Origin of the sequence: Jejuibacter sp. L23 (genome assembly GCF_050815825.1) — a bacterium.
Taxonomy (GTDB): Bacteria; Pseudomonadota; Gammaproteobacteria; order Enterobacterales; family Enterobacteriaceae; genus Jejubacter; species Jejubacter calystegiae.
The window spans coordinates 288,358-346,028 of sequence record NZ_CP138199.1 but is presented as its reverse complement, the minus strand read 5'-3'; the positions used below and the strand labels follow the sequence as shown (position 1 = coordinate 346,028).

The 57,671-nt window shown below is 56.2% G+C and carries 41 protein-coding genes, 2 tRNA genes, 3 rRNA genes and 2 riboswitches (2 of these 48 only partly in view); of the genes, 18 read left to right on the top strand and 28 right to left on the bottom strand.

Annotation, left to right across the window (positions count from 1 at the left end):
• Positions 1-29: the beginning of a diacylglycerol kinase gene (locus SCU88_RS01580; protein ID WP_175341837.1), read on the bottom strand. 340 nt of this gene lie to the left of the window's left edge; only the first 29 of its 369 coding nucleotides appear in the window; it begins with the start codon at positions 27-29; the stop codon falls past the left edge of the window.
• Positions 30-259: 230 nt separating this feature from the next.
• On the opposite strand from SCU88_RS01580, the gene plsB reads away from it, so the two are divergent.
• On the top strand, positions 260-2,722 hold the full coding sequence (gene plsB / locus SCU88_RS01575; RefSeq protein ID WP_175341836.1) for a glycerol-3-phosphate 1-O-acyltransferase PlsB: 2,463 nt from the start codon (positions 260-262) through the stop codon (positions 2,720-2,722).
• A gap of 66 nt (positions 2,723-2,788) precedes the next feature.
• On the opposite strand, the gene ubiA is transcribed toward plsB, so the two are convergent.
• The 8 genes from ubiA to pgi form a co-directional block, all read right to left on the bottom strand.
• On the bottom strand, positions 2,789-3,661 hold the full coding sequence (gene ubiA / locus SCU88_RS01570) for a 4-hydroxybenzoate octaprenyltransferase (protein ID WP_138095333.1): 873 nt from the start codon (positions 3,659-3,661) through the stop codon (positions 2,789-2,791).
• Between the two features lie 3 nt (positions 3,662-3,664).
• Positions 3,665-4,174 (bottom strand): chorismate lyase, encoded by a 510-nt coding sequence (gene ubiC, locus SCU88_RS01565; protein ID WP_175341835.1) that lies wholly within the window; start codon positions 4,172-4,174, stop codon positions 3,665-3,667.
• A 150-nt stretch (positions 4,175-4,324) separates the two neighbouring features.
• Entirely contained in the window at positions 4,325-4,738 is a 414-nt protein-coding gene (psiE, locus tag SCU88_RS01560) for a phosphate-starvation-inducible protein PsiE (RefSeq protein ID WP_175341834.1), read from the bottom strand.
• Between the two features lie 147 nt (positions 4,739-4,885).
• Positions 4,886-6,982, bottom strand: coding sequence for a YjbH domain-containing protein (locus tag SCU88_RS01555; protein ID WP_138095330.1), 2,097 nt, complete (start codon positions 6,980-6,982; stop codon positions 4,886-4,888).
• Positions 6,982-7,719 carry a capsule biosynthesis GfcC D2 domain-containing protein gene (locus tag SCU88_RS01550; RefSeq protein WP_175341833.1) on the bottom strand — a complete coding sequence of 246 codons (738 nt, stop codon included), beginning with the start codon at positions 7,717-7,719 and terminating at the stop codon, positions 6,982-6,984. Before SCU88_RS01550 ends, SCU88_RS01555 begins: the two co-directional genes overlap by 1 nt.
• The gene (locus SCU88_RS01545) at positions 7,719-8,327 is read right to left on the bottom strand and encodes a YjbF family lipoprotein (protein ID WP_431810145.1); all 609 of its coding nucleotides are present in this window, start codon (positions 8,325-8,327) and stop codon (positions 7,719-7,721) included. Before SCU88_RS01545 ends, SCU88_RS01550 begins: the two co-directional genes overlap by 1 nt.
• Positions 8,328-8,415: 88 nt before the next feature.
• Positions 8,416-8,682: an exopolysaccharide production protein YjbE gene (yjbE, locus tag SCU88_RS01540; protein ID WP_138095327.1), complete on the bottom strand. Its 267-nt coding sequence runs from the start codon at positions 8,680-8,682 to the stop codon at positions 8,416-8,418.
• A gap of 418 nt (positions 8,683-9,100) precedes the next feature.
• Positions 9,101-10,750: a glucose-6-phosphate isomerase gene (gene pgi, locus SCU88_RS01535; protein WP_138095326.1), complete on the bottom strand. Its 1,650-nt coding sequence runs from the start codon at positions 10,748-10,750 to the stop codon at positions 9,101-9,103.
• A gap of 189 nt (positions 10,751-10,939) precedes the next feature.
• Between pgi and SCU88_RS01530 the strand changes: the two genes are divergently transcribed.
• The 6 genes from SCU88_RS01530 to SCU88_RS01505 all read left to right on the top strand — a co-directional run bounded on the left by SCU88_RS01530 (position 10,940) and on the right by SCU88_RS01505 (position 18,144).
• Positions 10,940-12,805, top strand: a complete 1,866-nt coding sequence (locus tag SCU88_RS01530; protein WP_175341831.1) for a cation:proton antiporter — start codon at positions 10,940-10,942, stop codon at positions 12,803-12,805.
• Positions 12,806-12,858: 53 nt separating this feature from the next.
• A riboswitch (Lysine riboswitch) is annotated at positions 12,859-13,049 on the top strand.
• Positions 13,050-13,148: 99 nt separating this feature from the next.
• Positions 13,149-14,507: a lysine-sensitive aspartokinase 3 gene (lysC, locus tag SCU88_RS01525; protein WP_138095324.1), complete on the top strand. Its 1,359-nt coding sequence runs from the start codon at positions 13,149-13,151 to the stop codon at positions 14,505-14,507.
• 180 nt (positions 14,508-14,687) lie between these two features.
• The gene (locus tag SCU88_RS01520) at positions 14,688-15,350 is read left to right on the top strand and encodes a response regulator (protein WP_138095323.1); all 663 of its coding nucleotides are present in this window, start codon (positions 14,688-14,690) and stop codon (positions 15,348-15,350) included.
• A complete protein-coding gene (gene qseC, locus SCU88_RS01515; protein WP_138095322.1) occupies positions 15,347-16,717 on the top strand; it encodes a quorum sensing histidine kinase QseC in 1,371 nt (456 codons plus the stop codon). The genes SCU88_RS01520 and qseC overlap by 4 nt, the downstream gene beginning before the upstream one ends.
• Before the next feature lie 107 nt (positions 16,718-16,824).
• Positions 16,825-17,751, top strand: coding sequence for a ketopantoate/pantoate/pantothenate transporter PanS (panS, locus tag SCU88_RS01510; protein WP_138095321.1), 927 nt, complete (start codon positions 16,825-16,827; stop codon positions 17,749-17,751).
• A 120-nt stretch (positions 17,752-17,871) separates the two neighbouring features.
• Positions 17,872-18,144, top strand: coding sequence for a DUF3811 domain-containing protein (locus SCU88_RS01505; protein ID WP_138095320.1), 273 nt, complete (start codon positions 17,872-17,874; stop codon positions 18,142-18,144).
• A gap of 36 nt (positions 18,145-18,180) precedes the next feature.
• Here the strand turns inward: SCU88_RS01505 and SCU88_RS01500 are convergent, their stop codons facing one another.
• The 3 genes from SCU88_RS01500 to metA all read right to left on the bottom strand — a co-directional run bounded on the left by SCU88_RS01500 (position 18,181) and on the right by metA (position 24,646).
• The gene (locus SCU88_RS01500; protein ID WP_138095319.1) at positions 18,181-19,812 is read right to left on the bottom strand and encodes a Na/Pi cotransporter family protein; all 1,632 of its coding nucleotides are present in this window, start codon (positions 19,810-19,812) and stop codon (positions 18,181-18,183) included.
• A 130-nt stretch (positions 19,813-19,942) separates the two neighbouring features.
• The gene (gene metH, locus SCU88_RS01495; protein WP_175341830.1) at positions 19,943-23,626 is read right to left on the bottom strand and encodes a methionine synthase; all 3,684 of its coding nucleotides are present in this window, start codon (positions 23,624-23,626) and stop codon (positions 19,943-19,945) included.
• 90 nt (positions 23,627-23,716) lie between these two features.
• Positions 23,717-24,646 carry a homoserine O-acetyltransferase MetA gene (gene metA / locus SCU88_RS01490; RefSeq protein ID WP_138095317.1) on the bottom strand — a complete coding sequence of 310 codons (930 nt, stop codon included), beginning with the start codon at positions 24,644-24,646 and terminating at the stop codon, positions 23,717-23,719.
• Positions 24,647-24,833: 187 nt separating this feature from the next.
• Here metA and SCU88_RS01485 point away from each other — a divergent pair, with 187 nt between their 5' ends.
• Positions 24,834-25,397, top strand: a complete 564-nt coding sequence (locus SCU88_RS01485; protein WP_138095316.1) for a GNAT family N-acetyltransferase — start codon at positions 24,834-24,836, stop codon at positions 25,395-25,397.
• A 46-nt stretch (positions 25,398-25,443) separates the two neighbouring features.
• Here the strand turns inward: SCU88_RS01485 and rrf are convergent.
• From rrf to SCU88_RS01460, 5 genes are all read right to left on the bottom strand, one after another.
• Positions 25,444-25,559 (bottom strand): 5S ribosomal RNA (gene rrf, locus SCU88_RS01480).
• A 101-nt stretch (positions 25,560-25,660) separates the two neighbouring features.
• Positions 25,661-28,564, bottom strand: a 23S ribosomal RNA gene (locus SCU88_RS01475).
• Positions 28,565-28,714: 150 nt separating this feature from the next.
• Positions 28,715-28,790 (bottom strand) — tRNA-Ala (locus SCU88_RS01470).
• A 112-nt stretch (positions 28,791-28,902) separates the two neighbouring features.
• Positions 28,903-28,979, bottom strand: a tRNA-Ile gene (locus SCU88_RS01465).
• Positions 28,980-29,052: 73 nt separating this feature from the next.
• Positions 29,053-30,594: ribosomal RNA gene (locus SCU88_RS01460) — 16S ribosomal RNA — on the bottom strand.
• The 16S, 23S and 5S rRNA genes sit together here with 2 tRNA genes alongside, the layout of an rRNA operon.
• A 571-nt stretch (positions 30,595-31,165) precedes the next feature.
• Between SCU88_RS01460 and purH the strand changes: the two genes are divergently transcribed.
• Positions 31,166-32,755, top strand: a complete 1,590-nt coding sequence (gene purH, locus SCU88_RS01455; protein ID WP_175342302.1) for a bifunctional phosphoribosylaminoimidazolecarboxamide formyltransferase/IMP cyclohydrolase — start codon at positions 31,166-31,168, stop codon at positions 32,753-32,755.
• A gap of 14 nt (positions 32,756-32,769) precedes the next feature.
• On the top strand, positions 32,770-34,053 hold the full coding sequence (gene purD, locus SCU88_RS01450) for a phosphoribosylamine--glycine ligase (protein WP_175342303.1): 1,284 nt from the start codon (positions 32,770-32,772) through the stop codon (positions 34,051-34,053).
• Positions 34,054-34,091: 38 nt separating this feature from the next.
• Here the strand turns inward: purD and SCU88_RS01445 are convergent, their stop codons facing one another.
• From SCU88_RS01445 to nudC, 7 genes are all read right to left on the bottom strand, one after another.
• Positions 34,092-34,784 carry a DUF1481 domain-containing protein gene (locus tag SCU88_RS01445; protein ID WP_175342315.1) on the bottom strand — a complete coding sequence of 231 codons (693 nt, stop codon included), beginning with the start codon at positions 34,782-34,784 and terminating at the stop codon, positions 34,092-34,094.
• A 19-nt stretch (positions 34,785-34,803) separates the two neighbouring features.
• Positions 34,804-35,076, bottom strand: coding sequence for a nucleoid-associated protein HU-alpha (gene hupA, locus SCU88_RS01440; RefSeq protein WP_002884342.1), 273 nt, complete (start codon positions 35,074-35,076; stop codon positions 34,804-34,806).
• 186 nt (positions 35,077-35,262) lie between these two features.
• Entirely contained in the window at positions 35,263-35,853 is a 591-nt protein-coding gene (locus SCU88_RS01435) for a YjaG family protein (protein WP_138095312.1), read from the bottom strand.
• A gap of 43 nt (positions 35,854-35,896) precedes the next feature.
• Entirely contained in the window at positions 35,897-36,568 is a 672-nt protein-coding gene (gene nfi / locus SCU88_RS01430; RefSeq protein ID WP_175342304.1) for a deoxyribonuclease V, read from the bottom strand.
• 9 nt (positions 36,569-36,577) lie between these two features.
• On the bottom strand, positions 36,578-37,642 hold the full coding sequence (hemE, locus tag SCU88_RS01425) for a uroporphyrinogen decarboxylase (RefSeq protein ID WP_175342305.1): 1,065 nt from the start codon (positions 37,640-37,642) through the stop codon (positions 36,578-36,580).
• A 130-nt stretch (positions 37,643-37,772) separates the two neighbouring features.
• The gene (locus SCU88_RS01420) at positions 37,773-38,324 is read right to left on the bottom strand and encodes a polymer-forming cytoskeletal protein (protein WP_175342306.1); all 552 of its coding nucleotides are present in this window, start codon (positions 38,322-38,324) and stop codon (positions 37,773-37,775) included.
• Positions 38,325-38,678: 354 nt separating this feature from the next.
• Positions 38,679-39,458, bottom strand: coding sequence for an NAD(+) diphosphatase (nudC, locus tag SCU88_RS01415; RefSeq protein ID WP_175342307.1), 780 nt, complete (start codon positions 39,456-39,458; stop codon positions 38,679-38,681).
• A gap of 99 nt (positions 39,459-39,557) precedes the next feature.
• Here nudC and rsd point away from each other — a divergent pair, with 99 nt between their 5' ends.
• From rsd to SCU88_RS01375, 8 genes are all read left to right on the top strand, one after another.
• Positions 39,558-40,058: a sigma D regulator gene (gene rsd, locus SCU88_RS01410; protein ID WP_138095306.1), complete on the top strand. Its 501-nt coding sequence runs from the start codon at positions 39,558-39,560 to the stop codon at positions 40,056-40,058.
• 59 nt (positions 40,059-40,117) lie between these two features.
• A riboswitch (TPP riboswitch) is annotated at positions 40,118-40,226 on the top strand.
• Positions 40,227-40,310: 84 nt separating this feature from the next.
• Positions 40,311-42,209 (top strand): phosphomethylpyrimidine synthase ThiC, encoded by a 1,899-nt coding sequence (thiC, locus tag SCU88_RS01405; RefSeq protein ID WP_175342308.1) that lies wholly within the window; start codon positions 40,311-40,313, stop codon positions 42,207-42,209.
• Positions 42,209-42,844 carry a thiamine phosphate synthase gene (gene thiE, locus SCU88_RS01400; protein ID WP_138095304.1) on the top strand — a complete coding sequence of 212 codons (636 nt, stop codon included), beginning with the start codon at positions 42,209-42,211 and terminating at the stop codon, positions 42,842-42,844. Before thiC ends, thiE begins: the two co-directional genes overlap by 1 nt.
• Positions 42,837-43,592 carry a molybdopterin-synthase adenylyltransferase MoeB gene (locus tag SCU88_RS01395; RefSeq protein ID WP_175342309.1) on the top strand — a complete coding sequence of 252 codons (756 nt, stop codon included), beginning with the start codon at positions 42,837-42,839 and terminating at the stop codon, positions 43,590-43,592. The genes thiE and SCU88_RS01395 overlap by 8 nt, the downstream gene beginning before the upstream one ends.
• Entirely contained in the window at positions 43,576-43,776 is a 201-nt protein-coding gene (gene thiS, locus SCU88_RS01390; RefSeq protein ID WP_138095302.1) for a sulfur carrier protein ThiS, read from the top strand. Before SCU88_RS01395 ends, thiS begins: the two co-directional genes overlap by 17 nt.
• A gap of 1 nt (position 43,777) precedes the next feature.
• The gene (locus SCU88_RS01385) at positions 43,778-44,548 is read left to right on the top strand and encodes a thiazole synthase (RefSeq protein WP_175342310.1); all 771 of its coding nucleotides are present in this window, start codon (positions 43,778-43,780) and stop codon (positions 44,546-44,548) included.
• Positions 44,545-45,672, top strand: coding sequence for a 2-iminoacetate synthase ThiH (thiH, locus tag SCU88_RS01380; protein ID WP_138095300.1), 1,128 nt, complete (start codon positions 44,545-44,547; stop codon positions 45,670-45,672). Before SCU88_RS01385 ends, thiH begins: the two co-directional genes overlap by 4 nt.
• A 229-nt stretch (positions 45,673-45,901) precedes the next feature.
• The gene (locus SCU88_RS01375) at positions 45,902-46,903 is read left to right on the top strand and encodes a glycosyltransferase family 9 protein (RefSeq protein ID WP_175342311.1); all 1,002 of its coding nucleotides are present in this window, start codon (positions 45,902-45,904) and stop codon (positions 46,901-46,903) included.
• Position 46,904: 1 nt separating this feature from the next.
• On the opposite strand, the gene SCU88_RS01370 is transcribed toward SCU88_RS01375, so the two are convergent.
• The 4 genes from SCU88_RS01370 to rpoB form a co-directional block, all read right to left on the bottom strand.
• Positions 46,905-48,260 (bottom strand): sensor domain-containing diguanylate cyclase, encoded by a 1,356-nt coding sequence (locus tag SCU88_RS01370; protein ID WP_277752994.1) that lies wholly within the window; start codon positions 48,258-48,260, stop codon positions 46,905-46,907.
• A gap of 571 nt (positions 48,261-48,831) precedes the next feature.
• Positions 48,832-49,245 (bottom strand): PilZ domain-containing protein, encoded by a 414-nt coding sequence (locus SCU88_RS01365; RefSeq protein ID WP_138095297.1) that lies wholly within the window; start codon positions 49,243-49,245, stop codon positions 48,832-48,834.
• Positions 49,246-49,375: 130 nt separating this feature from the next.
• Entirely contained in the window at positions 49,376-53,599 is a 4,224-nt protein-coding gene (gene rpoC, locus SCU88_RS01360) for a DNA-directed RNA polymerase subunit beta' (protein ID WP_138095296.1), read from the bottom strand.
• Positions 53,600-53,675: 76 nt separating this feature from the next.
• Positions 53,676-57,671, bottom strand: partial view of a DNA-directed RNA polymerase subunit beta gene (gene rpoB, locus SCU88_RS01355; protein ID WP_175342312.1) — the 3' portion only. Its footprint extends 33 nt past the window's final position; 3,996 of the gene's 4,029 nt are visible here — the last part of the coding sequence; the start codon falls outside the window, past its right edge; it ends in the stop codon at positions 53,676-53,678.

The following is a 57,671-nucleotide window of genomic DNA, read 5'->3' as shown; positions in this document are numbered from 1 at the left end:
CGGGTAAAACCAGTGGTATTATTCGCCATGTAATGGAAACCTTTTCAAAAAACACACTCTAAATAGTTCAGTTGCATCAAAGCGGCAAGGGCGCGCCCGAGCCGATTAACGAAGCCAGACCGAATGCAGCAGGCAGTATGACGAAAATCAGCGTCAACGCCAGCGCGCTTCGATTAATAGTGGTGCCGCAGAATTTCCGTGCCGTTTCTGGTATTCTGACGGCGCATTTGCATGATTAACCAGAGGCTTTACATCATTTATGTCAGGCTGGTCCCGATTTTTATACAAGCTCCTTAATTTACCATTAAGTATTCTGGTAAAGAGCAAGTCAATTCCGGCGGATCCCTGCGCCGAACTTGGCCTGGATACTTCGCGTCCGATTATGTACGTTCTGCCCTATAACTCGAAGGCAGACTTGTTGACGCTGCGTGCGCGCTGTCTGGCCCACGATCTGCCGGACCCCATGGAGCCGCTGGAAGTGGACGGCGTCGTCCTGCCGCGCTATGTGTTCGCGCACGACGGTCCCCGCGTCTTCACCTATTACACGCCTAAACAAGAGTCCATCAAACTATTCCATAACTATCTGGATCTACACCGCAGTAATCCGAATCTTGACGTTCAGATGGTGCCCGTCTCTGTGATGTTCGGCCGTGCGCCGGGCAAAGAGAAAGGGGAAGCCAACCCGCCGCTGCGCAATCTGAACGGTATTCAAAAATTCTTCGCCGTGATCTGGCTGGGCCGCGACAGCTTTGTGCGCTTCTCGCCACCGGTTTCTCTGCGCCGTATGGCTACCGAACATGGTACGGACAAGCGTATCGCCCAGAAGCTGCTGCGTATCGCCAGAATGCACTTCTCGCGTCTGCGTCTGGCGGCCGTAGGGCCACGTCTGCCGGCCCGTCAGGATCTGTTTAATAAGCTGCTGTCCTCCAAGGCCATTGCCCGGGCGGTAGAAGACGAAGCGCGTACCAAAAAGATCTCCCATGAAAAGGCCCAACAGAACGCCGTAGCCCTGATGGAAGAGATAGCGGCTAACTTCTCTTACGAAGCTATCCGCGTAACCGATCGCGTACTGGGTTTTACCTGGAACCGGCTCTATCAGGGCATCAACGTCCATAACGCCGAGCGCATTCGTCAACTGGCCCACGAGGGCCACGAACTGGTCTATGTCCCCTGCCACCGCAGCCATATGGACTATCTGCTGCTCTCTTACGTGCTCTACCACCAGGGGCTGGTACCACCGCATATCGCTGCCGGTATCAACCTTAACTTCTGGCCAGCGGGCCCGATTTTCCGCCGCCTGGGCGCATTCTTCATCCGCCGTACCTTCCGGGGCAATAAGCTCTATTCCACCGTATTCCGCGAATATCTGGGTGAGTTGTTCAGCCGCGGTTACTCGGTAGAGTACTTTGTGGAAGGCGGACGTTCGCGTACCGGACGGCTGCTGGATCCGAAAACCGGTACCCTGTCGATGACCATTCAGGCGATGCTGCGCGGCGGTACCCGCCCCATCACGCTGGTTCCCATCTACATTGGCTACGAACATGTCATGGAAGTGGGCACCTATGCGAAAGAGCTGCGCGGTGCCACCAAAGAGAAAGAGAGCTTCACTCAGATGGTACGCGGCTTAAGCAAGTTGCGTAATCTGGGTCAGGGTTACGTTAACTTCGGCGAGCCGATTCCGCTGAACAACTGGCTGAACCAGAACGTGCCGGAATGGCGTGACGATATCGATCCCATCGAAGCGGTACGCCCAGCCTGGCTGACGCCGTCAGTCAACGCTATCGCCGCAGATCTGATGGTGCGCATTAACAACGCCGGCGCGGCAAACGCCATGAATCTGTGCTGTACCGCGCTACTGGCGTCACGTCAGCGCTCTCTGACCCGCGAACAGCTAACCGAACAGCTGAACTGCTATCTGGATATTCTGCGTAACGTCCCCTATTCGCCGGACGCGACGGCGCCGAAAGTCACCGCCGATGAACTGATCAATCACGCGCTACAGATGAATAAGTTCGAAGTGGAAAAAGATACAATCGGCGACATCATCATTCTGCCGCGCGAGCAGGCGGTACTGATGACCTACTACCGCAATAACCTGATGCATATGCTGGTGCTGCCATCGCTGCTGGCCATGATGATTACCCAACGCCGTCATCTGACCCGCAGTGCGCTACTGGAGCAGGTGACGCTGCTCTACCCGATGCTGAAGAGCGAGTTATTCCTGCGTTGGGAAAAAGAGGCGCTGCCCGCGGAGATCGACGCGCTACTGGACGAACTGCAACGCCAGGGGCTGATCCTGATTAACGGCGATACGCTACAGGTGAACCCGCTGCGCTCCCGTACCCTGCAACTGCTGGCGGCAGGCGTGCGCGAGACCATTCAGCGTTATGCCATCACCTTCTGGCTGCTGGGTGCCAACCCGGGCATTAACCGCGGCACTCTGGAAAAAGAGAGTCGCACTCTGGCACAGCGCCTGTCGGTTCTGCATGGTATCAATGCGCCGGAATTCTTCGATAAGGCAGTCTTCTCTACTCTGGTGCTAACCCTGCGCGATGAAGGCTATATCAGCGACAGCGGCGACGCTGAATCTGAACGAGCGCTGCAGGTTTACCAACTGTTGGCCGAACTGCTGACCTCCGATGTGCGCCTGACCATTGAGAGCGCCACCTCGCAGAATGGCGGTATCGAGGCCAAAGAAGAAGCAACAGAACAGGCTGAATAACGCGCCGTAAAAATGAAAAAAGCCGGTCAGGTGTTACACCGACCGGCTTTTTTATGCACTCAATAATCAGAAATGCAGATAGCTCAGCACCAGACCGATAAACAGCGCCAGGCCAACGTAGTTGTTGTTCATAAAGGCCCGGAAGCAGGCATCGCGATCGCGGTTCGCTATCATCTTCTGCTGCCAGACAAACAACCCGGCGGCAATGGCAATCGATGCATACCACAGGCCGCCAAGGCCATTCAGCACGCCAAGCAGTATCATGATCGCCACCACGCCAGATTGCAACAGACCAATAATCAGTTTGTCATAGCGGCCAAACAGAATCGCCGTAGACTTAACGCCAATCTTCAAATCGTCATCGCGATCCACCATGGCGTACTCGGTATCGTAGGCCACGGCCCAGAGAATATTCGCCAGGAACATCAGCCAGCAGGAGATCGGCACGCTTTCACTAACGGCGGAGAAAGCCATCGGTATCGCCCAGCCGAAAGCTGCGCCCAGCACCACCTGGGGCAGATGGGTGTAGCGCTTCATAAAGGGGTAAACCCATGCCAGCGCCAGCCCGGCCACCGACAGCAGGATCGTCATGCTGTTCAGAGTCAGCACCAGCAGGAAGGAGAGCAGCACCAGCACCCCAAACAGAATACGGGCCTCTTTTTCACTCACCGCGCCGCTGGGCAGGGGACGATTCGCTGTGCGCTTCACATGACCATCGAACTTGCGGTCCGCGTAGTCATTCACCACACAGCCCGCGGCACGCATCAACCAGACGCCCGCCACAAAAACCAGCAGTATCGTTAACGGCGGCGCGCCCGGGGTTGCCATCCACAGCGCCCACAGCGTCGGCCAGAGCAGCAACAGCGCGCCTATGGGCTTATCAGTGCGCATCAATCGGTGATACGCCAGCAGCTTATTCTGCTTCAGAGTCCACTCCATTTTTTATTCCTCTCGATACAGCGGCGACGCAGGAAGGAAAAGCTCGGTCAACAACAGCGGTTTTCCTGAGAGCCGGAGACGGGAACGGCGCCCCCACAGCTCTGCACTACGTCCGGTTTCAATAAAATCGCGCGTCAGGGTCGATGATGAAAACAGATAACGCCCTAACGGGGTAGTTCCCAACTGGCGCAGCGCCAGCTCCGGGCCATTCAGCGTTGACTGCGGCACCAGCGTCCGGCCAGCAAGCCAGGGTTCACCATCGCCGCACAGCAAAATCTCACGTAGCCAGAAGCGCTCTTCGTCCGGCAGTAGCGCTGCTTCCCCGGGCATCAGCTCTCCGGCATCAACAAAGGCTTCGCGCAGTATCTCCACGCTGACCCTGTGGCAGTATTGCTCAAAGCGTTTCGTCATGGAATCTTCCAGCAGCAGCCAGTCGCTCAGTGCGTGGCTTAAAGCTGGGATATCCTGAAAGTAGTGGAGTTCGCGCAGCTGCGCCAGCGCGGGATGGGACATAACACCTTCTCCGGAAAAAATTCTGAAGGCATTGTAACGCAGAACCCGCGGCTCGTGTGGGGCAAAGCATATTCCAGCGATCTTAATAGCAACAAAGGTGTAACACACGAATAAAGTGACGGCCCAGGCAGGGCCGTCAACAAGACGCGATTATTCGCGCTTCAGGAGGCTGGTGTTACATAACCACAGCGTGATCACCAGCAGCAGGAGCGCACCGGAATAGACCAGTACCTCTTCGGGCGTCTCGTGGGAAATAATAATGAGTCGCACGATGGCAGTAATGCCAATGTAGACGAAGTAGCGCAGCGGGAAGTGATAACCAGACTGAAAGTACTTCACAATCAGCGCGATAAATTCAAAATAGAGAAACCAGACCAGTAGCCCTTCCACCAGCTGATATTTGGTCACCTGTTCGCTATTAATAAACAGCACATAGGTCAGGTGCAGCGTCTCTTTCCCCAGAAACACCATCAAAATCAGTCCCAGGCTCAGTAGCCCCAGATTCAGCACTGACTGTAATCCATAAGCGATCCACTCCGCCGGAGAGCGAGATGGCAACGACATGTTATTCCCCTTATTCATATCAGGATACTGGCTCCTTTATAAGGGAAAAACGTGATCCAGATCTACTTTATTTAACGCGGTTTTCACACTTTTACCCGCAAAAAAAACCGCCTCCCTGATGGGAGGCGGCGGTGATGACCAGAACGCTTATCGGAAGTTGATATTGCGGTCGCTGGTCATGCTGTAAAGCTCGAACTTGCGGCCCAGCATCTGGCCACCATCGCGGGTAAGCGGCTGCCAGCCCACCAGGGCACGGCTGCGGGTCGCACCCGACGAGAAGAGATCCAACGGAACGGAGACATAGACCCCTTTGGTGAACTCCCCTTCCCCATACTCTTCGGACGAGACATTGGTGATAGTGGCGTAGCCACCCACCACGATGCCGCTGTCGAAGTGTTTAGAGATATCCAGGGTTCCCCCCTTGTCGCCCGCCAGGTACTGGCCCACGCTGGCTTTCACCAGTACGCCATCGGCAAACGGCGGTGTCCAGTAAGCGGTCAGGTGCCCGGTCTTCACGCTGTAGTCGGTGAACTTCATCATATCCTGAGAGCTACGCCAGTCACGCTGCTTCACGTAGTTGGCGTTCAGCCCCACCGCCCAGTTGCTGTCGAGCGGACGGTACAGTACCTCGGCGCCTGCGCCACCGAACATAGTTTCCAGATAACCGGCATAGGCCTGTCCGTACCAGCCTTTGCCCAGATACTGGAAGTAGTTGGCCTGTAGATCGTTCACATAGACATCGTTCTGAACGTATTCACGCACGTGAGTACGCACCCGCGGCAAATGCGTGTCGCTCGGAGGACTGGTGTAGTTAAATTTGTCGTAGTTGTTCTTGATATTGGCGAACAGGCTACCACTGGTCAGCAGGTGGTCTGTCAGCCACAGATCGGCGGAGCCCCTGATACCCAACTGGTACATATAGAAGCTTTCCGCGCCGCCGAAGGACTGACTCAGAACCGGATCGATCGAATAACTAAAGCGTGGTTTGTCCAGATACCAGCCCTGTTCGGTGCTGTCCGGCACCACCGGATCCACCCGGCGCTGAGCCAGCGGTGTTTCGTGGCCCAGCGGCTCTCCTTCCAGATGATGACGCAGGCTATCAACGTCGGTTTCGGTGGTCACCTGCGGCATAGCGACCCGGCTTTCCGTTACGCGGATCTTGTTTATCCCTTCCGGCAGGTCATTCATCACAATGCGGTTAGCGCGATCGATACCCTCACGCGAGTCACGGTATTTCACCTGATCGCCGGTGACATAAAGGGTATCCCCTTTGGTCTGAATCTGCGGATTAGTCAGACCGGCATTGTATTTCAACTGGGTCAGCTGATTACCCACCACGCTGTGCTGTAGGATCTTATCCTGAGGCTGCGGCCGGTATTCCGGCTTACGGTTATCGGCGTAGTGAGATTTAAGATCGTTAAAGTTGGTGCGCAGCGTGAAGCCGAACATAAAGGTATTGCCACGCTCATAGCTGACGTTGACATCGGCCCAGTCGGTGACCCGATAGATGGCGCCCACGTTAAAGTTGCTGCGCTGCTCAAGCCGTCCGGCATAATCGCCGCTGTAATCATTGCCTTCATACTCCAGCTTCAGGCGCAGCGGCTGCCAGGGCGTCTGGTATTCGATACCGCCGAATATCGACGCCGGGCCGTGGAACATATCGCCAAATTCGAACGAACCCGCCTTCTTGTTGCTGTTATCGCGATAGCAGTATTTATCGCTGTAGCTACAGAACGGGTTAGTAACGTTTCCGGCAGTCCCCAGATAGCCCCAGCCGATCCCCAGCGAGAAGTCGAACGGCCCCCAGGCCTTACTGGCCACCAGGTATTCGCTGTCGAACAGGCCGGTACCGCCCAGATCCCGGATACCCACCGCCACCTGCGGCGTCCAGTAGCCCTCTTCCCACAGGCGCAGCTTCACATCAAACGACTTATCCTTATAGGTCTGATCGCCAGAGAAAGAGTCCACATTACTGTACTTACGGGTACGAACATCGGTGTAGCGCAGGGTTGTTTCCAGCCAGGGCATTAACTGCACCGAAGCCGAATAGAAGCGGTACTGATCGTTGTCGCGATAGTTAACGCTGAACTCCCCATCGCGCGCCATACGCGCGGTGGGCGTCTGTAACAGGCCCACGCCGCCGAAGTCGGACTGGGACGGGCCGATGGGCGCCGGGTAGCTCTCCGCCTGGCAGGCGGAAGAGACAGCCAGCGCCAGTAAACTGTAGAGGTAACGTTTCTTCATCAATCCGGTATCCGATGGGTCAGAGAGTGGAGAATCTGCTCATTCAGGCCATCCCAGGCGGAGGAGAAGATATGATCGGCAAAGCCGACGAAGATAATGCTGCCGGGCATAGGTTCAACGTGGCGCTTGTTCCAGTAAGCCACCGGCGCTTTCACCGTTTTGCCGTCGGGGTAAACCACCCAGGCATAACTGCGATCGCCGCCGCTGAGCGTGCTGACATCATCAAGGTATTCATCCACTGAGCGGCCTGGAGCAAATGTCTTCTTGCCAGGCGTGCTTACCAGCCCCATCACCGTCACAGTGGTGGGCTTCTGGCCGACCCATAGCGAATATTCCCCCAGCAATGGCGGATTACTTTCAGGATTCACCCGCACCCGATCCGGATCGAGGTTAACCAGCTGGCGTCCGGTGACCCGGATAGCCTGGAGCTGGGTACGCAGACCGTTAATGGCCGCGCCTTCGTCGCCACCGCGATCGGCGGCAAGGGCCGCCAGCCGCGCCAGCAGTTTCTGGTGCTGTTGTTCAGCCACCGCCGTTGACTGACGTTCGCTAATCACGGTGCCCGGCCACCAGCTATGCGCCAACGTGGGCTGCGTCACCAGATCGGCAAGACGTTCGGCACCGGTCACGGTTAACGGAGGCGCTGAATTCCCTGGATAAACGGTAATGGTGCCGGCGGCACAGGCGCCACCGGCAAAGGCCAGCATCAGCGAAGCGAGAATTAGCTTTGTTGTCATTATTTCGCCGCCTTCAACAGAATGGTGGTAATCGGGTAGTAGCCGGGCCCGAGGTACTGCTTCGTTTTACGGATATAGCCCTCTTCATCCACCCAGTAGCGGTTATGCCAGCTACCGGCGTCAGTGGTCACTTTTTCATCCAGTATGCGAACCGGCGTGACGTCGCTGCCCACCTCCAGTGAGTCCTTGCCGTCCCAGTGGAAAGTGGAGCGCAGCGTAGCGTTGCGTACCTGCTGGTGTTCCGTCCAGCTGGCCTGTCGCGTCCAACTGGCGCCGTCAACAATCTGGTTCACTTTCGCCAGCGGATCCTGTTGCAGGTTAGTGACTTCCACCAGGTTGTCGCCCAACCCCACGGTTTTCACCAGGCGATCGTGCTGCGTCACCAGGGTCGCATGGTCCTGGGTGACCCACTTGTGTTGCCCGTTTTCTGAAAACGCCAGAACCACAAAGATCTGCGGCCCGTCATTCAGCCGGACATACTGGCTGGCGTAGGGCATGTTCTGGATCTCATCGTCGCTGAGTTGCACCCCGTCAGTGCCAAAAAAGCGGTTCCAGAGTGACGAAACAGGAGAGGTGTTAGAACAGGCCTGCAGAAACAGGCACATCATCACAATAGCAAGTCGCTGCACGACATTTCCCCGAATTCAAAATAACCACACCGCAGTGTGGTTATGGTTAAAACCTCAGTAAAAATTACTAAGGGGTGGTGCTGGTCGTAGTGGTTGTGGAGGTAGAGGTGGTGGTGGTAGTGCCAGTATTGGCGCCATCACTGCCCCCAACTGCGGCAAGCGCAGTCCCTACCACAGACCCTACTGCGCTAGACCCGGTCGCTGTTGAACTCCCCACAGAAACGGAGTTCGCTGCACCGCCAGCCGCTTCGCCACTGGTCAAAGGACCAGCAGTAGCGGTACCAGCAGACGCCAGCGCCAGTACGGCCATTGCGCCATAAAGGACTTTCTTCATAACAATTTCCCTTCATTGAATGAATGGAGATTTACCTGAAAAGAGTTTCAGGCGTTCCCGAGTATACACAATAAGCGAGACCTGTTTCCGGCTGAGGGAAATAACGAAGAGGTTTTAGGATTAATAGCGGGAATATAGATAATACAATTACAAATATTATATTTATTTCTTTAAAATCAATAAAATAACAAGGATTCAATGGTTATGATAAGGTGAGTGCATCAAGAAATAAACCGGAATAACCATCCGGCCTTCGGCGATTTTAGGATTAACCTGAGAGAGCAAGCTCTCCTTATATATGCAAACAACTGGATTTCTCCGATAAAAAAATGCCGGCGCACAGCCGGCATAATTAAAATATATCACCCAGGATATTCCGGGCAGGACAGTCGCTATTAAGACCGTCCTCAATAGGCAATTAACCGCGCCAGGCTTTATAACGGTTAATCAGACCATTGGTGGAGCTGTCGTGGCTGCTCACCTCACCGCCATCAGACAGTTCCGGCAGAATGCGGTTAGCCAGCTGTTTGCCAAGCTCTACGCCCCACTGGTCAAAGGTGAAGATATTGAGGATCGCCCCCTGGGTGAAGATCTTATGCTCATAGAGGGCAATCAACGCCCCCAGGCTGAACGGTGTGATTTCACGCAGCAGTATAGAGTTGGTCGGGCGGTTGCCTTCAAATACCTTGAACGGCACCACGTGATCCAACTGAGACGGATCTTTACCCTGATCGCGGAACTCCTGCTCCACAACTTCGCGGGATTTACCGAACGCCAGCGCTTCAGTCTGAGCAAAGAAGTTAGAGAGCAGTTTCGGATGATGATCCGAAAGCGGGTTATGGCTGATGGCTGGTGCGATAAAGTCGCAGGGAACCAGTTTGGTACCCTGGTGAATCAACTGGTAGAACGCATGCTGACCGTTGGTGCCCGGCTCACCCCAGATGATCGGCCCGGTCTGATAATCCACCGGCTTACCGGTACGGTCAACGTACTTACCGTTGGACTCCATATTACCCTGCTGGAAATAGGCCGCGAAGCGGTGCATATACTGGTCGTAAGGCAGAATCGCTTCCGTTTCGGTGCCAAAGAAATTGTTATACCAGATGCCGATCAGCGCCAGCAGTACCGGCAGGTTTTTCTCCGCTGGCGTGGTAGAGAAGTGCTTATCCATAGCGTGAGCGCCGGAAAGCAGCTGCACGAAGTTGTCATAGCCAACGGAAAGCACAATAGACAGACCAATAGCGGACCACAGAGAATAACGGCCGCCGACCCAGTCCCAGAATTCAAACATATTGGCGGTATCGATGCCAAACTCGCCTACCGCCTTCGCGTTGGTGGACAGCGCGGCAAAGTGTTTCGCTACGTGCTTTTCATCGCCAGCGCTCTTCAGAAACCAGTCGCGGGCGCTGTGGGCATTGGTCATGGTTTCCTGGGTGGTGAAGGTTTTGGAGGCCACCAGGAACAGTGTGGTTTCCGGATTAACCCGCTTCAGCACTTCGGCGATATGGGTGCCGTCCACGTTAGAGACAAAGTGCATGTTCAGGTGGTTTTTATAGGGGCGCAGCGCCTCGGTTACCATATAGGGGCCAAGGTCGGATCCGCCGATACCGATGTTGACCACATCGGTGATGGCTTTGCCGGTATAACCTTTCCACTCGCCGCCGATCACGGAGTCGGAGAATTTCTTCATTTTCTCCAGTACCGCGTTTACTTCCGGCATCACATCTTTTCCGTCCACCAGGATCGGGGTATTGCTCCGGTTACGCAGCGCCACATGCAGAACGGCGCGATCTTCGGTGCGGTTAATCTTCTCACCGGCGAACATCGACTTGATGGCACCGGCCAGGTCGCTCTCTTCGGCCAGCGCCAGCAGCTTGTTCAGCGTCTCTTCGGTAATGCGGTTTTTGGAGTAGTCCACCAGCATCAGGTCATCAAAGGTTGCCGAAAACTTGCCAAAACGGTTCGAATCCTTAGCGAAAAGCTCGCTAATTTCGACCTCTTTCATCTCATTAAAATGCTGTTCCAGCGCCTTCCAGGCGGCAGTCTGCGTAGGATTGATGTTTTTCATAGCAATACTCTTCTGATTTGAGAATTGTGACTGGGGTCAATTGTAGCGCCTGCTTCAGCGAATTGTGATGATTTTATGCCATAAAACCGGCAGGTGTTTTTCGTTAACCGGCCCAACTATACTTGCCCGCCGCGATTGCACAACAATCGACTATTTTTAAAAAAGTCCCTCCTGAGGAAGAGTCAATTTATGGAACTATCTGCCCCCCTTTTGCTGGTGGTTATCGCTATCGCCTCGCTGGCCGCCCAGTGGCTGGCCTGGCTGACAAGGTTGCCCGCAATACTGCCATTGCTGGTCATGGGGATACTGCTTGGCCCGGTTAGCCACGTACTACAGCCGGATCATCTGTTCGGCGATCTGCTGTTTCCGCTGGTTTCGCTATCGGTTGCCATCATCCTGTTTGAAGGCGCGCTCACCCTGCGCTTCGATGAAATCCGCGGTCTGGGGGGCGTGGTACGTAATCTGGTCAGCGTCGGCATGCTGGTGACCTTTTGCGTCGTGAGCCTGGCCTGCTGGTGGATTTTGAATCTGCCGCCGGAACTGGCGGCGCTGGTGGGCGCCGTTACGGTCGTGACCGGCCCCACCGTTATCGCACCGCTGATGCGGGTAGTGCGCCCGAATGCCGCCATCAACCAGGTGCTGCGCTGGGAAGGGATCGTGATCGACCCCGTGGGCGCCATCTTTACCCTGCTGGTGTTTGAATTTATTACCCTGCGACAGGCGGCGGGATCGCTGCTGCACCTGCCGGGTACGCTGGCATGGACGGTGGGCGTAGGCCTGGCCGCCGGGGCGCTGTTCGGCTGGCTGCTGGGCACCGCCCTGAAGCGCGTATGGATCCCGGGCTATCTGCAAAACTTCGGGGTGCTGGCGATTGTGCTGCTCACCTTCGGCGTCTCCAATGCGCTGGCGGATGAATCAGGGCTACTGGCGGTCACAGTGATGGGCATCTGGCTTGCCAATATGCGCGATCTGGATATCAGCGATATTCTGGCGTTTAAAGAAGAGCTCTCTGCCCTGCTGATCTCAGCGCTGTTTGTGATCCTCGCTTCGCGCCTTGACCTGCTGGCCATCAAAGAGATGGGTTGGCCGCTACTGGGGCTGTTGCTGGTGGTGCAGTTTATCGCCCGCCCGCTTTGTATTATGGCGTCAACGCTGGGTTCCACCCTACCCTGGCGAGACCGAATGCTGCTGTGCTGGATAGCGCCGCGCGGTATCGTTGCCGCTGCGGTGGGTTCGCTGTTCGCCCTGACCTTACAGCGTAACGGTTACCAGGGAGCCGATCGTCTGGTGACGGTGGTCTTCGCCATCATTATTGGCACCGTAGTGCTGCAAAGTCTGACCAGTGCCTGGCTGGCGCGACTGCTGCGGGTACAGCAGAGCAAACCGAAAGGCGTCATGATTATCGGCGCCAATGCCGTTGCCCGTATGCTGGCAAAGGCGCTCATCAAACAGGATATTCCCGTGCTGGTCACCGATAACAGCTGGGAATATTACCGTCAGGCCCGAATGGAAGGGTTATCGGCCTACTACGGCAATGCCTGGTCCGAACATGCGGAGAACTACCTTGATCTGAGCGGTACCGCTCAGGTACTGGCTCTGTCGCCCAACCGTCACCAGAATGCACTGGCGGTCTATCACTTCAGCCACCTGTTTGGCGATGAACGGGTGTGGGCCATTCGTTCCGGCTCGGCGCTGAAGGGGCGCAGCAGCAGTAGCGAAAGCGCACGTTTTCGCCGTAATGAGCGGCTGTTTAGCGAAGAGGTCACCTGGAGTCGCCTGAGCGGCCTGCTGTCAAAAGGTGCGGTAATCAAAGCAACCCGCCTTAATGCCAACTTCGGCTGGCTGGAGTATCTGGAAAAACATCGCGGCATTATCCCGCTTTTTGCCCTGCGTGAAGACGGAAGCCCGATGCCACTGAACGGCAAAAGTTCGCCGCCGCTGCCCTGCACGCTTATCGCACTGGTGGAACAACCCGGTAGCAAAAACGGCGCAGGCACGGGAAAAAGCGCATCGCTGTCGTCGAAAGCTGAAATATCTTCAAATTCCGGTCATTGACAGCTTCGGCATAACAGGTTAAATCTAAACCGCTACTTACGTGATGTTACGTAAGCGCCAGAAGAGGTGCGTCGTCCAGGTAATGTATCCGAGGAGCCGATCCGAGGAAGATACAGGAGGGGGTGCGACGCCGAGGGAGCCCACGTCCGGCAGCGCGGGTTTTCGACTACAGGGGCTGAATCCCCTGGGTTGTCACCCCGAAGCACCCACAGGTTGCTTCGCAAGGTGGAGGGCTTCTGGGTGAACCGTAGTTCTGACCATGCCACGTCTCTACGTCTGCCCCGTTTTCCGCTCCCCCTTGTACCAGGGTTTACCGATTTCGCTTCCCTGACACGAGGTATTTATGACTCAAGAAGTTCCCATTGTGGTCGCCAAGTTTGGCGGCACCAGCGTCGCCGATTTTGACGCCATGAACCGCAGCGTTGACGTGGTCCTTTCCGACAGCCAGGCAAGAGTTGTCGTGCTCTCCGCCTCTGCGGGCGTCACCAACCTGCTGGTAGCCCTGGCTGAAGGTCTGGAGGCGACCGAGCGCTTCGTTAAGCTCGACGCTATTCGCAAAATTCAGTTCGATATTCTGGAGCGCCTGCGCCAGCCGAATGTCATTCGCGAAGAGATCGACCGCCTGCTGGAAAATATTACCACTCTGGCCGAAGCCGCCTCCCTCGCCACATCGCCTGCGCTAACCGATGAACTGGTCAGCCACGGGGAACTGATGTCTACCCTGCTTTTCGTCGAAATCCTGCGTGAACGCGGCGTGGATGCCCAGTGGTTTGACGTGCGCAAAGTGATGCGCACCAGCGATCGCTTCGGTCGCGCCGAACCGGACGTGGCCGCGCTGGCCGAACTGGTGCAGCAACAACTGGCCCCGCGCCTGGCGGAATCGCTGATCGTCACCCAGGGCTTTATCGGCAGCGAATCAAAGGGGCGCACCACCACCCTGGGCCGCGGCGGCAGCGACTATACCGCCGCCCTGCTGGGCGAAGCGCTACAGGCCGATCGCGTCGATATCTGGACCGATGTGCCCGGTATCTATACCACTGATCCGCGCATTGTGCCGGCGGCAAAACGCATCGATAAAATCTCTTTTGAAGAGGCGGCGGAGATGGCAACCTTCGGTGCCAAAGTGCTCCACCCCTCCACCCTGCTTCCGGCTGTACGTCACGACATTCCGGTGTTTGTCGGCTCCAGCAAAGAGCCTAAAGCAGGCGGTACCCTGGTCTGCAATAAGACCGACGCGCCGCCGCTATTCCGGGCGCTGGCGCTGCGTCGCAGCCAGACGCTGCTGACGCTGCACAGCCTGAATATGCTGCACTCCCGCGGCTTTCTGGCAGAAGTGTTCAGTATTCTGGCGCGCCACAGCATCTCCGTGGATCTGATCACCACCTCCGAGGTCAGCGTGGCCCTGACGCTGGATACCACCGGCTCCACCTCGACCGGCGATACCCTGCTGACCTCCGCGCTGCTGACCGAGCTCTCTTCACTGTGTCGGGTCGAAGTGGAAGAAGATCAGGCGCTGATTGCGCTGATTGGCAACGAGCTCTGTCGCTCCGTTGGCGTCGGTAAAGAGGTGTTCGGCGCCCTGGAGCCGTTCAATATCCGGATGATTTGCTACGGCGCGTCCAGCCATAATCTCTGTTTCCTGGTACCGGGCAGCGAAGCCAACCGCGCCGTGGAAATGCTGCACAGTAACCTGTTCGAATAATCCCCCGCGGCCGGGCTCCTACCCGGCCGCATCTTAAGTGTCTCTTAAGACGGCTTCTTTTTAATCCTGTCCATGGTTTAAAACATTGGATCCGGAGGCCGGTAGCAGTTAACGTTATCAATATGTTACCGACAACGGCACCACATCGACGGTCGCAGCGGTGAAACATCGGGTCATGGAATGAGAATATTATTGCTGGAAGACGATCGCCTGATCGGCGATGGAATTAAAAACGGGCTGGAGCAGTGCGGCTTCTGCGTGGACTGGTTTTACGAAGGGGAACAGGGAAAGCGAGCGCTACTCCGGGCCCCCTTTGATGCGGTGGTGCTCGATCTCGGGCTTCCCGGTATCGATGGCATGGATATTCTGAGCTGGTGGCGCCGACAGCAACTGGATACGCCAGTGCTGATTCTGACCGCCCGCGATGCCCTGGAGCAGCGCCTGCAGGGGCTTAACGCTGGCGCCGACGACTATATGGGCAAACCTTTTGCGTTATCGGAACTGGTAGCACGTCTGCACGCGCTTATCCGCCGCAGCCACGCCCGCAGCACGCCGCTGCTCAGCCATCGCCATGTCACTTTCGATCCCCATACCCGCATCGCCACCTGCCACGGCGAACCTATCGTCCTGACCGTGCGGGAACAGGCGCTGCTGGAACTGCTGCTGCTAAATAAAAAGCGCGTGATGTCGCGCCAGTTACTGGAGGAAAAACTCTATAGCTGGGAGCACGACGTGGGCAGTAACGCCATTGAAGTGCATATCCACCATCTGCGCCGTAAGCTCGGCAATGATTTTATCCGCACCGAACGCGGGCTGGGTTACTACCTGGGGGCCGGGACATGAAAAATCTCAGCCTGAGCAGCCGCCTGCTGATCTATATTTTGCTGATTGCCACTCTGATCTGGGGTGCCGCCAGCATCGCAGCCAGAATTCAGACCCGCTCGGCTATCGATGAAGTCTTCGATACCCAGCAGTTACTGTTTGCCAAGAGACTGGCGTCGGCCAACCTGAGCGAACTGACCGTTGATGAAATTCAGGATCGCTCCCTGCCCAAAACCCGCAATCTGATTGGCGACGGCGATGCCGGCGAGCAGGACGACGACGCACTGGGGTTCGCCATCTTTAACGAGCGCGGTGAACTGCTGCTTAGCGACAACGATCATGGCAATGATTTCGGCTACAGCAAACGCAGCGGTTTTATCAACAAACGGCTGGAGGGCGACGACGACGAAAAGTGGCGCATTCTCTACATCACCACACCGGATGAACGCTACACCATTGCCGTCGGCCAGGAGCGCGACTACCGCGACGATCTGGTCAGCGATATCGTCACCGGCCAGCTCTGGCCCTGGCTGCTGGGGCTGCCGCTGATGATGGCGCTGACGGTGTGGATTGTACGCCGGGAACTGATGTCGCTGCGCCGGACAGCTCAGGCGCTCACCGGCCGTAGTCCCGACGATGCCACGCCGCTGGAAGAGACCAGCGTACCCAAAGAAGCGCGCCCGCTGGTCAGCGCCCTGAATGCGCTGTTTGTCCGGGTCAGCGGCATGCTGGAGCATGAACGACAGTTTACCGCCGATGCCGCCCACGAACTGCGTAGCCCGCTGACCGCACTGCGTATTCAGAGCGAGGTAGCGTTACTGGCACAAGAGGATCGCACCACCCGGGATCGGGCGCTGAATAACCTGATCGTCGGGATCGACAGGACTTCCCGACTGGTCGATCAGCTACTGGCGCTGTCCCGGCTGGACGCCACCGCTTCTCTGATGAGTGATACCACACACCTCGACTGGCGGGAGCTGGCTGACGAAGTGGTGGTTGAATCTCAACCGGTGGCGCAGCATAAGGAAATTACGCTTAACCTTATCGTAGAATCGCCACCGCAGCCCATAAAAGGCAACCGGCTGTTGCTGAAGATGCTGCTCGCCAATCTGGTCAACAATGCCCTGCGTTATACCCCGGAGCAGGGCACGGTGGAAATTACGCTGCGTCACAATGGGATAAGCGTGACGGATAACGGTCCCGGCGTGATGCCCAGCCATCTGTCGCGCCTGGGAGAGCGTTTCTTCCGCCCGCCCGGCTCGCAGGAAAACGGCAGCGGCCTGGGGCTATCCATAGTGAAACGCATCGCCCGCCTGCACGGGCTGGACGCCCGCTGGCGCAACCGCCCGGAAGGCGGCTTCCAGGTCAATCTGAACCCGACCGAATAAGGCATTTCCCGGAAGAGAAAAAAAATTATACTGAGGAGCCGGGCACGACCCGGCTTTTTTATAACCACAACGACACAACACAATGCAACTTTGCAAGGACACTCGCTATGCTCGCGACCATCACCCGGCTGTTCCCGCTCTGGGCACTGCTGCTCTCACTGCTGGCTTATGCCACGCCCGCCACCTTTACCCCCATCGGTCCCTGGGTCAGCACGCTGTTAATGCTGATTATGTTCGGTATGGGCGTACACCTGAAGCTGGACGATTTTAAGCGCGTACTGTCGCGCCCGGCACCGGTGGCGGCCGGTATTTTTCTGCACTATCTGCTGATGCCGCTGGCCGCCTGGCTGCTGGCGATGCTGTTCCGTATGCCGCCCGATCTGGCTGCAGGGATGGTGCTGGTCGGCAGCGTCGCCAGCGGAACGGCCTCTAACGTGATGATCTATTTGGCAAAGGGCGATGTGGCGCTGTCGGTCACTATCTCGGCCATCTCCACGCTGGTGGGCGTATTTGCCACCCCGCTGCTGACCCGACTGTATGTGGATGCCGATATTCAGGTGGATGTAATGGGCATGCTGCTCAGCATTCTGCAGATTGTGGTGATCCCCATCGCGCTGGGGCTGGTGGTGCATCATCTGTTCCCGGGTCTGGTCAAACGGCTGGAGCCGGTGCTGCCCGCATTCTCGATGCTCTGCATTCTGGCCATTATCAGCGCGGTGGTTGCAGGATCGGCGGGCAATATTGCGACCGTCGGGCCGGTAGTCATTCTGGCGGTGATCCTGCATAACGCTATCGGTCTGCTGGGAGGATACTGGGGCGGACGCCTGTTCGGCTTTGATGAGTCCACCTGCCGCACTCTGGCGATTGAGGTGGGCATGCAGAACTCCGGGCTGGCCGCCGCACTGGGCAAAATTTACTTCTCGCCGCTCGCCGCCCTGCCAGGTGCGCTGTTTTCGGTATGGCACAACCTTTCAGGTTCGCTGCTGGCAGGCTACTGGTCAGGGAAACCCACCGGGAAAAAGGCAAAGAAATAAAGGCAGCACTTTTTGCCCGGATAACCACCGGGCATTTTCCCCAGGGGCGCGATACTGACAGGCTATCTGTCAGCGTGGTATTACCGTACACTGAGGCTCCGGCTACCAGAGGGCAACACGATGGCACTCCCCCGTATTACGCAAAAAGAGATGACCGAGCGCGAACAGCGTGAGCTGAAAACGCTACTCGACCGCGCGCGCATCGCACACGGGCGTCGGCTAAGCAACGCGGAAACCAATAGCATCAAAAAAGAGTACATCGATAAACTGATGACTCAGCGCGAAGCAGAAGCTAAAAAAGCCCGCCAGTTGAAAAAAAAGCAGGCTTATAAGCCAGATTCGGAAGCCTCATTTTCCTGGTCGGCGAATACGCCGACCCGCGGCAGACGTTAACGCCCTTTCTTTTTACGCTCTGGTCGGGTGAAGCACTTAATACTCATCCCGCTCCTCGTCATCGTCCGGCTGTTCCAGCACGCTGTAGGCCACGGCGCAGAATAGTGAGTTCAGGCGCTTCATATCGCCCAGTAACCCCAGATGCAGCGAACTGGTTTCGATGCTCTGTACGTTCTGCTGATGCAGACGATCCACGTGCGCGTGGGCGTAGCGCCGGTTCATAATCCGGAAGCGATGTTTACTGCGCCGCAGACGCCGGGCGCTGGGCACATCTCCGGAAAAGAAGACCGACAGCGCCAGCCGCAGATTAGCCAGCAGGAGCTGGAGCAGGTTATCCAGCTCCTCCAGGCCTTCCGGCGAGAAAGCCCGGCGAGCCGCCAGCGACTTATGCGCCACTTCGCTGCCCATACGTTCGATAATATCGGCCGCCTGCTGCAGATTCAGAGAGGTTTCGATAATCTCCGCCCAGCGTCGGGAATCGCCCTCCGCCAGATCGTCCTTGGGCATACGCGCCAGGTAGAGCTTGATGGCGGTATGCAAAACATCCACATCATCCGCCAGCTTGCGCAGCTCTTTCTCTTCCCGCACCTCGCCGTGCATCACCTTATTCCAGCCTTCCAGCATCTGCTCCAGGGCATCGCCCATACGCAGGACTTCCCGGGCGGCATTCGCCAGACCCAGAGCCGGGGTATCCAGCACGCTGGGATCCAGATGCTTCGGTTTCATGCGGGCATCCAGCTCCGGCGCTTCGCCGATAATACGCCGACAGAAGCGCGCCATCGGTTCAGCGAAGGGCACCATCGCCAGGCAGCGGATCAGGTTGTAGAAGACATGAAAGTAGATCACCAGTTCCGATTCCGGGAGCGACAATTTCTGCATCCCGTCGGCCAGCAGGTGGACGAAGGGCAGCACCACCAGGCTGCCAATCAGTTTAAACAGCAGGCTGCCAAGAGCCACGCGCCGGGCGGCAGGGCTGGCCGTACCGTTATTAATCATCGCCAGCAGGCCGGACCCCAGGTTAGCGCCAATCACCAGGCACAATGCCACATCGAAAGCGATAACGCCGGTGGCGGTCAGGGTGGCGGTCAGCAGCACTGCCGCCAGGCTGGAGTAGCTGATAATGGCAAAAACCGCGCCAATCAGCGCATCAAGCATAATATCGCCGGTCAGAGAAGCGAAAATCACCTTCACGCCGGAGGCCTGAGTAATGGGGGTTACGGCCTGAACAATCAGTTCCAGAGCCAGCAGAATCAGCCCCAGACCGATACCGACGCGGCCCAGTTGCCCGGCCCGGGTCTGCTTACGGCTGAGGAAGAAGATCACGCCGATAAAAATCAGCAGCGGCGACAGCCAGGAGAGATCGAAAGTCAGGATACGCGCCATCAGCGCAGTACCCACATCGGCACCCAGCACAATCACCAGCGCCGGCGTCAGCGCCACCAGATCCTGGGCGACGAACGAGGTCACCAGCATGGTGGTGGCGTTACTGCTCTGCACCAGCGCGGTCACGCCAATGCCCGCACAGAAGGCGAGCGGCTTCTTCTCTACGCTGTTGCTTAGCACGCTGCGTAATCGCGCGCCAAAAACGCGCATCACGCCGGTACGCACGATATGCGTTCCCCACACCAGCAGGGCAACGGCTGAAAGCAGGTGTAAAAGCGTTAACACAAGGTCTCCTTATCGTTTTTGTTTTCCCTGGGCTCCCTTACGGAAGGAAGGTGTAGAGTATAAAAGATAAAAGAGAGAGGGCGCCGTACGGCGCCCAACAGAATGTAAACAAAAATGGCTTTTTAGCGGCTTATTCCGGCTCATAACCCAGATTGGGCGCCAGCCAGCGTTCCACCTCCTGGACGCTCATACCCTTACGCATGGCGTAATCTTCTACCTGGTCGCGCTGAATCTGCGCCACGGCAAAGTACTTGCTTGCCGGATGGCTGAAGTACCAGCCCGCCACCGAGGCACCTGGCCACATGGCGAAGGATTCCGTCAGTTTCATACCGGTGTGCTTTTCAACATCCAACAACTGCCAGATAGCAGCTTTTTCGGTATGCTCCGGACAGGCCGGGTAGCCAGGCGCCGGGCGAATCCCCTGGTAATTTTCGCGGATCAGCTCTTCATTGCTCAGGTTTTCATTAGCGGCATAGCCCCAGTAAACTTTACGCACCCGCTCATGCAGATATTCCGCGAAGGCTTCCGCCAGGCGGTCGGCCACCGCTTTGACCATGATTTTGTTGTAATCATCGTGCTGCGCGTCGAAGGCTTCTGCCAGGGCATCCTCTTCCAGACCGCCGGTCACCGCGAAGGCACCGATGTAGTCCTCTTTACCACTCAGCTTCGGAGCCACAAAGTCCGCCAGGCAGTAGTTGGCGAAGCCGACCTTCTCGGTCTGCTGGCGTAGGTGATGACTAACCGCCAGTACGTGAGTGCGGCTTTCATCGCGATAGATTTCGATATCGTCCCCGACCCGGTTCGCCGGGAACAGGCCGACCACGCCACGAGGAGTCAGGGCTCCTTCAATGCTCAGGCGATCCAGCATGGCGTTGGCATCATTGAACAGACGCTGTGCCTCAACGCCGACGACCTCATCTTCCAGAATGCGCGGATACTTGCCCGCCAGCGACCAGGTCAGGAAGAATGGCGTCCAGTCGATGTAGTTGCGCAGGGTTTCAATGCCAGCGCTGACTTCCTGCACGCCCGGACGATGGGCAAGCGGCGGGGTGTAGCTTTCCCAGTCGAAAGCCAGATCGTTTTCCCGGGCCGCGTACAGCGTCACCGGCGGCGTACGCGGCTTCTTGCGGGCATGCTGGGCGCGTACCGTTTCGTACTCTTTGCGGGTGCGGGCCACGAAATCGTCATGCTGGCTTTCCGAAAGCAGCGAGGAGACCACGCCCACAGTGCGCGAAGCGTTCTGCACATACACCGTTGGGCCGCTGTAGTTCTGCTCGATCTTCACCGCCGTATGGGCTTTAGAGGTGGTGGCGCCGCCAATCAGCAGCGGCAGCGTGAAGCCCTGGCGCTCCATCTCTTTGGCAACGTGCACCATTTCGTCCAGCGACGGCGTGATCAGGCCGGAAAGGCCGATGATATCGGCGTTCTCTTCCCGGGCGGTCTTCAGAATTTTTTCGCAGGGCACCATGACACCGAGATCGATAATTTCATAGTTATTGCACTGGAGCACCACGCCCACGATGTTCTTACCAATGTCGTGTACGTCCCCTTTCACCGTCGCCAGCACGATCTTGCCGTTACTTTTCCCCTTCTCCTTACTGGCCTGGATATAGGGCTCCAGATAGGCCACCGCCTGCTTCATAACGCGCGCGGACTTCACCACCTGGGGCAGAAACATCTTGCCGTCGCCGAACAGATCGCCGACCACGTTCATGCCGTCCATCAGCGGTCCTTCAATAACCTCTATCGGCTTGCTCGCCCGCTGTCTGGCCTCTTCGGTATCCGGGATGATGAACTCGGTAATTCCCTTCACCAGCGCGTACTCAAGGCGTTTTTCCACTTCCCAACTACGCCATTCGGCTTGCTGAGCGGTATCTGCCTCATTGCTTTTAGTACCACGGTACTTTTCCGCCAGCTCCAGTAGCCGTTCGGTGCCGTCGTCACGGCGATTGAGGATCACATCCTCTACTGCATCGCGCAGCTCGGCGGGAAGATCGTCGTAGATCGCCAACTGACCGGCGTTGACGATCCCCATGCGCAGGCCGTTACGGATAGCGTAATAGAGGAAAACGGCGTGGATAGCTTCACGTACCGGATCGTTACCGCGGAACGAGAAAGAGACGTTAGAGACGCCACCGGAGATCAGCGCATGGGGCAGCTCACGGCGGATATCCTCACAGGCGCCGATAAAGTCGACCGCATAATTGTTGTGTTCATCGATACCGGTCGCGACCGCAAAAATATTGGGGTCGAAGATAATATCTTCCGGCGGGAAGCCGATTTGTTCGGTCAGAATCCGGTATGCGCGACGGCAGATCTCAATCTTGCGCGCCCGGGTGTCGGCCTGGCCCTCTTCGTCGAACGCCATCACCACCACCGCGGCACCGTAGCGTCGTACCAGCTTCGCATGCTGGATAAACGCCTCTTCCCCCTCTTTCATAGAGATAGAGTTCACGATGCCTTTGCCCTGGATGCACTTAAGCCCCTTTTCGATGACCTCCCATTTAGAGGAGTCGATCATAATAGGAACCCGGGCGATATCCGGCTCACCGGCGATCAAGTTGAGGAAACGCACCATCGCCGCTTCAGCGTCGAGCATCCCCTCATCCATGTTGATATCGATAATCTGGGCGCCATTTTCCACCTGCTGACGCGCCACATCCAGCGCTTCGTTATACTGCTCTTCTTTTATCAGCCGCTTAAAGCGCGCCGAACCGGTGACGTTGGTGCGCTCACCCACGTTAACGAACAGGCTGTCATCGGTAATATTAAGCGGTTCAAGACCGGAAAGGCGGCAGGCGACCGGTAGCTGGGGTAGCTGTCGCGGCGCAACGCCGTCCACCGCCTGACGCATGGCCGCGATGTGCTCCGGCGTGGTGCCACAGCAGCCGCCGACAATATTCAGGAAACCAGCCTCCGCCCATTCGCGGATCTGTTCGGCCATGATCTGAGCATCCAGATCGTATTCACCAAAGGCATTGGGCAGCCCGGCGTTGGGGTGGGCGCTGACGTAGCATTCCGCCACCCGTGAGAGTTCGGCCACGTACTGGCGTAACTCGTCCGGCCCCAGTGCGCAGTTAAGTCCAAACGACAGCGCGCCTGCATGACGCAGGGAGTTATAAAAGGCTTCGGTAGTCTGGCCGGAAAGCGTGCGCCCGGAGGCATCGGTAATGGTGCCGGAGATCATCAGCGGCAGTTCAACGCCGAGCGCTTCGAATTCAGTTTTTACCGCAAAAATGGCGGCTTTGGCGTTCAGAGTATCGAAAACTGTTTCGATCAGGATGAGATCCACGCCCCCTTCGACCAGCGCCCGGGTCGACTCCCGATAGGCATCCACCAGTTGATCGAAGGTGATATTACGAAAGGCGGGATCGTTGACGTCCGGGGAGATAGACGCCGTACGGTTAGTTGGCCCCAATACCCCCGCCACGTAGCGCGGACGATCCGGGGTGCGGGCCGTCCACTCATCGGCGCAGGCGCGCGCCAGCTTTGCCGCCGCCAGGTTAATTTCCGTCGACAGCGATTCCATCTGATAGTCCGCCATCGCGATGGAAGTAGAGTTAAAGGTATTGGTTTCGAGAATATCGGCGCCGGCTTCCAGGTAATCATTGTGGATAGCCGTAATCACATCCGGCCGGGTAATGGCCAGCAGATCGTTGTTACCTTTCAGGTCGCAGGACCAGTCGGCGAAGCGTTCGCCGCGGAAATCCTCTTCCTGCAGGCGATAACCCTGGATCATGGTGCCCATGCCCCCATCCAGCACCAGAATGCGTTCGGCTAACTGCCGGTGTAGCTGCTCAGATTGATGACTCACTCTTGTTCCTCTTCCCGACCGGGAGCGTTGTTGTGCCATGCCCGTCTTTAACGCGGGTTTCACTTCATCCTAACATAACTCCGGGAGAGGCTACTCCAGGGTCGGATTCATATGCCGTAAATCGTACGGCGTTATCTGGTAAACGTAGTAGTTAAGCCAGTTGGAGAACAACAGGTTGCCGTGGCTACGCCAGGTGGCCCGCGGCGTGCGAGTGGGGTCGTCGTTCGGGAAGTAGTTCTCAGGCACCAGAGGGTTAAGACCTGCTTCGCGATCGCGGAAGAATTCGCTCGCCAGGGTCCCGGCATCATATTCCGGATGGCCGGTGACAAAGGCGATACGCTTATCCCGGCTGGCAAACAGGTAGGCGCCGGTAGCATCGGACTCCGCCAGTAGCTCGAGATCGGTATGTTCACGAATGATTGCCGACGGGAAGGCGGCATAACGGGAGTGAGGCGCCAGAAAGCTGTCGTCAAAGCCCCGGGTCAGCAGGGCATGAGGATGCAAGATTTGATGTTCGTATACGCCGGAAAGTTTTGTTGCGAGGGTCTGCTTGGGAATGCCATAGAGGATATTGAGCGCGGCCTGTACCGCCCAACAGACACACAGCGTTGAGGTCACATGATCCTTCGCCCACTCCAGCACCCTGGTAATCTGCGGCCAGTATGCGACATCATCAAACTCAACCAGCCCCAGCGGCGCCCCGGTCACAATCAGGCCGTCGAAGTTCTGATCCTGAATATCCTCAAAGTTACAGTAGAAGTTATTCAGATGCTCTGCCGGGGTATTGCGCGACTCGCGGCTGTCGATACGCAACAGTTGAATATCCAGCTGAAGCGAGGAGTTGGAAAGCAGACGCAGAAACTGGTTTTCCGTCTCTATTTTCTTCGGCATCAGGTTAAGGATCAGGACCTTTAGCGGACGGATCTCCTGTACGCTGGCGCGGGAGCTCGTCATCACAAAAACGTTCTCCTGACGCAGGAAATTTACGGCTGGTAACTCATCAGGCACCCTGATCGGCATAACACATCACCCTCACTACATACGTTTAAACGTTTAGACATCCAGATGCCTGAAGATAACCTGCTCTGTCGTGAATGTCGAGCCTGCAAGTGAAAGGTGAAAATGTTTCAGGATATCCGCTCTCTGGTTTGAGCGGATAGCTTCCATTACATTGAGGCATGTGACTCCCCACTAACAAGGCATCGACATGCATTCAATTCAACCAGTTCACATCGAAACCGACAGGCTGATCTTACGCCCTCATCACATTACCGATTTCGAGGCATGGTATGCCATGTTTACGGATAAAGCGTTGTTCGAGTTTATTAGCGCCCCTACGCTTTCGCCCGAAGACGGCTGGAACCGGCTGCTGCGCTATATCGGACACTGGTCCGTGTTTGGCTATGGCCTGTTTGCTATTTTTCGTAAATCAGACGGTCAGTTTTTAGGGGAAACGGGGCTGGCAGATTTCCATCGTGGCCTGGGCGATGATTTCGATGGCGTTCCCGAAGCCGCATGGATTATTTCACGGGCAGCACAGGGGCAGGGAGTTGCCCGTGAAGCGGCGGCGGCGGCACATCACTGGCTCGACAAGACATTATCGCCATCTCGCACTGTATGTCTTATTGACCCCCAGAATCAGCCATCAATCAGAATAGCTCAGGGTCTTGGCTATGCGATTTTGGGCGAATGTGAATATCGGGGAACCTCTTGCTTTAAGCTACGTCGTGATTTCACCCGCGGGGACAGCAAGATTTTTACTGTACCATGAACGCAAAAAACCCCGGTCAATGACCGGGGTTCTTCACTGGTTTGATGCCTGGCAGTTCCCTACTCTCGCATGGGGAGACCCCACACTACCATCGGCGCTACGGCGTTTCACTTCTGAGTTCGGCATGGGGTCAGGTGGGACCACCGCGCTGTCGCCGCCAGGCAAATTCTGTTCCACTTACCGCCACACATGGCCATAAGCGTTTATCCGTCACAAGCTGAATATCGTTCGTTCTCTCATCACCAAAACATCTTTGGCGTTGTAAGGTTAAGCCTCTCGGGTCATTAGTACCGGTTAGCTCAACGCATCGCTGCGCTTACACACCCGGCCTATCAACGTCGTCGTCTTCAACGTCCCTTCAGGAGACTCAGGGTCTCAGGGAAGACTCATCTCGGGGCAAGTTTCGTGCTTAGATGCTTTCAGCACTTATCTTTTCCGCACTTAGCTACCGGGCAATGCAATTGGCATCACAACCCGAACACCAGTGGTGCGTCCACTCCGGTCCTCTCGTACTAGGAGCAGCCCCCCTCAGTCTTCCAGCGCCCACGGCAGATAGGGACCGAACTGTCTCACGACGTTCTAAACCCAGCTCGCGTACCACTTTAAATGGCGAACAGCCATACCCTTGGGACCTACTTCAGCCCCAGGATGTGATGAGCCGACATCGAGGTGCCAAACACCGCCGTCGATATGAACTCTTGGGCGGTATCAGCCTGTTATCCCCGGAGTACCTTTTATCCGTTGAGCGATGGCCCTTCCATTCAGAACCACCGGATCACTATGACCTGCTTTCGCACCTGCTCGCGCCGTCACGCTCGCAGTCAAGCTGGCTTATGCCATTGCACTAACCTCCTGATGTCCGACCAGGATTAGCCAACCTTCGTGCTCCTCCGTTACTCTTTGGGAGGAGACCGCCCCAGTCAAACTACCCACCAGACACTGTCCCCACGCCAGATAATGGCGCCAGGTTAGAACATCAAACATTAAAGGGTGGTATTTCAAGGTTGGCTCCACGTGTACTGGCGTCCACGCTTCAAAGCCTCCCACCTATCCTACACATCAAGGCTCAATGTTCAGTGTCAAGCTATAGTAAAGGTTCACGGGGTCTTTCCGTCTTGCCGCGGGTACACTGCATCTTCACAGCGAGTTCAATTTCACTGAGTCCCGGGTGGAGACAGCCTGGCCATCATTACGCCATTCGTGCAGGTCGGAACTTACCCGACAAGGAATTTCGCTACCTTAGGACCGTTATAGTTACGGCCGCCGTTTACCGGGGCTTCGATCAGGAGCTTCTGGTTACCCATAACCCCATCAATTAACCTTCCGGCACCGGGCAGGCGTCACACCCTATACGTCCACTTTCGTGTTTGCAGAGTGCTGTGTTTTTAATAAACAGTTGCAGCCAGCTGGTATCTTCGACTGACTTCAGCTCCACCCGCAGGGGCTTCACCTACATGTCAGCGTGCCTTCTCCCGAAGTTACGGCACCATTTTGCCTAGTTCCTTCACCCGGGTTCTCTCAAGCGCCTTGGTATTCTCTACCTGACCACCTGTGTCGGTTTCGGGTACGATTCGTTGTTACCTGAAGCTTAGAGGCTTTTCCTGGAAGCAGGGCATTTGTCACTTCAGCACCGTAGTGCCTCGTCATCACGCCTCAGCCTTAACTCTCCGGATTTGCCTGGAAAGTCAGCCTACACGCTTAAACCGGGACGACCGTCGCCCGGATGACATAGCCTTCTCCGTTCCCCCATCGCAGTAACACCGAGTACGGGAATATTAACCCGTTTCCCATCGACTACGCCTTTCGGCCTCGCCTTAGGGGTCGACTCACCCTGCCCCGATTAACGTTGGACAGGAACCCTTGGTCTTCCGGCGAGCGGGCTTTTCACCCGCTTTATCGTTACTCATGTCAGCATTCGCACTTCTGATACCTCCAGCATGCCTCACAGCACACCTTCGCAGGCTTACAGAACGCTCCCCTACCCAACAACACACAGTGTCGCTGCCGCAGCTTCGGTGCATGGTTTAGCCCCGTTACATCTTCCGCGCAGGCCGACTCGACCAGTGAGCTATTACGCTTTCTTTAAATGATGGCTGCTTCTAAGCCAACATCCTGGCTGTCTGGGCCTTCCCACATCGTTTCCCACTTAACCATGACTTTGGGACCTTAGCTGGCGGTCTGGGTTGTTTCCCTCTTCACGACGGACGTTAGCACCCGCCGTGTGTCTCCCGTGATAACATTCTCCGGTATTCGTAGTTTGCATCGGGTTGGTAAGCCGGGATGGCCCCCTAGCCGAAACAGTGCTCTACCCCCGGAGATGAATTCACGAGGCGCTACCTAAATAGCTTTCGGGGAGAACCAGCTATCTCCCGGTTTGATTGGCCTTTCACCCCCAGCCACAGGTCATCCGCTAATTTTTCAACATTAGTCGGTTCGGTCCTCCAGTTAGTGTTACCCAACCTTCAACCTGCCCATGGCTAGATCACCGGGTTTCGGGTCTATACCCTGCAACTTAACGCCCGGTTAAGACTCGGTTTCCCTTCGGCTCCCCTATTCGGTTAACCTTGCTACAGAATATAAGTCGCTGACCCATTATACAAAAGGTACGCAGTCACACCCCAAAGGGTGCTCCCACTGCTTGTACGTACACGGTTTCAGGTTCTGTTTCACTCCCCTCGCCGGGGTTCTTTTCGCCTTTCCCTCACGGTACTGGTTCACTATCGGTCAGTCAGGAGTATTTAGCCTTGGAGGATGGTCCCCCCATATTCAGACAGGATAACACGTGTCCCGCCCTACTCATCGAGCTCACAGCATGTGCATTTTCGTGTACGGGGCTGTCACCCTGTATCGCCGGACTTTCCAGACCGTTCCACTAACACACACGCTGATTCAGACTCTGGGCTCTTCCCCGTTCGCTCGCCGCTACTCAGGGAATCTCGGTTGATTTCTTTTCCTCGGGGTACTTAGATGTTTCAGTTCTCCCGGTTCGCCTCATTAACCTATGGATTCAGTTAATGATAGTGTGACGAATCACACTGGGTTTCCCCATTCGGACATCGTCGGTTATAACGCCTCATATCAGCTTACCGACGCTTTTCGCAGATTAGCACGTCCTTCATCGCCTCTGACTGCCAGGGCATCCACCGTGTACGCTTATTCGCTTAACCTCACAACCCGAAGATGTCTTCGCGTTGTAAGCTTGAGAGACCCATTAAACGGTTGTCCCGTTTATGGATTATCAATTTTCAGCTTGTTCCGGATTGTTAAAGAGCAGATACTTCACAATGCACGATTAAGTACATTCTGAAGTAGTGTTATGGTGGAGCTATGCGGGATCGAACCGCAGACCTCCTGCGTGCAAAGCAGGCGCTCTCCCAGCTGAGCTATAGCCCCAAAGTCGTTAGATAACCTCGTTCACCGTTAATTTTTCCTGAGACAAGGCGTGGAATGGCGAAGCATACAATCAGTATGCGAGTCATTTCACAACGCGGCATCAGGGAAAATTTGGTAGGCCTGAGTGGACTTGAACCACCGACCTCACCCTTATCAGGGGTGCGCTCTAACCACCTGAGCTACAAGCCTGTAGAGGTTTTCACTGCTTCTTTGTTTTTCATCAGACAATCTGTGTGGACACTGCGAATACTGTATCCAAAGGTAAGGAGGTGATCCAACCGCAGGTTCCCCTACGGTTACCTTGTTACGACTTCACCCCAGTCATGAATCACAAAGTGGTAAGCGCCCTCCCGAAGGTTAAGCTACCTACTTCTTTTGCAACCCACTCCCATGGTGTGACGGGCGGTGTGTACAAGGCCCGGGAACGTATTCACCGTGACATTCTGATTCACGATTACTAGCGATTCCGACTTCATGGAGTCGAGTTGCAGACTCCAATCCGGACTACGACGCACTTTATGAGGTCCGCTTGCTCTCGCGAGGTCGCTTCTCTTTGTATGCGCCATTGTAGCACGTGTGTAGCCCTGGTCGTAAGGGCCATGATGACTTGACGTCATCCCCACCTTCCTCCGGTTTATCACCGGCAGTCTCCTTTGAGTTCCCGACCGAATCGCTGGCAACAAAGGATAAGGGTTGCGCTCGTTGCGGGACTTAACCCAACATTTCACAACACGAGCTGACGACAGCCATGCAGCACCTGTCTCACAGTTCCCGAAGGCACAAATCCATCTCTGGATTCTTCTGTGGATGTCAAGACCAGGTAAGGTTCTTCGCGTTGCATCGAATTAAACCACATGCTCCACCGCTTGTGCGGGCCCCCGTCAATTCATTTGAGTTTTAACCTTGCGGCCGTACTCCCCAGGCGGTCGACTTAACGCGTTAGCTCCGGAAGCCACGAGTCAAGCTCACAGCCTCCAAGTCGACATCGTTTACGGCGTGGACTACCAGGGTATCTAATCCTGTTTGCTCCCCACGCTTTCGCACCTGAGCGTCAGTCTTCGTCCAGGAGGCCGCCTTCGCCACCGGTATTCCTCCAGATCTCTACGCATTTCACCGCTACACCTGGAATTCTACCTCCCTCTACGAGACTCCAGCTGGCCAGTTTCAAATGCAGTTCCCGGGTTGAGCCCGGGGATTTCACATCTGACTTAACCAACCGCCTGCGTGCGCTTTACGCCCAGTAATTCCGATTAACGCTTGCACCCTCCGTATTACCGCGGCTGCTGGCACGGAGTTAGCCGGTGCTTCTTCTGTCAGTAACGTCAATGTATGAACGTATTAAGCTCACACCCTTCCTCCTGACTGAAAGTACTTTACAACCCGAAGGCCTTCTTCATACACGCGGCATGGCTGCATCAGGCTTGCGCCCATTGTGCAATATTCCCCACTGCTGCCTCCCGTAGGAGTCTGGACCGTGTCTCAGTTCCAGTGTGGCTGGTCATCCTCTCAGACCAGCTAGGGATCGTCGCCCAGGTAGGCCATTACCCTACCTGCTAGCTAATCCCATCTGGGTTCATCTGATGGCGTGAGGCCCGAAGGTCCCCCACTTTGCTCTTTCGAGATTATGCGGTATTAGCCACCGTTTCCAGTGGTTATCCCCCTCCATCAGGCAGATCCCCAGACATTACTCACCCGTCCGCCGCTCGTCAGCAGAGAAGCAAGCTTCTCCCTGTTACCGCCCGACTTGCATGTGTTAGGCCTGCCGCCAGCGTTCAATCTGAGCCATGATCAAACTCTTCAATTAAAGTTTGATGCTCAAAGAATTAAACTTCGTAATGAATTACGTGTTCACTCTTGAGACTTGATATTCATTTAGCGTCTTTCGACGTTCAGGATATCAGTGCTTTCGAGTGCCCACACAGATTGTCTGATAAATTGTTAAAGAGCAGTTGCGACAAGGCGTTAAGCTCACTGTCGCGAGGTGGCGTATATTACGCTTTCCTCTTTCAGAGTCAACCCCGATTTTCAGGATTTTCTCTCTTCGAATCACCACGCTGCGTTGCCGCTGCGCCGTGTCGATGGAGGCGCATTATAGGGGTTTGGCTGCGGGCCGCAACCGAAAAATTGACTTAAATTTACTGACTGCTGCATTCCCCAGCAAAACCCCCTGTTATACCCACTTACACACAGAATTATCCACAGGAAGGCTGGGTCGGGAAATTTTTCGAGCGCCACGCAAACGTTTTCGCTACAATGCTTCCCGCGATATAGAAGGGATGCCCTTATGGGGCGTTAGCTGAGCTTTTCCCTCTCTGGTAAGGAATAGTTCAGCTAACGCTCTTCTGCAATGAACCAAATCCAGGGGATTTATCACCATGCAACAACGTCGTCCTGTACGCCGCGCTTTGCTCAGCGTTTCTGATAAAGCCGGCATCGTCGAATTCGCTAAGGCACTCTCCACTCGCAATGTAGAGCTGCTCTCCACCGGCGGCACTGCGCGCCTGCTGGCTGAAGCTGGCCTGCCGGTAACCGAGGTATCCGACTACACCGGCTTCCCGGAGATGATGGACGGACGCGTGAAAACCCTGCACCCGAAAGTGCACGGCGGCATTCTGGGTCGTCGCGGCCAGGACGATGACGTTATGGCACAGCACGCCATCTCTCCCATTGATATGGTCGTGGTCAACCTCTACCCCTTTGCCCAGACCGTCGCACGCGAAGGCTGCACGCTGGAAGACGCCGTCGAGAATATCGATATTGGCGGCCCGACCATGGTGCGCTCTGCGGCCAAAAACCATAAAGATGTGGCCATCGTGGTGAAGAGCAGCGACTATGACGCCATTATTAAAGAGATGGACGCCGGCGACGGTTCTCTGACCCAGGCAACCCGTTTCGATCTCGCCATCAAGGCCTTCGAGCACACCGCCGCTTACGACAGCATGATCGCCAACTACTTTGGTAGCCTCGTTCCGGCCTATCATGGCGATAGCGAACAGCCTTCCGGTCGTTTCCCGCGTACCCTGAACCTGAACTTTATTAAGAAGCAGGATATGCGTTACGGCGAGAACAGCCACCAGCAGGCAGCCTTCTATATAGAAGAAAACGTTCAGGAAGCTTCGGTCGCCACCGCGACCCAACTACAGGGCAAGGCGCTGTCTTACAATAATATTGCCGATACCGATGCCGCACTGGAGTGCGTCAAAGAGTTCGCCGAACCGGCCTGCGTGATCGTTAAACACGCTAACCCCTGCGGCGTTGCGGTCAGCGATTCCATCCTGGGCGCCTATGAGCGCGCATACCAGACCGACCCTACCTCCGCCTTCGGCGGCATTATCGCGTTTAACCGCGAGCTGGATGCTGAAACGGCCCAGGCCATTGTGTCACGCCAGTTCGTTGAGGTGATTATCGCCCCTTCCGTTAGTGAAGAAGCGCTGAAGATCACCGCGACCAAACAGAACGTCCGGGTGCTGACCTGCGGACAGTGGCAGGCCCGGGTTCCGGGACTGGACTTTAAGCGCGTGAACGGTGGGCTTCTGGTCCAGGACCGCGATCTCGGCATGGTGAGCAACGACGAACTGCGCGTGGTCACTAAGCGCCAACCCAGCGAGCAGGAACTGCGCGATGCGCTGTTCTGCTGGAAGGTCGCCAAGTTCGTGAAGTCCAATGCCATCGTCTACGCCAAAGAGAATATGACCATCGGCATCGGCGCCGGGCAGATGAGCCGCGTTTATTCCGCAAAGATCGCGGGCATTAAAGCCGGTGATGAAGGTCTGGAAGTGAAGGGCTCAGCCATGGCTTCCGACGCCTTCTTCCCATTCCGGGACGGTATCGATGCCGCTGCCGCAGTGGGTGTTACCTGTGTTATCCAGCCCGGTGGCTCTATTCGCGATGAAGAGGTCATTGCCGCCGCCGATGAACACGGCATCGCCATGATTTTCACCGGCATGCGCCACTTCCGCCACTAACAGGGAGCGTAGCGATGAAAGTATTAGTAATAGGAAACGGCGGGCGCGAACACGCGCTTGCCTGGAAAGCGGCTCAGTCTGCGCAGGTTGATACCGTCTTTGTCGCACCTGGTAACGCAGGCACCGCGCTGGAGCCTGCACTAAAGAATGTGGAGATTGGCGTCACCGACATCCCGGGCCTGCTGGCTTTCGCCCAGGCGGAAGGTATTGATCTGACCATCGTCGGCCCCGAAGCGCCGCTGGTTACCGGCGTGGTTAACGCTTTTCGCGCTGCCGGTCTGGCGATCTTCGGCCCCACCAAAGAGGCCGCCCAGCTCGAAGGCTCTAAAGCCTTCACCAAGGATTTTCTGGCGCGTCATGCTATCCCAACCGCCGAATACCAGAACTTTACCGAAGTCGAGCCCGCGCTGGCATATGTGCGCGAAAAAGGCGCCCCCATCGTTATCAAGGCCGACGGTCTGGCGGCAGGTAAAGGCGTTATCGTGGCGATGACTCTGGAAGAAGCGGAAGCGGCGATTCAGGATATGCTGGCAGGCAACGCCTTTGGCGACGCCGGTCATCGCGTAGTGGTAGAAGAGTTCCTGGATGGCGAAGAAGCCAGCTTTATTGTGATGGTCGACGGCGAGCACGTATTACCCATGGCCACCAGCCAGGATCACAAGCGAGTGGGCGACGGCGACAGCGGTCCTAATACTGGCGGTATGGGCGCTTACTCCCCTGCCCCGGTGGTGACCGACGATGTCTATCAGCGCACCATGGAACGCATTATCTGGCCAACCGTGCGTGGTATGGCGGCAGAGGGCAATACCTATACCGGTTTCCTGTATGCCGGACTGATGATCGATAAACAGGGCAACCCGAAGGTGATTGAATTTAACTGCCGCTTCGGCGATCCGGAAACCCAGCCCATTATGCTGCGTATGCGCTCCGATCTGGTAGCGCTGTGCCAGGCCGCCTGCGAAGGCAAACTGGATACCCAACGTTCGGAGTGGGATGACCGCGCCGCGCTGGGTGTCGTAATGGCCGCGGGCGGCTATCCGGGCAGCTACCGCACTGGCGATGTCATCAGCGGGCTTCCGGAGCAGGAGCAGGAGGACGCGAAAGTGTTCCATGCCGGTACAACGCTGAATGCAGCCGGTGATGTGACCACCAGCGGCGGTCGCGTTCTGTGCGTTACAGCGCTGGGTGACGATGTGGCCCAGGCGCAGCAGCGCGCCTATGCACAATTGCAGGAGATCCGCTGGGACGATTGCTTCAGCCGCAGCGACATCGGCTGGCGCGCCATCGCCCGTCGCTAATCTCCAGTCATAAAAAAAACCGCCATCCGGCGGTTTTTTTAAAAGGTCTTCGGATTCGGCTGCCAGCGGCAGTAATCCTCATTCGCAACCAATAGAAGTTGCGTTCCCCCCGGCGCTTCCAGCCAGGCAAGACTTACCGCCAGCGACGAATGATGCTGACGCTGCCAGATATGCCTACGCTCGGCGTCAGAAAACGTCGGCGTTAAACGCTGCCCTTCACAATTGATGACGGTACCATCGGGCTGCCAGCGCCCCTGCAACAACACCACGCGCCCGCTCCGCAAGGCATCGCTGGTATCGCGAACCTGGCGGGCATAATAGCGGTACAGCGCGATCTTCTCTTCAGAAAGCTGTTGCTTATGGCCTTCGACGTCATGCTGCATAAAGCTCAGGCCGCCACGGGCATCAAAACGAATTTTTACCCGCTCCGGCGTTTCGCCAAACAAGCTGCGTTCGATCGAGGTGAGTTTGTCCCCATGCCAGCGGTATTCGCTGGTTGCGGTCTTATCGTGCGACCAGGGGCTAAAGGCAGTAAACAGATGGATATCGCCGTTGGCGTCATCTTTGCGCCAGATGCGTACCACGCCGTCGTTGTCGACATAGCCGCTGGCGGTGAAAGGAGGTGGCGCGGAAGCGCTGCAGGCCGTGAGCAGCAACAGTGCCGACAGGGCCATGAGCGGCTGCCTGACAGACAAAAGGGGCGTAAACGCCCCCCTGCTAAAACTGTTCACTGCCACGCGACGCGTCGTCTTATTTGACTGCGTCTTTCAGTGCTTTACCAGATACGAACGCCGGTACGTTAGCGGCGGCGATCTTGATCTCTTTACCGGTCTGCGGGTTGCGGCCAGTACGCTCAGCGCGGTGGTTCACTTTGAAGGTACCGAAACCAACCAGTTGTACAGCATCGCCTTCTTTCAGAGACTCGGTAATTGCAGCCAGAGTAGATTCCAGAGCAGCTTTTGCTTGCGCTTTAGACAGGTCAGCCTTGTCCGCAATTACATCAATCAGTTGAGTCTTGTTCATAAGTTATCCTTACAATGTGTTTATCGCTTGCTAAGCATCGAGTGCGACGGAAATGCCATAACAGCACTCTCCTGCATACACGCACCGATAGCCACTTTTTTTCGCCCCACAAATGTAGACCAGACGGGGGGCTAATTGGAAGCCTTCAGGCACGACAAAACAGGCAGTAAATCACGTTTTATTGTCTCATTGCTGCAAATTTATACCGATATTGCTGCTACCGGCCTCCCGAAGGTCGGCACGTAGCCCTTTTATCAGCTCAATGTCGCGCTCTTCGCAGGCGGCCAAAAGTCGGAATATTTCCCACTGAATATCCCATTCTTCTTCCACTGCCGGGTTGTCCTTCAGCTCTTCATCGCTCATTTCGCGACCAGCCTGGGTCATTTCCAGCATCGCTACCGTAGTGATGGAAGTCTTACTCACCTCGATAGCATGCTCAAGCGTTTCACCACTCAGCCGCGAATGCAAGAGTTCACTGAGCGCCACGCAGGCATCGATGGCCGGATAAACGCCATAAATATCGTAATCATCGGCATCCGGAATCGCGGCTTCCAGCTTTTCGAGCTGGCTGTCAAAGTTCACTTTGGCGTCTTTGACGGTCAGCGTTTCCCAGACCAGGTCAAGAATCCTACGGTAGAGCTGCGACTCGCCAAAACCGGTCTGCTGGCAAAACATGGCGTAATTGGGGTACATCCGCTCACAGAGCGACGCCATAAAGGTGACGTGCTGCCAGCTTTCCAGCTTCTCCAGCCGCAGATGGATGGGGTTCTGTAACATCTCGGGTTCTCATTAATCGTCAACTTGCGGCAGTTTACCCGAATCAGCGGTTATTTTCCTGCCAACGCGTGAATGCCGGGCGCCCGGAGGCTACCGCATCGGCCCAGCGCGTCGGCTCCGGCAGACGGTAGCCCGCCATGCAGCGCTGTACCCACGCCAGCGCGCTGTCGGCGCTGACCCGGTGGCCGGTGGAGATAAACAGCGGGTTACAGCGCTTCTTGCTACGCCACACCCAGCCCAGTTGCTCTCCTTTATCCATCAGCGGCGCCGTGGCGCCTGGCGCATCGGAGAGCCCCTCATACTGACCGCACAGCCGCTTTTTCGCCACGCCGATGGTCGGCACATCCACCAACAGGCCAAAGTGGCTGGCCACCCCCACACGGCGCGGATGCGAGATACCATGACCATCCACGAACAGCAGGTCCGGCGGCTGTGAGAGCTGCTCCCAGGCCGCCAGCAGCGCCGGATACTCACGGAACGACAGAAAGCCGGGGATGTAAGGCATGGTCGTCGCAATACGCGCCACGCGATACTCCACCAGCTCCAGAGAGGGATATTTCAGCAGTACCATGGCCGCTCGCGTCACTTCACCGCCCTGCTCGAACCCAACATCCGCGCCGCCGATCAGACGGGGAGGGTCGACATCCAGACGATCGGCACGAGAAACCGATGAAGCCAGTTCCAGCTGTTTAGCGCGAAGCGATGCGAGATCCATAGCCACTCCTTACTGGTGATACTGTCCGGAAAGGCGGTGTACCGCCTCGACAAAGGCGCCAGCGTGTTCCGGTGGCACATCCTGATGAATGCCGTGCCCCAGGTTAAAGACGTGCCCTTCTCCGTTACCGAATCCTGCAAGGATGTCGGCAACCTCCTGCTCAATGCGCTCCGCAGAGCCATAGAGAATGGAAGGATCCATATTCCCCTGTAGCGCGACCTTATCCCCTACCCGGCGTCGGGCATCGGCGATATCCGTGCTCCAGTCCAGCCCCAGCGCATCACAGCCGGTTTGGGCCATGGCTTCCAGCCACTGGCCTCCCCCTTTGGTAAACAGCGTCACCGGCACGCGGCGACCTTCGTTTTCACGCTGCAAACCATCGATAATCTTGTGCATGTAATTCAGGGAGAACTGCAGATAATCACGCCCGGTCAGCGCGCCGCCCCAGGTATCGAAAATCATCACCGACTGCGCGCCCGCGCGAATCTGGGCATTGAGATACAGCGTGACACTCCGGGCCAGTTTATCCAGCAGGCGATGCAGCGCCTCGGGGTCGGCATACATCATCTTTTTGATAATGGTAAACGCCTTGCTGCTGCTGCCTTCCACCATGTAGGTAGCCAGGGTCCAGGGGCTGCCGGAAAAACCGATAAGCGGGACGCTACCCTGCAGGCCGCGACGAATGGTGCGCACGGCATCCATCACGTAGCCAAGTTCCTGCTCGGGATCCGGTACCGGCAACCTATCGACATCGGCCCGGCTACGCACCGGGTGCGAAAAGCGCGGCCCTTCTCCCGCTTCAAAATACAGGCCGAGTCCCATGGCGTCCGGAACGGTCAGAATGTCGGAAAACAGAATTGCCGCGTCCAGGTCAAAGCGGCGCAACGGCTGCAGGGTAACTTCGCAGGCCAGCTCCGGATTTTTACACAGCGACATAAAGTCCCCGGCCTGCGCGCGGGTGGCTTTATATTCCGGAAGATAGCGCCCCGCCTGCCTCATCATCCATACCGGCGTTACGTCCACCGGCTGGCGCAACAACGCGCGCAGATATCGATCGTTTTTCAGTTCGGTCATCAGCGTTTTCCTTACAAGTGGTCGCCATAGATTAACACGCATTTCCAGCCAGGCGGATGCACGGATATCCCCCGGCAGGTCATGGAATGAAAAACGGCCCACACCTGAGTGTGGGCCGTTTTTATGACTTTCACTTGTTTCGCCGGATTTTTTTCTCTTCTGGCGTCTCTTTGCCGATAAACTCAGGCGTAATCACATTATCTTCACTGGCCAGTGCCGGAAGTGTGTTCTGGGCCGACGTATTATTGTCGGTCACCGCCTCAACGTGGTGTGAACTACCACTAAAAATACCGCCGCGCTCAATCGATAACTCATGCGCGAAAATGTCCCCTTCCACACGCCCACGGGCCATAATCACCACGCTGTGCCCCCGACAGGTTCCCTTCAGATAGCCGTTGACCACGACCTTATGGCCCACAACATTACCGGTGATATTGCCATGGTTATCGATCCGCACGCTCTTCTGGCTGCTGATATCCCCTTCAACAGTGCCATCGATCACGATATCCGACTCGCTGGATACTGAGCCACTCAGCACCGTATCTGGCGTAATCACCGTTTCCCTGACCACGCGCCCTTCCGACGGCGGCAGTTCCATTTTCGGACGGCTTTCAACTGGCAGCGATTTTGTTACCGTATTCTGAGAATCCGTTTTCTCATCGCTCTTGCTAAAATTAAACATCCTGAACGTTCTCCTTCCTGAAAAGAATTTTGAGGTCAATAAAATGAAACAAAGACCTGCCAGTAGCGTAATGGAAATGATCAGTAGCGCGTCATGCGCCATGACGTAGCAAACAATGGCACTCAGCCAGGCCAGCCAGATACCGTATAAACAGCATTGCGTTAGTTTTCCGGGCATATCCTTTTCCCCTGGCAACTCAATCCTGTCCCCTGCGCGCTTATTTCAACGACCCATTCTGAATACACGAGATAGTCCCCCTTCTAATCAGGATCGACCAGAAGGAGAAATACTTTAGTGGGGAATCATAAATAACTCTGTTTATATATCATTCTGACCGGCGCATCACAACACAGCTCAGTCTTGTTCGTGCTCGGCCCGACACAGCGCGACAGTATCCTCGATCAAACGTCGGGCCACTGTCCCCGGAGGCGGCAATAGCGGCAACTGGTCGTAACGATACCAGCTAGCATCAAGCAGCTCGCTGCGATCGACAACCAATTCCCCACTATCGTAATCCGCCATAAAGGCCGTCATCAGCGACTGAGGAAATGGCCAGGGTTGAGAGGAGATATAACGCAGGTTTTTAATCTGAATGCCGCTCTCTTCCATGACTTCCCGCGCCACCGCCTGCTCCAGGGTTTCCCCTACCTCAACAAACCCCGCCAGTACGGTATAAAGGCCATTTCGGTGACGATTATGTTGGGCCAACAGGATCTTGTCGCGATCGCGAATCGCCACAATAATGCAAGGGGCGATCTGCGGATAATAACGCTCCCGGCAGTTGTTACACAGCATTGCCCACTCCGTTTTACTGGGATGCATGCTGTGCCCGCAGTAACCACAAAAACGGTGGGAACGATAAAATTCTGCCAGCTGTACGGCGCGTCCGGCCAGTTGAAACAGTGCAGGATCCTCATCAATCAACTGACGCACCGATCCCATATCACGCGAACGCTCCTGCACCACCAACCAGGCAGGCTCTCCCTGCCAGCTACCAACCTGCAGCGCAGCGCAACCCACCAGCCCAAACTGCTGTGCGTGACCGTGCGGAAGTTCCCCCTGCGGCAACCATAATTTCTGTTGATGGCTGACGAACCACCAACCATAGTCTAATTTTTCTACTGTATGTTCCATAATCTCTTGCACGACCTCGGCTTCACTGGCACTCTTTTAACATTGTTTTTACATTCCAGGTTACTTAGCGTTTTAATCATATAACTCACGGAGTCAATCATGCTAAACCAACTGGAAAGACTGGCAGAGCGCGTTGGTGGTTGTAATGAGTTGATCGATCGTTTACTGCAGGATCGCAAACAGCTGTTAGTGGCTTATTACAACCTGGTTGGGATCAAACCTGGCAAAGGATCGCTCTCTGCACTGGACGAGATGGCGCTGGACGATTTCTGCCAGCGTCTGGTGGATTATCTCTCCTGCGGCCATTTCAATATTTATGAACGCATTATCCGCGAAATGGAAGAGGGAGAGCCCCGCACCTCCGCCGGGCAGCTCTGGACACAGCTGGAAGCGAATACTCAACAGATCATGGATTATTACGATTCACATCTGGAGATCGCCATCGATCATGATAACTGTCTGGAGTTCCACCAGGTGCTGTCAAAGCTTGGAGAATCTATGGCGTCTCGTTTCACGCTGGAGGATAGTCTGATCGTTCTGGCGCTGGGCGACAGCCTGGACAGTGCTAACGATTGCGGACATTTTGCCCGACCGGCTTGAGTTCCCATTCATTAACGCGTAGTTTACATAAGGCCTGCCCGATGATACGGAGCAGGCCTTTTATCTTGTCGGAGTGCCCAGTGCCATGCACGGGCTGAGACCGTTAATTCGGGATCCGCGGAACCTGATCAGGTTAAAACCTGCGAAGGGAACAAGAGTAATTTCATCTACGCGCGCACCTGCGCCCGTGCCTGTTACTCCTTCCGTCGTTCTGACAAGCCACTTCCAGTCACTAAAAAACCGGAACGAGCTATGTCTGTATCAACAAAACCTAATCGCCGTGAACAGCGCGCCGCCGCCCAGCAGTTTATCGATACTCTGGAAGGCACCAATTTTCCCAACTCCCACCGTATCTATCTGACCGGCTCCCGTCAGGACATCCGCGTTCCCATGCGCGAAATTCGGATGAGCCCAACGCTTACCGGCGGAGATAAAGCCAACCCGCAATACGAAGAGAACGAACCGGTGCCGGTCTACGATACCTCCGGCCCTTACGGCGATCCGGATATTTCGATTAACGTCCGCGAAGGGCTGGCGAAGTTGCGCCAGCCGTGGATAGACGCACGCAGCGATACCGCGCTGCTCGACGATCGCAGTTCCAGCTATACCAAAGCCCGTCTGGCGGACGATGGCCTGGACGAGCTGCGCTTTACCGGTCTGCTGCCTCCGCGCCGCGCCCTTGCCGGCAAGCGGGTCACCCAGTTGCATTACGCCCGCCAGGGCATCGTCACGCCAGAGATGGAATTTATCGCCCTGCGTGAAAATATGGGCCGCGAGCGCATCCGCGGCGAGATACTGCGCCAGCAGCATCCGGGAGAAAGCTTCGGCGCCCATCTGCCGCAGGACATCACCCCGGAATTCGTACGCGACGAAGTGGCCGCCGGGCGGGCAATTATCCCTGCAAATATTAACCACCCGGAATCCGAGCCGATGATTATCGGCCGCAATTTTCTGGTGAAAATCAACGCCAACATCGGCAACTCTGCGGTGACCTCTTCCATTGAAGAGGAGGTGGAAAAACTGGTCTGGGCCACCCGCTGGGGTGCAGATACCGTGATGGACCTTTCCACCGGCCGCTATATCCACGAAACCCGTGAATGGATCCTGCGAAACAGCCCGGTTCCTATCGGTACGGTGCCCATCTATCAGGCGCTGGAGAAAGTGAACGGCGTTGCCGAAGATCTGAACTGGGAAATGTTCCGCGATACGCTGCTGGAGCAGGCGGAACAGGGCGTCGACTACTTTACGATTCATGCGGGCGTCCTGCTACGCTACGTACCAATGACCGCCAAACGCCTGACGGGTATCGTTTCGCGCGGCGGCTCCATTATGGCCAAGTGGTGTCTGTCGCATCATCAGGAAAGCTTTCTGTACCAGCACTTCCGCGAAATCTGTGAGATCTGTGCCGCCTATGATGTTTCGCTGTCGCTGGGCGATGGCCTGCGGCCCGGTTCAATTCAGGACGCCAACGACGAAGCCCAGTTCGCCGAACTGCATACCCTGGGCGAGCTGACCAAAATCGCCTGGGAGTACGACGTCCAGGTGATGATTGAAGGCCCCGGCCATGTGCCGATGCAGATGATCCGCCGCAATATGACCGAAGAGCTGGAGCACTGCCATGAAGCGCCATTCTACACGCTGGGGCCGCTCACCACCGATATCGCGCCGGGTTACGACCACTTTACCTCCGGCATCGGCGCCGCCATGATTGGCTGGTTCGGTTGCGCCATGCTCTGCTACGTCACGCCGAAAGAGCACCTTGGTCTGCCGAATAAAGAGGACGTCCGGCAGGGGTTGATTACCTATAAGATCGCCGCGCACGCCGCCGATCTGGCCAAGGGACACCCCGGCGCTCAGATCCGCGACAACGCTATGTCCAAAGCGCGCTTCGAATTCCGCTGGGAAGATCAGTTCAACCTGGCACTCGATCCCTTTACCGCCCGCGCTTATCACGACGAAACCCTGCCCCAGGAATCCGGTAAGGTGGCGCACTTCTGTTCCATGTGCGGCCCGAAATTCTGCTCGATGAAAATCACCCAGGAAGTTCGCGACTATGCGGCACAGCAGGAGATCGCCGAAGGAATGAAAGATATGTCGAATACCTTTCGCGCCAAAGGCGGCGAGATCTATCTTCGTCAGGAGGAAGCCTAATGTACCAGCCCGATTTCCCCACCGTCCCCTTCCGCCTGGGTCTCTACCCGGTAGTGGACAGCGTTGACTGGATCGCACGCCTGCTGGAGGCGGGTGTGCGTACCATCCAGCTACGCATTAAAGATAAACAGGATGACGAGGTGGAGGCAGATATTATTGCCGCCATCGCCCTGGGACAGCGCTACAACGCCCGGCTGTTTATCAACGATTACTGGCGGCTGGCGATAAAGCATGGCGCGTACGGCGTTCATCTTGGTCAGGAGGATCTGGAGCAGACCGATCTCGATGCGATCCGCGCCGCCGGGCTACGGCTGGGCGTCTCTACCCATGACGATATGGAAATCGATGTCGCGCTGGCGGTACGTCCTTCATACATTGCGCTGGGCCACGTCTTTCCTACCCAGACCAAACAAATGCCATCGGCCCCCCAGGGGCTGGAGCAACTGGCTACGCATATCGCACGCCTGGGGGATACCCCCACGGTCGCTATCGGCGGCATCAGCATCGCCCGGGCGCCGGCGGTGCTGGCGACAGGTGTCGGCAGTATCGCTGTGGTCAGCGCCATCACTCAGGCCCCGGACTGGCAGGCCGCAACGGCGCAGCTACTCCAGCTGGCAGGAGCGGGTGATGAATGATACGGATTTTATGCGCTACAGCCGCCAGCTTTTGCTGGAGGACATCGGCCCGGAAGGTCAGCAAAAACTGCTGAATGCCCGGGTTTTGATCGTCGGGCTCGGCGGGCTCGGCTCACCGGCGACGCTTTGGCTGGCCGGTGCCGGTGTCGGTTCTCTGTGGCTGGCCGATGACGACTGCGTGCACATCAGCAATCTGCAACGCCAGATTCTGTTCAGTAATGCGGATATCGACCAGCCTAAAACCCAGGCCGCACGGCGGCGCCTGCACGGAATCAACCCGAATATTCACCTGATCACGCTGAATAAACGGCTGGAAGGCGATGCCCTGCATCAGGCCGTCGGCGAAGTCGATCTGGTGCTGGATTGCACCGACAACATGGCCAGCCGTCAGGCCATTAATGCGGCCTGCGTAGCGCTCGCTAAGCCGTTGGTCAGCGCCAGCGCCGTGGCCTTCGGCGGCCAGATGATGGTGCTGACGCCCCCCTGGCTACACGGCTGCTACCGCTGCCTGTGGCCCGACGATAGCGAACCACAGCGCAACTGCCGTACCGCGGGCGTGCTGGGGCCGGTGGTCGGCATTATGGGCGGACTTCAGGCGCTGGAGGCCATCAAGCTGCTGTGCGACCTGCCGGTACGCGACGACTGTCTGCACCTGTTCGATGCCCGCTCTCTACAGTGGCGTACCCTGGCACGTCAGCAGAGCCAGAGCTGCCCGGTTTGCGGAGGTGTCAGTGCGCATTCAGTTTAATGACGAACCCGTCACCTGCGACGATGACGCGACCGTGGCAACGCTGCTGGAAAGCATGAACCTGCACCAGCCGGGCGCCGCGCTGGCCGTTAATCAGACCATCATTCCGCGCGAACAGTGGCAGCACCACCGCCTGCAGGAAGGCGATAGCCTCCTGCTGTTCCAGGCCATTGCCGGAGGTTAATATGCTACAGATTGCCGATAAAACCTTTAACTCACGCCTGTTCACCGGAACGGGCAAATTCGCCTCGCCGCAGCTGATGAGCGATGCGCTCCAGGCATCGGGCAGCCAGCTGGTCACCATGGCCATGAAGCGGGTGGATCTGAATAACCGTCAGGATGACATTCTGGCACCGCTGCGAGCGTTGGGGGTTTCGCTACTGCCGAATACCTCCGGCGCCAAAACCGCCGATGAAGCGATCTTCGCCGCACGCCTGGCCAGGGAAGCGCTGGGCACCCACTGGATTAAACTGGAGATTCATCCCGACGCCCGCTGGCTGCTGCCGGACCCAATAGAAACGCTGCGCGCCGCCGAGCGCCTGGTGCAGGAAGGATTCGTGGTTCTGCCCTACTGCGGCGCCGATCCGGTACTGTGTAAACGGCTGGAGGAAGCAGGCTGCGCCGCCGTTATGCCGCTGGGGGCGCCCATCGGGTCCAATCAGGGGCTACAGACACGTCCTCTGCTGGAGATCATCATCGACCAGGCCAGCGTGCCGGTCGTGGTGGATGCCGGTATTGGCGCTCCAAGCCACGCCAGCGAGGCACTGGAGATAGGCGCCGACGCCGTACTGGTGAATACCGCCATCGCCGTAGCGAGCGATCCGGTTCGTATGGCTCAGGCTTTCCGGCTGGCGGTGGAAGCCGGTGCCATGGCAGCCCGGGCAGGCCAGGGAACCCGCCATTCACAGGCGGTGGCCACCAGCCCGCTGACGCAGTTTCTGGAGGCCGACGCATGAAGACCTTTACTGACCGCTGGCGTGAGCTGGACTGGGACGCCTTACGTCTGGAGATCAACAGCCAGACCGCCGCAGACGTCGAGCGCGCGCTGAATGCTCCCCGTCCCGGTGCACGCGAGATGATGGCGCTGCTTTCACCAGCCGCCGCCGGTTATCTGGAGCCCATGGCGCAGAAGGCCCAGCGCCTGACGCGCCAGCGTTTCGGTAACACGGTGGGATTCTATGTACCGCTCTACCTTTCCAACCTGTGCGCCAACGACTGCACCTACTGCGGATTTTCCATGAGTAACCGCATCAGGCGTAAGACTCTGGATGAACAGGAGATAGCCCGTGAATGCGAGGCGATTCGCAAACTGGGTTTCAGCCACCTGTTGCTGGTCACCGGCGAGCATCAAAGTAAGGTGGGAATGGACTATTTCCGTCGTCATCTGCCTGCCATTCGCCGCCAGTTCAGTTCGTTGCAGATGGAGGTACAGCCGCTTTCTCAGGAGGAGTATGCCGAGCTAAAAGGCCTGGGACTGGACGGCGTGATGGTGTATCAGGAGACCTACCACGAGGCCACCTACGCCCGCCATCACCTGCGCGGCAACAAGCAGGACTTCTTCTGGCGGCTGGAAACGCCGGATCGTCTGGGGCGCGCCGGAATCGATAAGATAGGCCTTGGGGCGCTGAGCGGTCTGTCCGATAGCTGGCGTATCGACTGTTTTATGGTGGCGGAACATCTGCTGTGGCTACAGCGCCAGTACTGGCAGAGTCGCTATTCGGTCTCTTTCCCGCGCCTGCGCCCCTGTGCAGGCGGCATTGAGCCCGCATCAATTATGGACGAGCGCCAACTGGTGCAGGCGATCTGCGCTTTCCGACTGCTGGCGCCGGAAGTCGAACTTTCCCTTTCCACCCGGGAGTCGCCCGAATTCCGCGACAGGGTGGTGCCTATCGCCATCAATAACGTCAGCGCCTTCTCAAAAACCCAGCCGGGGGGCTATGCGGACGATCATCCGGAACTGGAGCAGTTCGCTCCACACGACGGGCGTCGCCCCGAACAGGTCATGCAGGCGCTATCCCGAGCCGGGTTACAGTCGGTCTGGAAAGACTGGGATAGCTGGCTGGGAAGAACGCCTCTCTAATCCGTTCCCGTAGCGGCGCATGCGCCGCTACAGTTGATGACAAAGAGGGAAAAAACGTGGTTTTTCCCTCTTTGTGGTTATCAGCCGAAAATCAATGATCTGGTGATTCTGGCCAAACGCGTTCGGCCCGTGTTTGTCATCCGTCTCAGCGGCGCATGCGCCGCTACTTTTGTACCCCACCGGGAGGTGAACCTATAATAAAACCACCATTGACCCACCGTAATACGCTATGACCGATAACCTGTTGACAAGCCCCGGCAGCCTGCTTAGTGACGGCCAGACCCTGGTCGCCAGTTACGATATCGAACATGGCCAGCGCTACGGTTGCCTGAGCCGTCTGGCTCGTCCGGAAATTCATAACGCCGCCCTGCGCCCTTTTCACCTCGATATCGGAAAACACGACCAGGTGACCGTGATTAACGGTATGGGCGTGGCGCTGGGGGATTCCGTTATTGGCATTGAGATTCTCAACACCCTGAGACGGCGTTATCCGGAACTGATGATTCGGGTGCTGCGCCCCGCCTGTGCCAGCGATAGCGTTGAAGCCCTGTATCGCATGGCGCATGAAGCCGGCATTATCAGCGAACTGGCCCGGCTGCCCGCCAGGCTACCCGATAGAGGGATTGTCATCGATATGGGCAACCAGCTGTTTCGCCGCGATTTCGCCACCCAGGAAATGCATGACTTCTTCTACAACCATATGGGGCTGACGGCGGCGAATATTCCCATTGAGGATAAACAGAACCGCTGGCTGCGCAAGCTGTCGCTCCCGGATTTTCCGGGCGACGGGCAACGCTATGTACTGCTCAGCCCCGGCTCCAGCACGCCGCTGCGCGCCATTCCCCGGCGCCATTACCCTGAGATTGTCGAGCGGCTCCACCAGCGCTTTAAACTGCCGGTGTTGGGCTTCAACCGTATTGCTCACCCTGCTTATCGCTGCATCGCCAGAGAGTGCGACAGCACCCCTAAATTTATCGCCGCCATTGCTGGCGCCGACTATCTCTACAGCGCAGACTCTTCCGCCCTGCATATTGCCGCGGGCTTTCAGGTGCCGACCCGCGCGCTGTTCAGCGCCATCCCTCCGGCGTTGCGTACCCGATATTACCCAGCCTGCGATGCCGTCTGGCTCGGGGATGACAGCACCCGCCAGTTACACCAGAGTAACGATGCCATACTGCTACAGCAGGTCGCCGCCAGATTCGATCGCTTCTTTCAGGATAACGAACTGTAGGCTACGCGGCATTGCCAGCAACAGTCTGGTCTTTACCGGCATGCTTGGCCTGATACAGACGCGCATCAACCTGCGCTATCAGCGCCTGTGCTTCCTCGCCGTTCCAGCGACCCAGCCCGGCACTAAAGGTGACCGCACTAATATCTTCACGCCATTCCCGACTCCTGACGCCAAGCCTGCACTGTTCAAGCAGTTGCCAGGCCTGCTGTTCCGGTATTTCGCTGAAAATGATGGCAAACTCCTCTCCGCCATAGCGGTAGATTGTGCCCTTCTCCTGCGCCAGAATCGCCTTACATTCCGCCACCATTCCGCGCAGTACCACATCCCCGACCAGATGTCCGAAGCTGTCGTTGATGGTTTTGAAATTATCGATATCCAGCAGTGCCAGCGAGAACATCCGATTCTCCGCAATATGCTGCTGAAGGTCTTTATCAAAAGACCGGCGATTAAGCGCACCGGTCAGGGCATCATGCGCAGATTCCGCCGTCAACGCTGCTTCACGCTCCCGGGTATTGTTAATCTCCTGAGAAAGCAGAGATTCAAGGTTACCCCAGCCATCCGGCGCGCCGGTTTTAATGTGGCCGATGATGTTGATCAGCGTCTTATCCCAGTGGCTCTTTAGGTAAAAACCAAAGAACAGAAGAATCAGCAGTGAGATGACGAAGCCATAAATGACCTTCTGGGACTCGCTCCAGACCAGTTCATTCAGAGCCCGATTCTCCACGGAGTAGACCAGCAGCCATTTGGGGCCATCAAAACGATACGAAAAGAACCAGCGGTCCTGATGCTCGTCATAATAGAGCCCTCCGCTTTTTTTCAGCTCCGACAGGATAGTCTGGAAATCATGGCGCTCTGGCGTTTCATCCACAATATCATCGGCAATCACTTTTCCCGTATCGGAAAGCAGTACCACATTGCCTTCCACCGGAGGAAGCAGGCGTTCAATATTTTTATTGAGCTGGGCAAGGTTGATATCAAACGCCAGTACTCCATTGAAAAAACCGTGGCTGTTAATCACCGGCGTGGAAAGAGTTACGGTGCTGACCTGGGTAATAAGATCCTTATAGGGCTCAGTGAACTGTACCCGATGCTGCGAGTTAGCCTCATCAATAAACCACGGACGTTGCTGAATCTGCTGGGGCGTCTTCTTTACGATACTCCCTTTTTCCGGCACCCGGAGATAGTGGCCGCGAGTATCCGCCAGGATAACCGCGTTAATCTCCGGTGACTTTGACATGATAAACATCATGTGCGCCAGTACGCTGTGACTGTCGTGGTAAAAAGCGTTGTTAAAGATATCATCACCGCCGAATTTACTACTGGCCGAGATGATTTTCTCTTCCACTACATCAATCATATTATTTAGATACAGTGTCGCAACATTACTAACAAAGTTACGACTAATATTAATATATGATTTATGAATAGTCTTTTTCTGACTGTCAATCACAAAAAAGGCAGTGGCAATAATCGCCATAAAAGCAGAAAGAAGACTGTAGTGTATCTTCTTTGATAATCCGAGAGTCTTTGTCATGAGTATTAACAGGTTACCCGCTTGAATCAGAATTATCTTGTAAAATATAAACGTCTGCCAGGCATTAATATAAATAAAAACAATATTTAAGACGACCGGGAGAGGCTTAAGTGTTTTGTGGTTACCGCGTTGGAAAATATGAATACTAATGTAATGCGCGATGCCAGGCAAGAAGGAGACGCAAATCTATCGATACAGACCAACAGTAATTTACAGGAAAACTCTGACAACCCATTGAAATTAATTGCATCTTTTTACAATTCAGCGGCAAAAAACGTTATTCAGAAAAATAAGATAACGGACAGACTCATTATTTAGGAATAGGCTTGAATTTAAAATCAGGGAATCATTAATAACAGGCTAATTCCTCTCTAACCTTTTAATGCGAATCGGTTTACCTCTTCAGAATAACGACTCTGGGTTTCTCCGCCACTCCCGGATAGCGAACACTCATCTCAAGCTGGTATATGCTACGCTGGAGTGCCACCTCTTGTCGGGGCGGTAAATTTTCGAAACGGATATGCAAATTTGTCACCTCACCTTTCCCCTGCTCCAGACGGACGGTCTTATCGATGATAAAGATATCCGTCTCGAATCGCAGGTAGTCTCCCAGTGAGAAGCTCACCTGCCTGACTGTCTGGTGCCGTTGCAGGGCGGCAATTAACGGATCGCGGCCATACAGGCAGACTCCACCAACGGAAATATTCTGTATGGCAAGGTTAATTCTTTTGCCGTTATGAACGATCAGCGCGCAAAAGCCCGCGGTACTGTGTGGAACATTAACGCGGTAAAAAGAACGTCTCTGCATCGTCGTGGCTGGTTCCTTCAGGAGTGATGGTTTAATGAATACAAATATGAAGGAACGCTTTTATATCACAGCCGCCGACCAGAGGCGAAAAAAAACCCTGCCGAAGCAGGGTTTTTTAGAGCGCTGAGGCTTACTCGTTGTCGGAGCCGCCCAGACCTGCATTCAGCAGTTCTGCCAGGCTGGCGGAAGCTTCTTCCGCGCTGACCTGCGGCACAACCGGCGTTTCGCCAGCCGCGCGACGACGCATACGATCCTGGTGGTAGGCATAGCCAGTACCCGCCGGAATCAGTCGACCTACGATAACGTTCTCTTTCAGACCGCGCAGTTCGTCGCGTTTGCCCGCAACGGCTGCTTCGGTCAGCACGCGAGTGGTCTCCTGGAACGATGCCGCGGAGATGAAGGACTCAGTCGCCAGAGACGCTTTGGTGATACCCAGCAGATCGCGCATGTAAGTCGCGCTGATTTTGCCTTCGGCTTCCAGATCGCGGTTGGCGATCTTGACGCGGGAGTATTCCACCTGCTCACCTTCCAGGAACTCGGAGCTGCCCGCATTCATGATGGTCGCTTTACGCAGCATCTGACGAACGATAACTTCGATGTGCTTATCGTTGATCTTAACGCCCTGCAGACGGTATACGTCCTGCACTTCGTTAACGATGTAGCGAGTCACGGCCTGAACGCCACGCAGACGCAAAATATCGTGCGGTGCTTCCGGACCATCAGAAACCACGTCACCACGCTCTACGCGCTCACCTTCAAACACGTTCAGCTGACGCCACTTCGGAATCATCTCTTCGTACGGATCGCTACCGTCTACCGGCGTGATAACCAGACGGCGCTTGCCTTTGGTCTCTTTACCGAAGGAGATAATACCGCCGATTTCTGCCAGGATTGCCGGCTCTTTCGGACGACGTGCTTCGAACAGGTCGGCAACGCGCGGCAGACCACCGGTGATATCCTTGGTACCGCCAGATTCCTGCGGAATACGCGCCAGGGTGTCACCGCCGCTGATCTGTACACCATCGTCGAGCTGAACAATCGCTTTACCCGGCAGGAAGTACTGTGCCGGCATGTCGGTGCCCGGAATCAATACGTCGTCGCCGTTAGCGTCAACGATCTTCAGTGCCGGACGCAGATCTTTACCACCCGCCGTACGCTCTGCGGAATCCAGAACCACGATGGAGGACAGGCCGGTCAGTTCGTCGGTCTGACGCGTTACGGTCTGGCCGTCGATCATGTCGGTGAAGCGGATGAAACCAGCCACCTCGGTGATAACCGGCATGGTGTGCGGATCCCAGTTCGCCACGGTTTCGCCCGCGTTAACCGGTTCGCCATCGCCCTTCGCCAGTACTGCACCGTAAGGCACTTTATAGCTCTCTTTGGTACGGCCGAATTCGTCGATCAGACGCAGTTCGGTGTTACGAGAGGTGATCACCAGTTTTTCGCTGGAGTTCACAACCGTCTTGGCGTTAACCAGTTTCAGGCTACCTTTGTTCTTCACCTGGATGCTGGATTCAGCTGCCGCACGAGATGCCGCACCACCGATGTGGAAGGTACGCATGGTCAGCTGAGTACCCGGCTCACCGATGGACTGTGCTGCGATAACGCCGATGGCCTCACCTTTGTTGATGATGTGACCACGTGCCAGGTCACGACCGTAGCAGTGGGCGCAGACGCCGAAGTCGGTGTCACAGGCAACAACAGAACGCACTTTCACGCTGTCGACAGAGTTCTCTTCCAGCACTTCACACCACTGTTCGTTCAGCAGCGTGTTGCGCGGTACCAGAATATCTGCAGTACCCGGCTTCAGCACGTCTTCCGCGGTCACACGACCCAGAACGCGGTCGCGCAGCGGTTCTTTAACGTCACCACCTTCGATAACCGGCGTCATCAGGATACCTTCGTGGGTACCACAGTCGTCTTCGGTGACCACCAGATCCTGCGCCACGTCGACCAGACGACGAGTCAGGTAACCGGAGTTCGCCGTTTTCAGTGCGGTATCCGCCAGACCTTTACGAGCACCGTGGGTCGAGATGAAGTACTGGAGTACGTTCAGACCTTCACGGAAGTTCGCGGTGATCGGCGTTTCGATGATGGAGCCATCCGGCTTCGCCATCAGACCACGCATACCAGCCAGCTGACGAATCTGTGCCGCAGAACCACGCGCACCGGAGTCGGCCATCATATAGATGCTGTTGAAGGAGACCTGCTGCTCTTCTTCACCGTCACGGTTGATAACGGTTTCGGTCTGCAGGTTTTCCATCATCGCACGGGATACGCGGTCGTTGGCCGCTGCCCAGATATCGATAACTTTGTTGTAGCGTTCGCCAGCGGTAACCAGACCAGACTGGAACTGCTCCTGAATTTCCGCCACTTCAGCTTCCGCTTCATTGATGATCTCGGCTTTCTTAGCCGGGATAACCATATCGTCGATACCAACGGAAGCACCAGAACGTGCTGCATAGGCAAAGCCGGTATACATGGTCTGGTCAGCGAAGATAACGGTCGGCTTCAAGCCCAGGATGCGGTAACAGGTGTTCAGCATCCTGGAGATCGCTTTCTTACCCAGCGCCTGGTTGACGATGGAGAACGGCAGGCCTTTCGGCACGATCATCCACAGGATCGCACGACCAACGGTGGTGTCGATCAGGCTGGTTTTGGCCACGAACTCACCCTGAGCATCTTTTTCATACTCAGTGATACGTACCTTAACGCGGGCGTGCAGCTCAGCCAGGCCAGCGCGATAAATACGCTCAGCCTCTTTCGGGCCAGTCAGCACCATGCCTTCGCCTTTGGCGTTAATCTTGTCACGGGTCATGTAGTACAGACCCAGAACCACGTCCTGAGACGGTACGATGATCGGCTCACCGTTCGCCGGCGACAGGATGTTGTTGGTAGACATCATCAGCGCACGAGCTTCGAGCTGGGCTTCCAAGGTCAGCGGAACGTGTACCGCCATCTGGTCACCATCGAAGTCGGCGTTGTACGCCGCACACACCAGCGGGTGAAGCTGAATAGCTTTACCTTCAATCAGTACCGGCTCGAACGCCTGGATACCCAGACGGTGCAGGGTCGGCGCACGGTTCAGCAGTACCGGGTGCTCACGGATAACTTCATCCAGGATATCCCATACTACTGCTTCTTCGCGCTCGACCATTTTCTTGGCCGCTTTGATCGTGGTAGCAAGGCCACGCAGCTCCAGCTTGCCGTAGATGAACGGCTTGAACAGCTCCAGCGCCATTTTCTTCGGCAGACCGCACTGATGCAGACGCAGGTACGGACCTACGGTGATAACGGAACGACCGGAGTAGTCGACACGTTTACCCAGCAGGTTCTGACGGAAACGACCCTGTTTACCTTTGATCATGTCGGCCAGAGATTTCAGCGGACGCTTGTTAGAGCCCGTGATGGCGCGACCGCGACGACCGTTATCCAGCAAGGCGTCGACCGCTTCCTGCAGCATACGCTTTTCGTTGCGTACGATGATATCCGGCGCAGCCAGATCCAGCAGGCGTTTCAGACGGTTGTTACGGTTGATCACGCGGCGATACAGATCGTTGAGATCGGAAGTCGCGAAGCGGCCGCCATCCAGCGGTACCAGCGGACGCAGGTCCGGCGGCAGAACCGGCAGAACGGTCAGAATCATCCACTCCGGCTTGTTGCCGGACTGTACGAAGGCTTCCAGCAGCTTGATGCGCTTGGTCAGCTTCTTACGTTTGGTTTCTGAGTTGGTTTCATTCAGCTCTTCGCGCAGGGTTTCACACTCCTGCTCCAGATCCATCGCTTTCAGCAGCGCCTGGATCGCTTCGGCACCCATCTTGGCGTCGAATTCGTCACCGAACTCTTCCAGCGCATCCAGATACTGCTCTTCAGTCAGGATCTGGCTACGTTCCAGGTTGGTCATACCGCCTTCGATAACCACATAGGATTCGAAGTACAGCACGCGCTCGATGTCGCGCAGCGGCATATCCAGCAGCAGACCGATACGGGACGGCAGCGACTTCAGGAACCAGATGTGCGCGGTCGGAGAAGCCAGCTCAATGTGACCCATACGCTCACGACGTACTTTGGTCTGAGTAACTTCAACGCCACATTTTTCACAGATAACGCCGCGGTGCTTCAGGCGCTTGTACTTACCGCACAGGCACTCGTAGTCTTTTACCGGCCCGAAAATGCGGGCGCAGAACAGACCGTCACGTTCCGGCTTGAACGTACGGTAGTTAATGGTTTCCGGCTTTTTAACTTCACCGAAAGACCAGGAACGGATCATGTCTGGCGAAGCCAGAGCAATTTTGATCGCATCAAACTCTTCGGTTTTAGTTTGCGCTTTCAGAAACTTTAATAAGTCTTTCACGGATTGGCTCCCGTCGGAGTTAGCACATTCTGCTGCCGGGTGTTACCCCGGCAGCAGTGACCTGTTTGAGCGAGAATTACTCGTCTTCCAGTTCGATGTTGATACCCAGCGAACGGATCTCTTTCAACAGTACGTTGAAGGATTCCGGCATGCCCGGTTCCATCTGGTGATTGCCATCTACGATGTTCTTATACATCTTAGTACGGCCGTTCACGTCATCAGACTTCACGGTCAGCATTTCCTGCAGGGTGTAGGCGGCGCCGTAAGCTTCCAGCGCCCACACTTCCATCTCACCGAAGCGCTGACCACCGAACTGCGCCTTACCACCCAGCGGCTGCTGAGTAACGAGGCTGTAAGAACCGGTGGAACGCGCGTGCATCTTATCGTCAACCAGGTGGTTCAGTTTCAGCATGTACATGTAGCCAACGGTTACCGAACGCTCAAACTGCTCGCCGGTACGGCCATCGTACAGCGTGATCTGACCGGAGGTCGGCAGGTCACCCAGCTTCAGAAGCTCTTTGATCTCTGCCTCTTTCGCACCGTCGAACACCGGCGTTGCAATCGGCATACCCTTACGCAGGTTTTCAGCCAGACGCAGAACCTCATCATCGCTGAAGGTGTTCAGATCGACGCGCTGACGAACATCCATGCCCAGATCGTAAGCGCGCTGGATGAACTCACGCAGCTTCGCCACTTCCTGCTGCTGCTTGAGCATCGCGTTGATCTTATCGCCGATGCCTTTGGCAGCCATACCCAGGTGGGTTTCCAGGATCTGACCGATGTTCATACGCGACGGTACGCCCAGCGGGTTCAGTACGATATCAACCGGCGTGCCGTTTTCGTCGTAAGGCATATCTTCGATCGGGTTGATCTTGGAGATAACACCTTTGTTACCGTGACGGCCTGCCATCTTGTCACCCGGCTGGATCTGACGTTTAACGGCCAGATAGACCTTAACGATCTTCAGTACGCCCGGTGCCAGGTCGTCGCCCTGAGTGATCTTGCGACGTTTAGCTTCCAGTTTCTTCTCGAACTCATGTTTCAGTTCATCGTACTGCTCAGCCAGCTGTTCCAGCTGGTTCTGTTTCTCTTCGTCGGTCAGGCCCAGTTCCAGCCAGCGGTCGCGCGGCAGCTTGTCGAGCTTCTCGGCTTCCACACCACCGGCAACCAGCACCGCGTAGATACGACTAAACAGACCGGCTTCAAGGATCTGCAGTTCTTCAGACAGGTCTTTCTTAGCCTGCTTGAGCTGCATCTCTTCGATTTCCAGAGCACGCTTATCTTTTTCTACGCCATCGCGGGTAAAGACCTGAACGTCGATAACGGTACCGGATACGCCATTCGGCACGCGCAGAGAAGAGTCTTTAACGTCAGACGCTTTCTCACCGAAGATGGCGCGCAGCAGCTTCTCTTCCGGGGTCAACTGGGTTTCACCTTTCGGCGTTACCTTACCGACCAGGATATCACCGCCGGTGACTTCCGCACCGATGTAGACGATACCGGATTCATCCAGTTTAGAGAGCGCAGCTTCACCCACGTTCGGAATATCCGCGGTGATCTCTTCCGGCCCCAGCTTGGTGTCACGAGACACACAGGCCAGTTCCTGAATGTGGATGGTGGTGAATCTGTCTTCCTGCACCACGCGCTCAGATACGAGGATGGAGTCCTCGAAGTTGTAACCGTTCCACGGCATGAACGCGACGCGCATGTTCTGGCCCAGCGCCAGTTCGCCCAGATCGGTGGACGGACCGTCGGCCAGCACGTCTCCGCGCTCTACCGGCTCACCCAGAGAGACACAAGGCATCTGGTTGATGCAGGTGTTCTGGTTAGAACGGGTGTATTTGGTCAGGTTGTAGATGTCGATGCCCGCTTCGCCCGGATACATCTCATCTTCATTAACCTTGATAACGATACGGGAGGCGTCAACGTACTGCACCACACCACCGCGTTTGGCAACGGCGGTTACACCGGAGTCAACGGCAACGGCGCGCTCCATACCAGTACCAACCAGCGGCTTGTCAGCACGCAGGGTCGGTACAGCCTGACGCTGCATGTTCGCACCCATCAATGCACGGTTTGCGTCATCGTGCTCCAGGAACGGAATCAGGGAGGCACCAACGGAAACCACCTGCTGGGTGGATACGTCCATATAGTCAACCTGATCGTTGCTGAACAGGCTGGACTCGCCTTTGTTACGGCAGGTTACCAGGTCGTCGACGAAAGCGCCATCGTCATCCAGAGGGGCGTTAGCCTGCGCGATAACGAAGTTGCCTTCTTCAATGGCGGAAAGGTAGTGAATCTCATCCGATACCTTGCCATCGATAACGCGACGGTACGGCGTTTCCAGGAAGCCATACTCGTTAGTCTGCGCGTACACGGACAGGGAGTTGATCAGACCGATGTTCGGACCTTCCGGCGTTTCGATAGGACATACGCGACCGTAGTGGGTCGGGTGAACGTCTCGAACTTCAAAGCCGGCACGCTCGCGGGTCAGACCGCCCGGGCCCAGTGCAGAGATACGACGCTTATGGGTAATCTCGGACAGCGGGTTGTTCTGGTCCATGAACTGAGAAAGCTGGCTGGAACCGAAGAACTCTTTCACCGCTGCGGAGATCGGCTTGGCGTTGATCATATCCTGAGGCATCAGGGTATCGAGGTCGCCCAGAGACAGACGCTCTTTTACCGCACGCTCTACACGAACCAGGCCAACGCGGAACTGGTTTTCCGCCATTTCGCCTACGGAGCGGATACGACGGTTGCCGAGGTGGTCGATATCGTCCACTTCGCCTTTACCGTTACGGATATCGATGAGCTTTCTCATCACATCGATAATGTCGTCTTTGCTCAGGATGCCGGAACCTTCAACTTCGTCACGCAGCAGCGAACGGTTGAACTTCATACGGCCAACCGCAGACAGATCGTAGCGGTCTTCAGAGAAGAACAGGTTTTCGAACAGGCTTTCAGCCGCTTCACGCGTCGGCGGCTCACCAGGACGCATCATGCGGTAGATTTCAACCAGCGCGCTCAGGCGATCGCTGGTCGGGTCAACGCGCAGCGTTTCGGAGATGTACGGGCCATGGTCGAGATCGTTGGTGAACAGGGTCTCGATACGCTTGTGGCCGGCCTGGCTCAGTTTCGCCAGCAGATCCAGCGACAGCTCCATGTTAGCCGTGCAGATCAGCTCACCGGTGGATTCATCAACATAATCCTTCGCGGCAACTTTACCTGCAATGTACTCAACCGGAACTTCGATGTGTTTCACATCGTCTTTTTCCAGCTGACGGATATGGCGCGCGGTGATACGACGACCTTTCTCAACGTAGACCTTGCCGTCAGATTCGATGTCGAAGGAGGCGGTTTCGCCACGCAGGCGTTCCGGAACCAGCTCCATCTGCAGCTTGTTGTCGCGGATCTCATACACCACTTTTTCGAAGAACAGATCGAGAATCTGCTCAGAGGTGTAGTTCAGGGCGCGCAGAATGATGGAGGCCGGCAGTTTACGACGGCGGTCAATACGGACGAACAGGTTGTCTTTCGGATCGAATTCGAAATCCAGCCAGGAGCCACGGTAAGGGATGATACGTGCGTTATACAGCACTTTACCCGAAGAGTGGGTTTTCCCTTTATCGCTGTCAAAGAAGACGCCCGGGCTGCGATGCAGCTGAGAAACGATAACACGCTCGGTACCGTTGATAACGAAGGTACCGTTGTCAGTCATGAGCGGAATTTCGCCCATGTAGACTTCCTGCTCTTTGATGTCTTTTACGGTGCCTTCCGGCGCTTCACGCTCGTAGATCACCAGGCGCAGTTTCACACGCAGCGGTGCCGAAAAGGTCACGCCGCGAATCTGGCACTCTTTAACATCGAACACAGGTTCGCCAAGGCGGTAGCTGACGTACTGCAGCTCGGAGTTACCGCTATAACTCTGAATCGGGAATACGGAACGGAAAGCCGCTTCCAGACCGTTCTGCCCCTCAGGATCTTGCTCGATAAACTTCTGGAACGAGTCAAGCTGGATAGAAAGGAGATATGGAACATCCAGCACCTGCGGACGTTTACCAAAATCCTTACG

Excerpts from the sequence above, each read along its gene's own strand:
- SCU88_RS01385 (WP_175342310.1), top strand. The coding sequence starts at position 43,778 with ATGCTACAGATTGCCGATAAAACCTTTAACTCACGCCTGTTCACCGGA.
- qseC (WP_138095322.1), top strand. The coding sequence starts at position 15,347 with ATGAAAAATCTCAGCCTGAGCAGCCGCCTGCTGATCTATATTTTGCTG.
- SCU88_RS01370 (WP_277752994.1), bottom strand. The coding sequence starts at position 48,260 with ATGATTGATGTAGTGGAAGAGAAAATCATCTCGGCCAGTAGTAAATTC.
- SCU88_RS01375 (WP_175342311.1), top strand. The coding sequence starts at position 45,902 with ATGACCGATAACCTGTTGACAAGCCCCGGCAGCCTGCTTAGTGACGGC.
- thiH (WP_138095300.1), top strand. The coding sequence starts at position 44,545 with ATGAAGACCTTTACTGACCGCTGGCGTGAGCTGGACTGGGACGCCTTA.
- SCU88_RS01420 (WP_175342306.1), bottom strand. The coding sequence starts at position 38,324 with ATGTTTAATTTTAGCAAGAGCGATGAGAAAACGGATTCTCAGAATACG.
- SCU88_RS01365 (WP_138095297.1), bottom strand. The coding sequence starts at position 49,245 with ATGCAGAGACGTTCTTTTTACCGCGTTAATGTTCCACACAGTACCGCG.
- rsd (WP_138095306.1), top strand. The coding sequence starts at position 39,558 with ATGCTAAACCAACTGGAAAGACTGGCAGAGCGCGTTGGTGGTTGTAAT.
- purD (WP_175342303.1), top strand. The coding sequence starts at position 32,770 with ATGAAAGTATTAGTAATAGGAAACGGCGGGCGCGAACACGCGCTTGCC.
- hupA (WP_002884342.1), bottom strand. The coding sequence starts at position 35,076 with ATGAACAAGACTCAACTGATTGATGTAATTGCGGACAAGGCTGACCTG.
- metA (WP_138095317.1), bottom strand. The coding sequence starts at position 24,646 with ATGCCGATCAGGGTGCCTGATGAGTTACCAGCCGTAAATTTCCTGCGT.
- SCU88_RS01530 (WP_175341831.1), top strand. The coding sequence starts at position 10,940 with ATGGAACTATCTGCCCCCCTTTTGCTGGTGGTTATCGCTATCGCCTCG.
- SCU88_RS01545 (WP_431810145.1), bottom strand. The coding sequence starts at position 8,327 with ATGATGTGCCTGTTTCTGCAGGCCTGTTCTAACACCTCTCCTGTTTCG.
- psiE (WP_175341834.1), bottom strand. The coding sequence starts at position 4,738 with ATGTCGTTGCCATCTCGCTCTCCGGCGGAGTGGATCGCTTATGGATTA.
- purH (WP_175342302.1), top strand. The coding sequence starts at position 31,166 with ATGCAACAACGTCGTCCTGTACGCCGCGCTTTGCTCAGCGTTTCTGAT.
- SCU88_RS01395 (WP_175342309.1), top strand. The coding sequence starts at position 42,837 with ATGAATGATACGGATTTTATGCGCTACAGCCGCCAGCTTTTGCTGGAG.
- plsB (WP_175341836.1), top strand. The coding sequence starts at position 260 with ATGTCAGGCTGGTCCCGATTTTTATACAAGCTCCTTAATTTACCATTA.
- SCU88_RS01435 (WP_138095312.1), bottom strand. The coding sequence starts at position 35,853 with ATGTTACAGAACCCCATCCATCTGCGGCTGGAGAAGCTGGAAAGCTGG.
- nfi (WP_175342304.1), bottom strand. The coding sequence starts at position 36,568 with ATGGATCTCGCATCGCTTCGCGCTAAACAGCTGGAACTGGCTTCATCG.
- hemE (WP_175342305.1), bottom strand. The coding sequence starts at position 37,642 with ATGACCGAACTGAAAAACGATCGATATCTGCGCGCGTTGTTGCGCCAG.
- SCU88_RS01520 (WP_138095323.1), top strand. The coding sequence starts at position 14,688 with ATGAGAATATTATTGCTGGAAGACGATCGCCTGATCGGCGATGGAATT.
- ubiC (WP_175341835.1), bottom strand. The coding sequence starts at position 4,174 with ATGTCCCATCCCGCGCTGGCGCAGCTGCGCGAACTCCACTACTTTCAG.
- pgi (WP_138095326.1), bottom strand. The coding sequence starts at position 10,750 with ATGAAAAACATCAATCCTACGCAGACTGCCGCCTGGAAGGCGCTGGAA.
- SCU88_RS01550 (WP_175341833.1), bottom strand. The coding sequence starts at position 7,719 with ATGACAACAAAGCTAATTCTCGCTTCGCTGATGCTGGCCTTTGCCGGT.
- SCU88_RS01505 (WP_138095320.1), top strand. The coding sequence starts at position 17,872 with ATGGCACTCCCCCGTATTACGCAAAAAGAGATGACCGAGCGCGAACAG.
- thiE (WP_138095304.1), top strand. The coding sequence starts at position 42,209 with ATGTACCAGCCCGATTTCCCCACCGTCCCCTTCCGCCTGGGTCTCTAC.
- yjbE (WP_138095327.1), bottom strand. The coding sequence starts at position 8,682 with ATGAAGAAAGTCCTTTATGGCGCAATGGCCGTACTGGCGCTGGCGTCT.
- thiC (WP_175342308.1), top strand. The coding sequence starts at position 40,311 with ATGTCTGTATCAACAAAACCTAATCGCCGTGAACAGCGCGCCGCCGCC.
- SCU88_RS01485 (WP_138095316.1), top strand. The coding sequence starts at position 24,834 with ATGCATTCAATTCAACCAGTTCACATCGAAACCGACAGGCTGATCTTA.
- ubiA (WP_138095333.1), bottom strand. The coding sequence starts at position 3,661 with ATGGAGTGGACTCTGAAGCAGAATAAGCTGCTGGCGTATCACCGATTG.
- nudC (WP_175342307.1), bottom strand. The coding sequence starts at position 39,458 with ATGGAACATACAGTAGAAAAATTAGACTATGGTTGGTGGTTCGTCAGC.
- lysC (WP_138095324.1), top strand. The coding sequence starts at position 13,149 with ATGACTCAAGAAGTTCCCATTGTGGTCGCCAAGTTTGGCGGCACCAGC.
- SCU88_RS01555 (WP_138095330.1), bottom strand. The coding sequence starts at position 6,982 with ATGAAGAAACGTTACCTCTACAGTTTACTGGCGCTGGCTGTCTCTTCC.
- panS (WP_138095321.1), top strand. The coding sequence starts at position 16,825 with ATGCTCGCGACCATCACCCGGCTGTTCCCGCTCTGGGCACTGCTGCTC.